Annotated in this window: 55 protein-coding genes and 1 tRNA gene (2 of these 56 only partly in view); 31 read left to right on the forward strand and 25 right to left on the reverse strand. The window is 71.0% G+C overall.

The genetic code is table 11. The annotated features are described in order from the left end of the window. Positions 1 to 65 carry the end of a sensor histidine kinase KdpD gene (locus tag FLW16_RS31235; RefSeq protein WP_221891369.1) on the forward strand. 1051 nt of this gene lie to the left of the window's left edge, so only the last 65 of its 1116 coding nucleotides appear in the window; its start codon lies off the left edge, out of view; it ends in the stop codon at positions 63 to 65. A gap of 22 nt (positions 66 to 87) precedes the next feature. Here FLW16_RS31235 and FLW16_RS31240 read toward each other — a convergent pair whose 3' ends face one another. The 3 genes from FLW16_RS31240 to FLW16_RS31250 all read right to left on the reverse strand — a co-directional run bounded on the left by FLW16_RS31240 (position 88) and on the right by FLW16_RS31250 (position 2784). Then, positions 88 to 1635: a multicopper oxidase family protein gene (locus FLW16_RS31240; protein WP_142563718.1), complete on the reverse strand. Its 1548-nt coding sequence runs from the start codon at positions 1633 to 1635 to the stop codon at positions 88 to 90. 11 nt (positions 1636 to 1646) lie between these two features. Further along, complete coding sequence (locus FLW16_RS31245; protein WP_142563719.1) at positions 1647 to 2117, reverse strand: hypothetical protein; 471 nt, start codon at positions 2115 to 2117, stop codon at positions 1647 to 1649. Positions 2118 to 2346: 229 nt separating this feature from the next. Continuing rightward, a complete protein-coding gene (locus tag FLW16_RS31250) occupies positions 2347 to 2784 on the reverse strand; it encodes a hypothetical protein (protein WP_260615755.1) in 438 nt (145 codons plus the stop codon). 224 nt (positions 2785 to 3008) lie between these two features. Here FLW16_RS31250 and FLW16_RS31255 point away from each other — a divergent pair, with 224 nt between their 5' ends. The 7 genes from FLW16_RS31255 to serS all read left to right on the forward strand — a co-directional run bounded on the left by FLW16_RS31255 (position 3009) and on the right by serS (position 11743). Then, positions 3009 to 3359 (forward strand): STAS domain-containing protein, encoded by a 351-nt coding sequence (locus tag FLW16_RS31255; protein ID WP_030511009.1) that lies wholly within the window; start codon positions 3009 to 3011, stop codon positions 3357 to 3359. A gap of 13 nt (positions 3360 to 3372) precedes the next feature. After that, complete coding sequence (locus tag FLW16_RS31260; protein ID WP_185949673.1) at positions 3373 to 4110, forward strand: glycosyltransferase; 738 nt, start codon at positions 3373 to 3375, stop codon at positions 4108 to 4110. An 83-nt stretch (positions 4111 to 4193) separates the two neighbouring features. Then, the gene (gene mptB, locus FLW16_RS31265) at positions 4194 to 5654 is read left to right on the forward strand and encodes a polyprenol phosphomannose-dependent alpha 1,6 mannosyltransferase MptB (protein WP_260615757.1); all 1461 of its coding nucleotides are present in this window, start codon (positions 4194 to 4196) and stop codon (positions 5652 to 5654) included. 2079 nt (positions 5655 to 7733) lie between these two features. After that, entirely contained in the window at positions 7734 to 8987 is a 1254-nt protein-coding gene (locus tag FLW16_RS31270) for a glycosyltransferase 87 family protein (RefSeq protein WP_142563721.1), read from the forward strand. Between the two features lie 22 nt (positions 8988 to 9009). Further along, complete coding sequence (locus FLW16_RS31275) at positions 9010 to 9429, forward strand: DUF4446 family protein (protein WP_142563722.1); 420 nt, start codon at positions 9010 to 9012, stop codon at positions 9427 to 9429. Between the two features lie 89 nt (positions 9430 to 9518). After that, positions 9519 to 10439, forward strand: coding sequence for a prephenate dehydratase (gene pheA / locus FLW16_RS31280; protein WP_142563723.1), 921 nt, complete (start codon positions 9519 to 9521; stop codon positions 10437 to 10439). A 38-nt stretch (positions 10440 to 10477) separates the two neighbouring features. Then, positions 10478 to 11743 carry a serine--tRNA ligase gene (gene serS / locus FLW16_RS31285; protein WP_142563724.1) on the forward strand — a complete coding sequence of 422 codons (1266 nt, stop codon included), beginning with the start codon at positions 10478 to 10480 and terminating at the stop codon, positions 11741 to 11743. A gap of 350 nt (positions 11744 to 12093) precedes the next feature. On the opposite strand, the gene FLW16_RS31290 is transcribed toward serS, so the two are convergent. After that, positions 12094 to 12297 (reverse strand): cold-shock protein, encoded by a 204-nt coding sequence (locus tag FLW16_RS31290; protein WP_041952879.1) that lies wholly within the window; start codon positions 12295 to 12297, stop codon positions 12094 to 12096. Between the two features lie 240 nt (positions 12298 to 12537). On the opposite strand from FLW16_RS31290, the gene FLW16_RS31295 reads away from it, so the two are divergent. Beyond that, on the forward strand, positions 12538 to 13335 hold the full coding sequence (locus FLW16_RS31295; RefSeq protein ID WP_142563725.1) for an HAD family hydrolase: 798 nt from the start codon (positions 12538 to 12540) through the stop codon (positions 13333 to 13335). 42 nt (positions 13336 to 13377) lie between these two features. Here the strand turns inward: FLW16_RS31295 and FLW16_RS31300 are convergent, their stop codons facing one another. Further along, positions 13378 to 13905 (reverse strand): bacterial proteasome activator family protein, encoded by a 528-nt coding sequence (locus FLW16_RS31300; protein ID WP_142563726.1) that lies wholly within the window; start codon positions 13903 to 13905, stop codon positions 13378 to 13380. A gap of 58 nt (positions 13906 to 13963) precedes the next feature. Next, complete coding sequence (locus FLW16_RS31305) at positions 13964 to 14926, reverse strand: NAD(P)H-quinone oxidoreductase (RefSeq protein WP_142563727.1); 963 nt, start codon at positions 14924 to 14926, stop codon at positions 13964 to 13966. A gap of 186 nt (positions 14927 to 15112) precedes the next feature. Here FLW16_RS31305 and FLW16_RS44670 point away from each other — a divergent pair, with 186 nt between their 5' ends. The 3 genes from FLW16_RS44670 to FLW16_RS31325 all read left to right on the forward strand — a co-directional run bounded on the left by FLW16_RS44670 (position 15113) and on the right by FLW16_RS31325 (position 19484). After that, complete coding sequence (locus tag FLW16_RS44670; protein WP_221891370.1) at positions 15113 to 17452, forward strand: AAA family ATPase; 2340 nt, start codon at positions 15113 to 15115, stop codon at positions 17450 to 17452. Between the two features lie 87 nt (positions 17453 to 17539). Beyond that, positions 17540 to 17628 (forward strand) — tRNA-Ser (locus FLW16_RS31315). Between the two features lie 629 nt (positions 17629 to 18257). Then, complete coding sequence (locus FLW16_RS31325) at positions 18258 to 19484, forward strand: PQQ-binding-like beta-propeller repeat protein (protein ID WP_185949674.1); 1227 nt, start codon at positions 18258 to 18260, stop codon at positions 19482 to 19484. Between the two features lie 392 nt (positions 19485 to 19876). Here FLW16_RS31325 and FLW16_RS31330 read toward each other — a convergent pair whose 3' ends face one another. Both FLW16_RS31330 and FLW16_RS45520 read right to left on the reverse strand, forming a co-directional pair. Next, entirely contained in the window at positions 19877 to 20578 is a 702-nt protein-coding gene (locus tag FLW16_RS31330) for a hypothetical protein (RefSeq protein WP_185949675.1), read from the reverse strand. Between the two features lie 308 nt (positions 20579 to 20886). Next, positions 20887 to 21012: a hypothetical protein gene (locus FLW16_RS45520; RefSeq protein ID WP_260615763.1), complete on the reverse strand. Its 126-nt coding sequence runs from the start codon at positions 21010 to 21012 to the stop codon at positions 20887 to 20889. A gap of 320 nt (positions 21013 to 21332) precedes the next feature. Between FLW16_RS45520 and FLW16_RS31335 the strand changes: the two genes are divergently transcribed. Further along, on the forward strand, positions 21333 to 22790 hold the full coding sequence (locus FLW16_RS31335) for an MDR family MFS transporter (RefSeq protein WP_260615765.1): 1458 nt from the start codon (positions 21333 to 21335) through the stop codon (positions 22788 to 22790). Between the two features lie 594 nt (positions 22791 to 23384). Here the strand turns inward: FLW16_RS31335 and FLW16_RS31340 are convergent. Together FLW16_RS31340 and FLW16_RS31345 are read right to left on the reverse strand one after the other, a co-directional pair. Next, positions 23385 to 24554 carry an endo-1,4-beta-xylanase gene (locus FLW16_RS31340; RefSeq protein WP_142563731.1) on the reverse strand — a complete coding sequence of 390 codons (1170 nt, stop codon included), beginning with the start codon at positions 24552 to 24554 and terminating at the stop codon, positions 23385 to 23387. A gap of 52 nt (positions 24555 to 24606) precedes the next feature. Beyond that, entirely contained in the window at positions 24607 to 24915 is a 309-nt protein-coding gene (locus FLW16_RS31345) for a hypothetical protein (protein ID WP_185949676.1), read from the reverse strand. A gap of 491 nt (positions 24916 to 25406) precedes the next feature. Here FLW16_RS31345 and FLW16_RS31350 point away from each other — a divergent pair, with 491 nt between their 5' ends. After that, positions 25407 to 26030: an alpha/beta hydrolase gene (locus FLW16_RS31350; RefSeq protein ID WP_142563732.1), complete on the forward strand. Its 624-nt coding sequence runs from the start codon at positions 25407 to 25409 to the stop codon at positions 26028 to 26030. 14 nt (positions 26031 to 26044) lie between these two features. Then, on the forward strand, positions 26045 to 26779 hold the full coding sequence (locus FLW16_RS31355; RefSeq protein ID WP_142563733.1) for an alanyl-tRNA editing protein: 735 nt from the start codon (positions 26045 to 26047) through the stop codon (positions 26777 to 26779). 24 nt (positions 26780 to 26803) lie between these two features. On the opposite strand, the gene FLW16_RS31360 is transcribed toward FLW16_RS31355, so the two are convergent. After that, positions 26804 to 27418, reverse strand: coding sequence for a GNAT family N-acetyltransferase (locus tag FLW16_RS31360; RefSeq protein ID WP_142563734.1), 615 nt, complete (start codon positions 27416 to 27418; stop codon positions 26804 to 26806). After that, on the reverse strand, positions 27415 to 27960 hold the full coding sequence (locus tag FLW16_RS31365; protein ID WP_142563735.1) for a DinB family protein: 546 nt from the start codon (positions 27958 to 27960) through the stop codon (positions 27415 to 27417). The genes FLW16_RS31360 and FLW16_RS31365 overlap by 4 nt, the downstream gene beginning before the upstream one ends. Before the next feature lie 59 nt (positions 27961 to 28019). Here FLW16_RS31365 and FLW16_RS31370 point away from each other — a divergent pair, with 59 nt between their 5' ends. Continuing rightward, positions 28020 to 28973, forward strand: a complete 954-nt coding sequence (locus FLW16_RS31370) for a YafY family protein (protein ID WP_142563736.1) — start codon at positions 28020 to 28022, stop codon at positions 28971 to 28973. Positions 28974 to 29099: 126 nt separating this feature from the next. Here FLW16_RS31370 and FLW16_RS31375 read toward each other — a convergent pair whose 3' ends face one another. Then, positions 29100 to 29696 (reverse strand): hypothetical protein, encoded by a 597-nt coding sequence (locus FLW16_RS31375; RefSeq protein WP_142563737.1) that lies wholly within the window; start codon positions 29694 to 29696, stop codon positions 29100 to 29102. Between the two features lie 188 nt (positions 29697 to 29884). Next, entirely contained in the window at positions 29885 to 30703 is an 819-nt protein-coding gene (locus FLW16_RS31380; RefSeq protein WP_142563738.1) for an oxidoreductase, read from the reverse strand. Positions 30704 to 30941: 238 nt separating this feature from the next. Between FLW16_RS31380 and FLW16_RS31385 the strand changes: the two genes are divergently transcribed. Further along, positions 30942 to 31652 carry a helix-turn-helix domain-containing protein gene (locus FLW16_RS31385; protein ID WP_142563739.1) on the forward strand — a complete coding sequence of 237 codons (711 nt, stop codon included), beginning with the start codon at positions 30942 to 30944 and terminating at the stop codon, positions 31650 to 31652. Between the two features lie 33 nt (positions 31653 to 31685). On the opposite strand, the gene FLW16_RS31390 is transcribed toward FLW16_RS31385, so the two are convergent. Beyond that, complete coding sequence (locus FLW16_RS31390) at positions 31686 to 32531, reverse strand: PIG-L family deacetylase (RefSeq protein WP_260615767.1); 846 nt, start codon at positions 32529 to 32531, stop codon at positions 31686 to 31688. Between the two features lie 80 nt (positions 32532 to 32611). Here FLW16_RS31390 and FLW16_RS31395 point away from each other — a divergent pair, with 80 nt between their 5' ends. Then, on the forward strand, positions 32612 to 33088 hold the full coding sequence (locus FLW16_RS31395; protein WP_221891371.1) for a hypothetical protein: 477 nt from the start codon (positions 32612 to 32614) through the stop codon (positions 33086 to 33088). On the opposite strand, the gene FLW16_RS31400 is transcribed toward FLW16_RS31395, so the two are convergent. After that, on the reverse strand, positions 33085 to 34284 hold the full coding sequence (locus FLW16_RS31400; protein ID WP_221891372.1) for a sugar MFS transporter: 1200 nt from the start codon (positions 34282 to 34284) through the stop codon (positions 33085 to 33087). The genes FLW16_RS31395 and FLW16_RS31400 overlap by 4 nt on opposite strands. Before the next feature lie 148 nt (positions 34285 to 34432). Here FLW16_RS31400 and FLW16_RS31405 point away from each other — a divergent pair, with 148 nt between their 5' ends. Next, positions 34433 to 35113: an alpha/beta fold hydrolase gene (locus tag FLW16_RS31405; protein WP_221891373.1), complete on the forward strand. Its 681-nt coding sequence runs from the start codon at positions 34433 to 34435 to the stop codon at positions 35111 to 35113. Here FLW16_RS31405 and FLW16_RS31410 read toward each other — a convergent pair. Continuing rightward, complete coding sequence (locus tag FLW16_RS31410; RefSeq protein WP_142563740.1) at positions 35110 to 36060, reverse strand: sigma-70 family RNA polymerase sigma factor; 951 nt, start codon at positions 36058 to 36060, stop codon at positions 35110 to 35112. The two genes, FLW16_RS31405 and FLW16_RS31410, sit on opposite strands and share 4 nt — an antisense overlap. 120 nt (positions 36061 to 36180) lie before the next feature. Here FLW16_RS31410 and FLW16_RS31415 point away from each other — a divergent pair, with 120 nt between their 5' ends. Further along, positions 36181 to 37599: an MFS transporter gene (locus tag FLW16_RS31415; protein WP_185949677.1), complete on the forward strand. Its 1419-nt coding sequence runs from the start codon at positions 36181 to 36183 to the stop codon at positions 37597 to 37599. A 54-nt stretch (positions 37600 to 37653) separates the two neighbouring features. Here FLW16_RS31415 and FLW16_RS45525 read toward each other — a convergent pair whose 3' ends face one another. Beyond that, a complete protein-coding gene (locus FLW16_RS45525; RefSeq protein ID WP_260615768.1) occupies positions 37654 to 37782 on the reverse strand; it encodes a hypothetical protein in 129 nt (42 codons plus the stop codon). A 43-nt stretch (positions 37783 to 37825) separates the two neighbouring features. Between FLW16_RS45525 and FLW16_RS31420 the strand changes: the two genes are divergently transcribed. From FLW16_RS31420 to FLW16_RS31430, 3 genes are all read left to right on the forward strand, one after another. Then, positions 37826 to 38251 carry a nuclear transport factor 2 family protein gene (locus FLW16_RS31420; protein WP_142563741.1) on the forward strand — a complete coding sequence of 142 codons (426 nt, stop codon included), beginning with the start codon at positions 37826 to 37828 and terminating at the stop codon, positions 38249 to 38251. 72 nt (positions 38252 to 38323) lie between these two features. Continuing rightward, the gene (locus tag FLW16_RS31425) at positions 38324 to 39169 is read left to right on the forward strand and encodes an MBL fold metallo-hydrolase (RefSeq protein WP_142563742.1); all 846 of its coding nucleotides are present in this window, start codon (positions 38324 to 38326) and stop codon (positions 39167 to 39169) included. 70 nt (positions 39170 to 39239) lie between these two features. Continuing rightward, entirely contained in the window at positions 39240 to 40568 is a 1329-nt protein-coding gene (locus tag FLW16_RS31430; RefSeq protein ID WP_260615769.1) for a family 16 glycosylhydrolase, read from the forward strand. A 46-nt stretch (positions 40569 to 40614) separates the two neighbouring features. Here FLW16_RS31430 and FLW16_RS31435 read toward each other — a convergent pair whose 3' ends face one another. From FLW16_RS31435 to FLW16_RS31445, 3 genes are all read right to left on the reverse strand, one after another. Then, positions 40615 to 41724, reverse strand: a complete 1110-nt coding sequence (locus tag FLW16_RS31435) for a calcium:proton antiporter (protein WP_142563743.1) — start codon at positions 41722 to 41724, stop codon at positions 40615 to 40617. 130 nt (positions 41725 to 41854) lie between these two features. Next, complete coding sequence (locus FLW16_RS31440) at positions 41855 to 42736, reverse strand: NUDIX hydrolase (RefSeq protein WP_142563744.1); 882 nt, start codon at positions 42734 to 42736, stop codon at positions 41855 to 41857. A 39-nt stretch (positions 42737 to 42775) separates the two neighbouring features. Beyond that, positions 42776 to 43027 (reverse strand): hypothetical protein, encoded by a 252-nt coding sequence (locus FLW16_RS31445; protein WP_142563745.1) that lies wholly within the window; start codon positions 43025 to 43027, stop codon positions 42776 to 42778. A 617-nt stretch (positions 43028 to 43644) separates the two neighbouring features. Between FLW16_RS31445 and FLW16_RS31450 the strand changes: the two genes are divergently transcribed. After that, positions 43645 to 45249: a cellulose-binding domain-containing protein gene (locus FLW16_RS31450; protein WP_260615770.1), complete on the forward strand. Its 1605-nt coding sequence runs from the start codon at positions 43645 to 43647 to the stop codon at positions 45247 to 45249. A gap of 214 nt (positions 45250 to 45463) precedes the next feature. On the opposite strand, the gene FLW16_RS31455 is transcribed toward FLW16_RS31450, so the two are convergent. Next, positions 45464 to 46309: a M15 family metallopeptidase gene (locus FLW16_RS31455; protein ID WP_260615771.1), complete on the reverse strand. Its 846-nt coding sequence runs from the start codon at positions 46307 to 46309 to the stop codon at positions 45464 to 45466. Between the two features lie 174 nt (positions 46310 to 46483). On the opposite strand from FLW16_RS31455, the gene FLW16_RS31460 reads away from it, so the two are divergent. The 4 genes from FLW16_RS31460 to FLW16_RS31475 all read left to right on the forward strand — a co-directional run bounded on the left by FLW16_RS31460 (position 46484) and on the right by FLW16_RS31475 (position 49773). Next, a complete protein-coding gene (locus FLW16_RS31460; protein WP_142563747.1) occupies positions 46484 to 47317 on the forward strand; it encodes a prolipoprotein diacylglyceryl transferase in 834 nt (277 codons plus the stop codon). Positions 47318 to 47541: 224 nt separating this feature from the next. Then, positions 47542 to 47847, forward strand: a complete 306-nt coding sequence (locus FLW16_RS31465; RefSeq protein WP_221891374.1) for a hypothetical protein — start codon at positions 47542 to 47544, stop codon at positions 47845 to 47847. After that, the gene (locus FLW16_RS31470) at positions 47844 to 49412 is read left to right on the forward strand and encodes a radical SAM protein (RefSeq protein ID WP_142563748.1); all 1569 of its coding nucleotides are present in this window, start codon (positions 47844 to 47846) and stop codon (positions 49410 to 49412) included. Before FLW16_RS31465 ends, FLW16_RS31470 begins: the two co-directional genes overlap by 4 nt. 13 nt (positions 49413 to 49425) lie before the next feature. Beyond that, positions 49426 to 49773 carry a hypothetical protein gene (locus tag FLW16_RS31475; protein ID WP_260615772.1) on the forward strand — a complete coding sequence of 116 codons (348 nt, stop codon included), beginning with the start codon at positions 49426 to 49428 and terminating at the stop codon, positions 49771 to 49773. A 285-nt stretch (positions 49774 to 50058) separates the two neighbouring features. Here FLW16_RS31475 and FLW16_RS31480 read toward each other — a convergent pair whose 3' ends face one another. Continuing rightward, positions 50059 to 50724: a response regulator transcription factor gene (locus FLW16_RS31480; protein ID WP_142563749.1), complete on the reverse strand. Its 666-nt coding sequence runs from the start codon at positions 50722 to 50724 to the stop codon at positions 50059 to 50061. Positions 50725 to 50806: 82 nt separating this feature from the next. Here FLW16_RS31480 and FLW16_RS31485 point away from each other — a divergent pair, with 82 nt between their 5' ends. The 3 genes from FLW16_RS31485 (at position 50807) to FLW16_RS31495 (ending at position 54352) form a co-directional block, all read left to right on the forward strand. Continuing rightward, on the forward strand, positions 50807 to 51685 hold the full coding sequence (locus FLW16_RS31485) for an aldo/keto reductase (RefSeq protein ID WP_142563750.1): 879 nt from the start codon (positions 50807 to 50809) through the stop codon (positions 51683 to 51685). 105 nt (positions 51686 to 51790) lie between these two features. Beyond that, a complete protein-coding gene (locus FLW16_RS31490) occupies positions 51791 to 52759 on the forward strand; it encodes an ankyrin repeat domain-containing protein (RefSeq protein WP_142563751.1) in 969 nt (322 codons plus the stop codon). A gap of 411 nt (positions 52760 to 53170) precedes the next feature. Continuing rightward, complete coding sequence (locus FLW16_RS31495) at positions 53171 to 54352, forward strand: ATP-binding protein (protein ID WP_142563752.1); 1182 nt, start codon at positions 53171 to 53173, stop codon at positions 54350 to 54352. Between the two features lie 105 nt (positions 54353 to 54457). Here FLW16_RS31495 and FLW16_RS31500 read toward each other — a convergent pair whose 3' ends face one another. Together FLW16_RS31500 and FLW16_RS31505 are read right to left on the reverse strand one after the other, a co-directional pair. After that, entirely contained in the window at positions 54458 to 55288 is an 831-nt protein-coding gene (locus tag FLW16_RS31500) for a MauE/DoxX family redox-associated membrane protein (protein WP_142563753.1), read from the reverse strand. Positions 55289 to 55291: 3 nt separating this feature from the next. Next, positions 55292 to 56078: the 3' portion of a hypothetical protein gene (locus FLW16_RS31505; protein ID WP_260615774.1), read on the reverse strand. 227 nt of this gene lie beyond the right edge of the window; 787 of the gene's 1014 nt are visible here — the last part of the coding sequence; the start codon falls outside the window, past its right edge — the gene reads right to left on this strand; its stop codon occupies positions 55292 to 55294.

Here is a 56078-nt window from a genome sequence, read left to right on the forward strand (position 1 = left end):
GCGAGATCGGCGTGGTCAACGAGGGCCCCGGCTGCCTGTTCACGATCACGCTGCCACTGGCCTGACAGCGCGGCGTCAGCCGACCAGTCATTCCGGCTCGTTCCCGGCCGTCCCGCCCACGGTGAAGGGCGTGGTGACTCCCTCGTACATGAGGTGGGCGACGAGACCCTCCGTGGCGTGCGGCAGGTTGTGGCAGTGGTCCATCCAGATGCCCGGGTTGTCGGCGACGAAGGCGATGTCGTACGACTCGCCGGTGCCGACTTCGAGCGAGTCCACCCACCACGGGCCGCCCGTCGCGCGCACGCCGTCGCGGCTCAGCACCACGGCGTGGTGGCCGTGCAGGTGCATCGGGTGCGGCTCGCCGCTGTCGTTGACGATGCGCACCCGCACCACGTCGCCCTCGGCGACGACGAACATCGGCACGTCGGGGAACATGTGACCGTTGATCGTCCACCAGATCCCCGGACGTCCGTCGAGGAAGCCCGGGCGGCGCCCGATCTCGTAGTCGAACCGCCGATCGGGCCGGTCAGGGTCGAACCCGAGCGGCGCCGGCGTGCCGTAGGAGAGCAGGTCCAGCGTCGTCGCGGGCCGCGGGACGGCGGGCACGTCGTACGACCGCGAACCGAGCACGACGCCGGCCGGACCGCCGACGTGCACCCGCACCGGCGAACCGTCCTCCGGCATGGTCACCTCGATCTCGGCGCGGCCTCCCGCCGTGACGGTCACGGCGGTGTCCCGTACGGGAGCGGGCTCGTGCAGGTCGGTGCCGTCGACGGCGGCGAGCCGGAAGGGGGCGCCGCCGACCCATACGGGCGTCTGGCCGTTCTCCGTGTTGATCACCCGTACGCGCACCCGTTCGCCGGGGCGCGCCTCGGCGCGGACGTCTCCCTCCCGTCCGTTGATCGTGCGGGCCCCGTCGTAGAGGTGCAGCAGCGCCACGACGTCGGCCGTGCCCGCGGGCGGTCGCGCCGCCGGGGTCACCACCAGGGCGCCAAGCAGACCGCGGCGCACCTGTTCGTGGGACACCTGGTGGGAGTGGTACCAGAAGGTGCCGGCCTGGCCGGCGACGAACCGGTAGGTGAACGACCGGCCCACGCCGACCGCGTCCTGGGTGACACCGGCGACCCCGTCCGCGGCGTTGGGCACGTCGACGCCGTGCCAGTGCAGCGTGATGCCGTCCGGCACCGACTCGTTGACGAGACGGACCTGCACCAACTGCCCGACGGTCGCGTGGATGACCGGGCCGGGCGAGGTGCCGTTCAGCGTGTACCCGTCCACCTGGCGGCCGGTGGCCAGCCGGAACCGCTGCTTGCGCGCGACCAGGGTGATCGAGACGTCGGCCTCGCGGTCCGGGTCGGCCGTCAGCGACGTCAGGCTGCGCGCCGACGCCATGTGCCCGTTGTGCTCTGTGTGTCCGCCGTGCTCCGAGTGCGTGTGCTCCGAGTGCGCGGAGGTGCCGGCGGCCACGTGTGTCAGGGCGCCGCCGTAGTCCGCGTACCCCATGTCCATGACGGAGTACGCACCGGGCATGAGACTGTCCTGCCACATCCAGGCGAGCGGGCCGAGCAGGGCGATGGTCGCGGCGCCCGCCAGGGCGAGCCGGAGGCGGGCGCCGCGACGGCGAGTCCGGTCCATGCGAGTCGTCGTCAGGCGACGGTCTCGACACGGGCGTGGGGCTGGGCGGTCGCGCTCGCCGCCGCCCGGCGGCCGCGAAGCGCGGCGTGGACGGCCGCGCTGAACAGCAGCAGCGCGTTCAGGCCGTGCAGGGCGCCCAGGGCGGGGATCTGGTGGCCGAGGAGGCCCAGGGAGACCTGGACCGCGACGAGCAGGACCACGAGGGCGGCCCCCTTGACCGCTCCGGGGATCTTCGCGAAGAACGAGGAGACCAGCAGGAGCAGGGCGATCACGGGGATGACCATCATCCCGTTGATGCCGTGGACCACGAAGGCGAAGAACTCGGGGAACTCGATCCCCCCGCTCTCCGCGCTCGCCTTGTCGATCACGCCGCCCTGCTCGACGTACTTGAACAGCCCGGCGTCGCCGAGCACGACCATCATCGCCTGCACGGCGACCTCGGCCGCGACGATCGAGGCCAGGACCTTGTAGACCAGCTTCATGACGCTCTTCCCATCCGGGACCCGGCGAGCCCTTCGATGCCCGGGCTTCGCGGTCCTCTCCTGTGTCGGCCGGCGCCCGTCTCCGCGCGCCGGCCCTTACACAGAGGACGTTAGGAACGCCTCCATGGCGAACACTTAATGACGACTTCGGTGACTCTTGGCGTCGCCGGTCACGGCACGAAAGCGCAGCTCGGCGCCGCGCCGGTCGCCCAGGTCACGGTCGCCGGGGTCACAGGTCGATCTGGTGCTCCAGCTGGCCGCGCCAGGAGGGGACGTCCGGTGCGGCCTCCCGCTGGCGCGGGGTGAACGCCTCCGCGATGGCCCGGAACGTGGGGCACGGCCAGCGCCACATGCAGCTCCGGCAACGCAGGATCGGGTTGGCCGGGTCGCTCGAGATGCCGCCCGCGTCCCTGGGCTGGTGCAGATCGAGCAGCCGGATGCCGAGCTCGGAGAAGCTCAGCAGCTCCTCGCGCGCCTCGGCGAGGAAGTCGAGGTCCTCGGCCGCCAGCCGGGCGCTGACCGGGACGTACCCCTCGCGGTTGACCAGGCCGCGCAGCGGCTCGGCCGCGTCGCGCCATGACGAGGCCTTCTCGGTGCGCACCTGGATGATCTCCAGATGCTCGCGCAGCACGCGCCGGTGTGGGTCCTCGGGTATCTCACTGTTCATCTGCTCTCGGGCCCGCTGTGCTCGGCGCCCGCCCTCCTTTGCGAAGTGACGACCAAGACGCGGAGGTTCCGGGCCCTCCATCCGGCGACGCCGGTGTCGCATAGCGTCAAGCTTCGCGCACTCCGCGTTTACGTGGGGCCGGAATCGGGGACAAAGCGCGGACGACTCTTCGATGAATCCGATGGAGCGTGACCCGGGGCCGGGACGACGCTAGTGTGCGCCTCGTGGAGCTCAAAGTCGCGACGCAATCCCACGCCGGTCAGGCCGTCATGGCCGTCTTCGGCGAAATCGACCTATATACCGCGCCCCGGCTGCAGGCGGAGTTCACCCGTCTGCTGGAGACCGGGCCCGACCGGGTGGTCATCGACATGTCCGGAGTGGAGTTCTGCGACTCCACCGGCATGAACGTGCTGCTGTCGGCGCTCAAGCGGCTGCGCGAGCGGGGCGGCACGCTGGAGGTGGCGGCGCCGAGACCAGCGGTACGCAAGATTCTCCAGGTCACCGGCCTGGACTCGGTGTTCACCGTGCACGACACGGTGCCCGCCGACCTGCTCACGGCCGAGCATCAGGGCTAGGCGCATGGGGGAGATGGCAGTACCCGAGCCGGACACCGCGGTGGTGATCCCGGCGAAGGACGAGGCCGACCGGATCGGCGCCACCGTGACCGCCGCCCTGAAGCTGCCCGGCGTGGATCTCGTGGTCGTGGTCGACGACGGCTCGTCCGACGAGACCGGCCGGGTGGCCAGGGCGGCGGGCGCCCGGGTCGTACGGCACAGCCGCAACCGGGGCAAGGCGGCGGCGATGGAGAGCGGCGCGGAGGCCGTGCGCCTCCTGGACGAGGACCATCCCCGGCACCTGCTGTTCCTCGACGCCGACCTGGGCGAGACGGCGGCGGCGGCCGTCCCGCTGATCGCGCCGGTGCGCGCGGGCGAGGCCGACATGACCATCGCGAAGTTCGCGACCAGGGTGAAGCTCGGCGGGCACGGCATCGTCGTACGGCTGGCCCGCGACGGCATCAAGCGGCTCACCGGCTGGGAGGCCACCCAGCCGCTCAACGGGCAGCGGTGCCTCACCCGGGCGGCGTTCGAGGCGGCCCGGCCGCTCGCCCACGGCTTCGGCGTCGAGACCGGCATGACCGTCGACCTGCTCAGGAAGGGCTTCCGGGTGATCGAGGCCGAGGTCGAGATGTCGCACCGGGCGACCGGCACCGACTGGCGCTCCCAGTTGCACAGGGCCAAGCAGCTCCGCGACGTCGGCCTGGCCCTCGCCGCCCGCGAGCCGGCTGTGGACCAGGCGCGCGCCGCCCTCCGCCCGCCGCGCCGCTGAGCCGCGCTGTCGAGCCGGGCTGTCGAGCCGGGCCACCTGGCGGCTTCGCCCACGTCGGCGGGCCGGTGTGGTGGAATTCTCGGGTGGATTCGAGGGGACGCGCACGGATCGCCGCCCGGCTGGCCCCGGCCGCCGGCGGCCTCTCGATCGTCCTCACGATCACGATCGGCGTCCTCGGGCCGTCCTCGATGGTGCCCTGGCTGCCCGGGCGGTCGTGGCAGCCCCCCTACTCGCTCGATCTCGCACCCGACGGCCATCTCGTCGTCGCGCTGGCCGCCGCGGCGCTCGTCCTCGGCACGGCCGGCCTGGCCGCCGGCCTCGCGTACGCCGACCGGATGCCGCGGGCGCGCACGCTGGTCGTCGCCGGGTGCGCCGCCGCCGCGGTCCTCGCGTTCCTGCCACCCTCCGGGTCGGCCGACCACCTCAACTACGCGGCCTACGGCCGGATGGCGGCCCTCGGCCACGACCCGTACGCGACCGTGCCCGCCGATCTGCCCGCCGATCCGGTCGTCGGCCGGGTGGAGGAGTGGACCAGGACGCCCAGCGTGTACGGCCCGGTCGCGACGGCCGTACAGGCGCTGGCGAGCCACGCCGGGGGCGATTCGGTCCGCCTGACCGTCTTCGTGATGGCCCTGGTCAACGCCGCCGCCTTCGTCGCCACCGGCCTGCTGCTCCACCGCGCCACCGCCGGCGATCCCGTACGGCAGCGCCGCGCGGCCCTGCTGTGGACGGCCAACCCGCTGATCGTCTACGAGCTCGTGGCCGGGATGCACCTCGACACCGTCGCGATCGCGTTCGTCGTGGCCGGGCTGGTCGCCCGCCGGGGCGTGCCGCTCGGTCTGGGCGTCGCGGTCAAGGCCACCGTGGGCGTGGTGGCGCTGGGCACGGCGTGGGAGCTGCGCAGGAGCCCCCGGCGGCTCGCCCTGGTCGCGGGCCTCGCCACGCTGACCGTGCTCGTGGCCTACCTGCTCGCCGGGCCCCACTCGCTCGACCAGCTGCTCAACGCCAGCAAGTCGGTCTCGCTCGCCACGCCGTGGAAGCTCGCCCAAAGGGCGCTGCAGGGGATGTTCGGACCCGGGGCCTACCGGGCGTGGATCCAGGCCGGGTCGCTGCTCCTGCTGGCCGCCCTCGCCGTCCTCCTCCTGCGCGGCCGTCCGGCGGCCGGCCGCGAGGGGCCGGTGGTGGCCCTGGCCGTCGCCGTGGCCTGGCTGTTCGCCACGCCGTACGCGCTGCCCTGGTATGACGGGCTGGGGTTCGCGCTGCTGGCCCTGGTCGCCTGGCCGGGCCTGGAGGCGTTCCTGGTCGCCCGGCTCGCTGTGCTCTCGCTCGCCTACCTGCCCGCGCGTCAGGCGGACCAGCCGGACGACCTGGGGTGGCTCGTCGACGTGGTCAGGGGATGGGCGGCGCCGTCGCTCCTGCTGGCGTTGACGATCGCGCTGCTGTGGTGGGCGGCGCGGTCTGGAGCGCGCGTACGGACGCCGCCAGCGTCAGCGGCACCGCGACCGTCAGGGCCATCGCCGGAATCGCGATCCCCGAGTCGTTGATCAGGAACCCGGTGAACGCCGCGGTCAGCGCGCCGAACAGCCCGGCCCGCAGCTCCGGCGCCCGCTCGTAGGCCAGGCTCAGGGCGGGCGCGCCCCACCGGGACGGCCGGGCCAGCACGAGGAACAGGAACGCCAGCGCGACCACCGACAGCAGCGTCAGCGGGAGATTGCCCAGCGTGTGGAGCATCGCCCCGAGCTTGCGCCCGACGACGGAGCCGCCCTCGCCGCCGATGATCTGCTGGACGAACGCCCCGAGGTGGGTCCGCCGGTCGGCGGGGCGCAGCCAGTCGGCCACCGCGATCAGCATGATGAGCGCGATCCCCGCCACGGCGATCAGCCCGAGCCGCAGGATCGACACCCGCCTGCCCGTGACCATCAGCACGCACACCGCCACGCCGAGGACGAACGACGGCACCCCGCCGAAGTCCGCGCCCCAGGTCGGCCAGCCGTCCCCGGCGATCGCGAGCAGGCCGTACGCCACGCAGACGGCCACGGCGAGCCTCGGCCGGCGGCGCAGCGCGCAGGCGACGGCCGCCAGGAGCAGGATCGTGCCCGTCGAGTAGACGGCGAAGGCCATGTTGCCGAAGCCGTAGAACCTGCCGCCGGTCACGGGCTCGTAGCCGGCCACCGCGTTCACCTGCAGCCGCGAGCCCGTCACCACGTCGGCGAGGAGCGCGAGCGAGCTGATCCCGGCGACCACGGCGGGCGGCCCCAGCACGTGGCGGCGCCACGGCCCGGCGTACGCGAGCCCGGCCACCAGGACGGCGAAACCCAGGATCGTGCCGAGCAGGGCGGGCATCGGGTGCGCGAAGCCCCACCACGGCACGAGCTGCGCCAGGAAGATCGACACCGGGAGCGCGCCGCTGACCGTCGCGACGACCCGCGTGGCCGTCAGCATCCGCCGGTGGCGCCTGATCACGAGCGCGGCCAGGCCGTAGAAGAGCAGTTGCGCGGCGACCAGCGTGATGAAGAACGGCTCCCTGACCTCCCTGAGCACCTGGCTCGCGAGATCGGCGTCGGCCAACTCGGCCACTGAGGGTGCACCGCCGCCCCCGGACCAGGGTCTGCCGACCGCGCCCTCGGGAGTGGGAAGGCCGAGCAGGTGCGTGACCGTCGTCGTGACGTCGGTGATCGTGACCAGCGCCCGCTGCCGGGTCGAGGCGGCGGTCAGCCACCCGTGCCCGTACGGCCCGCCGGCGGCGATCGCGACGTGCAGGTGGGCGATGGAACCCTCACCGCGGCCGGGGGAGTCGGACAGCCCCGCCACGAGCACGGCCGAACCGGCGGGCACCTTGGCGAGCACCTCGGCGACGGTCCGGTCGGCCGCGCTCACGGCCGCCCGCCGCGCCTGCCCGCGCCCGTCATTCACCCAGGCTTGCGTGATCTCCCCCGCCTCGGCGACCACGAGCGCGTACGGCGCGAGGTCGGGCAGCGCGGCGGGTGCCGCGGCGTACGTCGCGACCCTGCCGGACCCGTCGGCGGCGGCCAGGGCGGCCCCCGGTCCGATGGCCGCGATCTTCCCTCCGGCGGCGGTCACGGCGTCGGCGAGGAGCCCGAGCCGGGCCTTGAAGGGACCGGACTGCTGCACGGCGACCAGTTCGGACCAGTTCGGGATCGTCGCCGTGCCGCCGGCGCCGGTGACGGGCTCGGAAAGGGGCCCGCAGCCGGTGCCGGGGGCTCCCGCCCGCTGGCCCGCGGAGACCGTCAGCCAGCCGGCGGCCGGGCAGGTCACCGGCAGCCCCTCGGGAGGGACCGCCCTCGTGGACAGCGACGCGCTGGAGCCGCGGGCGGCCAGCCCCCACAGCGCGGGGGTCCGCCGCGGGTCGAGGTCGTCCCAGCGGAGGCCGGGCACCCCGATCACCACGACGCGGCCCGTCACCGCGGCGGCCTGTGGCGCGGCCGACGCGGGAGCGGCGGGCAGGACGAGGGCCGCCACGACGAGCGTCAGGATCGACGCGAAGATCCCCGCCGCGGCTCGGGCCGCCGGGCCCGGAGCCGGCGCTGATCCAGGTGGCACTGTCCCGCGCTCCCTCATGATCGATAACGGTGCGGACACGGTCCACGGTAGCCTGCCTGGTCATGACGACTGGCCGGATCGCCGGGGCCCGCCGGCCCGCCTGGGCGTGGGCGCTCGCCCTGGTGGCGCTGGCCGCTGCGGCGTCGCCGCTGATCGCCTACTGGCTGACCAACCCCGAGGACCAGCGTCTGGTGGACCTGGACGTCTACCGTACGGGCGGCTGGGCGCTGCTGCGGGGTCTGCCCGTCTACGACGTGATCACGCCGGCTCCCCAGTTGCTGCCGTTCACGTATCCGCCGGTGGCCGCGATGCTGGCGGTGCCGCTCGCCATGATGTCGTGGCCGGTCGCGCAGTGGGTGTGGACGGTCGCCATCGTCGCCGTCCTCGCCGTGACGGTCCGGCACGCCTTCCGGGCCTTCCTGGACGGGGTGCGCGGCGCCCTGGCCGCGCCGCTGCTGTTCGCCGTGCTGTGCGCCGCGTGCACCTATCTCATGCCGATCAGGGACCAGTTCAGGTTCGGCCAGGTGGACCTGTTCCTCCTGGCGTTGTGCCTGCTCGACTGCGTGGCGCGCAGGCCGTGGTGGCCGCGCGGGATGCTGATCGGTCTCGCCACGGCGGTGAAGCTCACCCCCGGCGTGTTCCTCGTCTACCTGGCGATCACCGCCCTGCCCGCCCGGGAGGGGGACGAAAGACAGCGCCGTGCCTTCTTCATGGCGGTGTTCACGGCGGCCCTGCTCACGCTGCTGCCGTTCCTGGTGATCTTCGACGACGCCCGGGACTTCTGGTTCGGGGCGCTGCTCGACTCCGAGCGCCTCGGCGCGAACGCCGCCACCACCAACCAGTCGTTGCGCGGCATGCTGCTCAGGCTCTACCTGCCCGGCTGGCTGACCACGGTGCTCTGGCTCGCCGCCGTCGCCGCGATCGGCTGGTACGGCTTCCGCCGCGCCCGGCGGGCGCACCTGGACGGCGACACGACGACCGCGGTGGCGCTCACCGGGCTGATGGCGGTGCTGCTGTCGCCGGTGGCCTGGATCCACCACATCGCCTGGGTCGTGGTCGTGCTCGCGGCCCTCGCGGGGTCCGGGCGCGACCCGGTCCGGCTGCTGGTCGCGGCCGGCGTGTGGCTCTACTACGTGCTGCCCATCCCGTGGTGGGGAGTGGCCCTCAAGGCGCTGGAGGTCCCCGTGCTCAGCCCGGTCGCGGGCAAGATCGTGCAGAACGCGTTCGGGCTCGGCGCCATCGGTCTCGTCTGGCTCCTCGGTTCCTGGCTGCCCCGGCGGCGGACCGCTGTCGCCGTTCCCGCTGCGGCCACTTGACCAATTCATTACGCTCGGTGCCGTGCTGGTTACCGTTGTGGAGATGGCCGGTGTCCTGGCGGGGGTGACCGGTGTGGCCGTCGGCCTGATCGCGCTGCGCGCCGCCCGCCGTTCCGTGGGGGTGTGCCTGGACGCCCTGGATCGGCGGGCCGCCGTCGAGGGCCCGGGGGACAGCAGGGCGATCCGCGACGTGGCGCTGTATCGGTATGACGCGCTCGACGAGATGACCGGCAGGCTGTCGTTCTCGCTCGCGCTCATCAACGGCTTCGGGGACGGCGTCGTGCTGACGTCGATCAACGGACGCACCGAGACCCGCACGTACGCCCGTGCCGTACGCGGGGGGAAGGGGCTGCAGCCGCTGTCGCCGGAGGAGGAGCACGCCGTGCGGGCCGCCAGGCTCGGCATCGGGCCGGAGGTCGAGCCGCAACGCCTCCCCCGCTGAGCCGGGCCGGCGGTTCACGGGCGAAAACAGGTCAGCGCAGGAGTGTCTTCGCATGCCTGCCACACCTACCTGCGGATACCCTTGGGGACATGTCGAAGCTCGCGTACCTGGGGCCTCAGGGCACCTTCTGTGAGGCGGCCCTGCGACTCCTGGAGCCGGACGCCGAGCGCCTGCCCTGCGCCAACGTCGGAGCCGCGCTCGACGCCGCCCGCGACGGCGAGGCGGACGGCGCGGTGGTCCCGCTGGAGAACTCGGTGGAGGGGGCGATCACGCAGACCCTCGACGAGCTGGCCGGGGGGAGGCCGCTCCACATCACCGGCGAGTGGCTGCTCCCGGTCGAGTTCTCCCTGCTGGTGCGGCCCGGCACCGAGCTGGGCCAGATCAAGCGGGTCATCACCCACCCGGCCGCCCACACCCAGTGCCGCGGGTTCATCGAGCGCGAGACGCCCGGCGCCGTGGTGATCGCCGCGTCGTCGACGGCCGCCGCCGCGCAGGAGGTCGCCTCTCCCGAGTCTCCGTACGACGCGGCGATCAGCCCGGCCATCGCCGGGGAGTACTACGGGCTCGACGCGATCGCCTCGAACATCGGCGACCGCTCCGACACCGTCACCCGGTTCATCAAGGTGAACCGCCCCGGGCGGCTGCCCGAGCCCACCGGCGCCGACCGCACGTCGCTCGTGGCCTTCCTGCGCGACGACCACCCGGGCGCCCTGCTGGAGATGCTGAGCGAGTTCGCGGTGCGCGGGGTCAACCTGACCCGCATCGAGTCGCGTCCCACCGGCGACGGCATCGGCCGCTACTTCTTCCACTTCGATTTCGAGGGGCACATCGCCGACGCCCGGGTCGGGGAGGCCGTCGCCGGGCTCCACCGGCTCTGCGACGACCTGCGTTTCCTCGGCAGCTATCCGCGGGCCGACCGGGTTCCGACGCAGATCAAGGAGGGTACGGCCGACGCGGACTTCGCCGAGGCCGCCGAATGGCTCGGAAAGATCCGCGCCGGTCTCGCTTGACGGGCGGGAGCCGCACCGGCTCCGGTAGCCTTTGAGCCGTGATTGACCTGCGAACCCTTCGTGAGGACCCTGACCGGCTCCGGGCGTCACAGCGCGTCCGCGGCGAGGACGACTCGGTCGTGGAGACCGTGCTGTCGCTCGACGAGCGCCGCCGTGCCGCGCTCAACGCCTTCGAGTCGCTGCGCGCCGAGCAGAAGAGCATCGGCAAGTCGGTGTCCCGCGCGTCCGGAGACGAGCGCCAGGCGCTGCTCGACCGCGCGAAGGAACTGGCCGCGCAGGTGAAGGCGGCCGAGACCGAGGCCGCCGCGCTGGCGAGCGAGCTCGACGAGCTGCTCATGACCGTGCCGAACATCGTCGAGGAGGGTGCGCCTCCCGGCGGCGAGGACGACTACGTGGTGCTGGAGGAGGTCGGCGAGAAGCCGGTCTTCGACTTCGAGCCACGTGACCACGTCGAGCTGGGCGAACTGCTCGGTGCGATCGACATCGAGCGCGGCGCGAAGGTCTCAGGCGCCCGGTTCTTCTTCCTGAGGGGCGTCGGCGCGCGGCTTCAGCTCGGGCTGCTCAACATGGCGATGCAGCAGGCGATCGAGGCGGGCTTCACGCCGATGATCACCCCTGTGCTCGTGAAGCCCGAGTCGATGCAGGGCACCGGATTCCACGTCGCCCACGACAAGGAGATCTACCGCCTGCCCGAGGACGACCTCTACCTGGTCGGCACCAGCGAGGTGCCGCTGGCGGCCTACCACTCCGACGAGATCCTCGACCGGGCGTCGCTGCCGATGCGGTACGCCGGCTGGTCGTCCTGCTTCCGGCGCGAGGCCGGGTCGTACGGCAAGGACACCCGGGGCATCATCCGGGTCCACCAGTTCGACAAGGTCGAGATGTTCTCCTACTGCCGTCCTGAGGACTCCCACGAGGAGCACCTGCGGCTGCTCGCCTGGGAGAAGGAGATGCTCGAGAAGGTGGAGCTGCCGTACCGCATCATCGATACGGCGGCGGGCGACCTCGGCACGTCGGCGGCCCGCAAGTACGACTGCGAGGCGTGGATTCCCTCGCAGGGCCGCTACCGCGAGCTCACCTCGACCTCCAACTGCACCGACTTCCAGGCCCGCCGCCTGAAGGTGCGCTACAAGGACGAGGACGGCAAGCCGCACCACGTGGCGACGCTCAACGGCACGCTCGCGACCACCCGCTGGATCGTGGCGATCCTGGAGAACCACCAGCAGGCCGACGGCTCGGTGGTCGTTCCCAAGGCGCTGCGGCCGTACGTGGGGCTCGACGTCCTGGAGCCGCTGTCCCGGTAGATCCACCGGCCCTGATCGAGGACCTCCGGCGTGGTGCCGCCCACCGCGTCCGGAGGTCTTCGTGTCTCACGGTGACGTTCTGTGGCGGGTTCCGGCCGCAGCGCCGGGTCGGCGCCGAATGCCTCAGATGTCCAACGAAAGCGCAATCTGCACCCTTGACGGCAGGGCCGGTCAGATGTGATGTAAATCTCTCGGTTCGGACGGCCTCCGAGAGCGCAGAAGGCCCGCGCGCGTGAAACTTTCATGCGCGCAGGCCTTCCGTGGGTCCGCCCCAACGCTTACGGCCGGACGCCCCCGGACATGCGAAAGGCGGGGCTCGCCACGGCGAACCCCGCCTTCGTCACGTCAGGTCAGAGACCACGGACGTTCGACGCCTGCGGACCCTTCGGACCGGCGATGACCTCGAACTCGACCCGCTGGCCGTCCTCCAGGTTGCGGTAGCCGCTGCCCGTGATGGCGGAGAAGTGCACGAACACGTCGGGCTCGCCGCCGTCCGGTGCGATGAAGCCGAAGCCCTTCTCAGCGTTGAACCACTTGACGGTTCCCTGAGCCATTACTGCTCTCCCTAAGGAAGTGAATCTTGGGGACCACACCTCGTGGACCCCGGGTGTGTCGCACAGCTCCCCGGGTGGCTCATACAGTCAAACTGGTTTTCGCTACGGGAACAGCTAATACAACGCCTTCACATCTAACACTATGTAGCCCGTTGGTGTTCCATGTCCGGGGGAGATTTCTCGCCCCGGGTGTGGCCGAGGGCATGGCACGGCCCATCTCGGTGCACACTGGAACCTGTCATGACCTGCCCCCGCCTCGTCGCCACGGACCTCGACGGCACCGCTCTGCGCACCGACGGAACAGTCTCTCCACGTACCGCCGCCGCCTTCGCCCGGGTGGAGGAGGCCGGCGGCACCCTCGTCTTCGTGACCGGGCGGCCGCCCCGGTGGATGCACACCGTCGCGGGAGCCGTACGGCACCACGGGCTCGCCATCTGCGCGAACGGCGCGCTCGTCTACGACCTCCACACCGAGGAGATCGTCGAGTCGCACCTGATCGACGCCGAGGTGCTCGAAGAGTGCGTCGCCCGGCTGCGGCGGCATGTGCCCGATCTCACGTTCTCGGTGGAGTACGAGGGGGGCTTCGCGCACGAGTCCGACTACGCGCTGGGGCGCTGGGACGCCCGGGAGCTGGCCTACGGGCGGATGGTGGCCATCGCGGCGCTGACCTCCCGGCCGTGCGCCAAGCTGCTCGCGCAGCATCCCTCGATGGACCCCGACGAGTTGCACCGCGGGGTGCTGGAGATCGTCGGCGACATCGTGACCCCGACCCACTCCAGCGGGCGGGCGCTGATCGAGATGAGCGCCTACGGTGTGACGAAGGCCACGGCGCTGGCGACGCTGGCGGAGGAGCGGGGGATCAAGCCCGCGGAGGTGGTCGCCTTCGGCGACATGCCGAACGACCTGCCGATGCTGACCTGGGCCGGCACGTCGTACGCCGTGGCGAACGCCCATCCCGACGTGCTGGCCGCCGTCGATCACGTGACGGCGGCCAACAACGACGACGGTGTGGCGGTCGTGCTCGAGACCCTGTTCTGAGTCGGCGGGTATCGGGGTTCTACAGGTACAGGTACGGGGGTTCTACAGGTAGGGACCGCCCGCGCGGTGGCCCTGGTCGTCCTGCGCGGCCTGGCCCATGCCGCCGGGGAGTGCGCGGCGCATCTGCTCCAGCTGGGCCCTGGCGGCCATCTGCTGGGCGAACAGCGTGGTCTGGATGCCGTGGAACAGGCCCTCCAGCCAGCCGACGAGCTGGGCGTGCGCGACCCTCAGCTCCGCGTCGCTCGGCGGGGTCTCGCTCTCGTCGCTGAACGGCAGGGACAGCCGTTCCAGCTCCTCCACCAGTTCGGGGGCCAGACCCTCTTCGAGCTCCTTGATGGAGCTCTGGTGGATGTCCTTGAGCCGCTTGCGGCTGGCGTCGTCGAGGGGAGCCGCCCGCACCTCCTCCAACAGCTGGCGGATCATGCTGCCGATCCGCATCACCTTGGCGGGCTGCTCCACCAGATCGGCGACGGACCGCTCCTCGTGCTCGCCCTTACCGTTGCCGCCGGAGACCGAAAGGCCCTGCGGCCCCACGACCACGATCTGCGGCGTGCTCTCGTCTGCGTTCATCGATCGCTTACAACTCCTGATTCGCCGGGGCACACCGTGCTCACCCCATCAACTTAACTCACCTGACCAGCAGGAGCTTTCCGATGTGTTCACCCTCTTCGAGGGTCTGGTGGGCACGGGCGGCCTGGTCGAGGGGGATCCGCTCGTGCACCACGGGCCGTACGGCTCCGGCGGTGACGAGCGGCCACACGTTGTCCACCACGCCCCGGCAGATCACGCCCTTGTCGTCCACCGGGCGGTTGCGCAGCCCGGTGGCGTGGATCGAGGCCCGCTTGGCGAGCAGCGTGCCGAGGTCGAGCTCGCCCTTCGCGCCGCCCTGCATGCCGATGACGACCAGACGGCCGCCGGTGGCGAGGGCGCGCAGGTTCCCGGGCAGGTACTTCGCGCCGATGATGTCGAGGATGACGTCGGCCCGGCCCTCGAACCGTTCGGCGAAGTCCTCCTCGCGGTAGTTCACGCCCTCGTCCGCGCCGAGCTCGCGGCAGCGCGCGAGCTTGTCCGCGGAGCCGGCCGTCACGAGCACGCGCGAGCCGTACGCCTTGGCGAGCTGGATGGCCATCGTGCCGATGCCGCTCGCGCCGCCGTGCACGAGCAGGGTCTCGCCCTTCCGCAGGCGGGCGGTCATGAAGACGTTCGACCACACCGTGCAGGCGACCTCGGGGAGACCGGCGGCCTCGTCCAGCGCGATGCCCTCCGGCGCCGGCATCACCTGCTGCCAGGGGACCGCCACGCGTTCGGCGTATCCGCCGCCGGCCAGCAGGGCGCAGACGCGGTCGCCGGGCGCGAGACGCGGGACGTTCTCGCCGACCTCGACGATCGTCCCGGAGCATTCGAGCCCGGGGATCTCGGAGGCCCCGGGCGGCGGCGGATAGAAGCCGCGGCGCTGGAGCAGGTCCGCCCGGTTGACGGCCGAGGCGGCGACCTCGATGACGACCTCACCTGCGCCGGGACGCGGGTCGGGCACTTCCTGCCAGGCCAAAACCTCAGGTCCGCCGGGTTCGGAAATCACGATCGCACGCATGTGACCTAAAGTAGCGTGGCGGAGAACTCGGCGGTTGCCCGCATTCACCGTATTACGTGGCGCTAATCTGCAATGTGTTTGCTACCCCATTAGCCCAGCCCGAGGGGGTACACGGTGGCGAGACATGATCGTGAGGATCCGCATTCTCTCGAGGACCAGCTGGCATGGCTTGACGCGATCAAGGAAATGCCCGACGAGGTGGAGATAGCGGTCAGCGCGGTCACCTCCGCCACGCTCGCCTCCCCACCGCCGCCGCCCGCCGACCCCGAGCCCGCCTCGCCGTACCCCGCCGACCCCTGGAGCCTCGTCCCGTCCGAGCCCGCGTCCGGCGGCCTGCTCCGCGGCGCGGCCGACAGCGCGACCGGTTCCGCGTACGGCGCCCCGGCGCCGGAGGACGCGCAGACTTCCGAGTCGTCGTCCACCGGTCCCGTCCGCGAGCCCCTCTTCGACGCCGGCTATTCGGAGCGTTTTGGGTATGAAAGCGGCGAAAAGTCCGGATTCGGGTCTGGGTATGGCAGCGACTCCGCCTACGGCGAGACGAACTTCGGCGACACGACGAACTTGAGCGACACGGCGGCCTTCGGCGATACGACGGCCTTCGTGACCAGGCCCGAGTCCTCGCCTTCCGAGAAGCGTGAGGACGCGCCGCCCGCCGAGTCGCCCATCGCGCTCGGCAGGGGTGAGGAGCCCACGACCTCGACCGGGCCGGTGAGCGCCCCGTCGTTCGGCTCGTCTTTCGGTTCCTCTTTCGAGGCGGCGACGGAGTCGTCCTTCGGCCAGGCACCGGACCGGTCTGCGGAGTCGTCCTTCCCGGGGTCTTTCGGCGCCTCTTCCGGCGCGGGACCGGAGTCCTCCGAGGGGGCCTCGGACGCCACGCAGGAGACGCCGGGCGACGACCAGGAGCCCGCGGAGGACGACGGCCGCCCCACCCCGCCGCCTGGCGTCCTGAGCGGTCCCTCGTCCTTCACCACCCCCCTGCTCGGCGGTGGCGCCTTCCCCGGCTCCCCGGCGGACACCGACGCCTACAAGAACATCGGCGCGTTCTCCGGCAGCGAGTCGGCCACGACCTTCGTCTCCCCGGCGTCCGGCGCGTCGTCCTCGGCGAAGGAACCGTTGCGGGGCTGGCTGGAGCCGGCCGTGCCGGTGCCGGCCGCCCAGCAGGAACCCGGTGTCCCCGCCGTCCCCGCCGAGCCGGAGGAGCCGCCCGCGCCACCGGAGATCCCGTCTCCGTTCGCGACCCCACGGGCCGAGGCCGCGCCGGACTTCACCGACGACCGTTTCACCGGCTCCCTGCGGGAGGACCTGGCCGCCGAGGAGCGAAAGCCGTACGAGCCGGGTCCGGTCGCGGCGCCGGCGCCCCCGCCTGCACCCGCACCCGCCCCTCAACCCGCACCCGAGCGCGCCTCTGCGCCGAGCCCCGCACCGGTCGAGGCGCCCGCCGTGGAACGGGACGCGGTGGCGGAGCGGGAGGCATACCAGCCCCCGCGCCGGCCGGCTCCCGTCTCCGCCTTCAGCTCGCCCGCGCGTACGACGGGGAAGTCGGCCGGGTCCAAGCCGACCGCCGACAGCCTCGATCCGGTCACCCTGCTGAGGGGGCGGCGGAACGCTCCCGCGACGGGCTGGCGGCGGCTGGTCTACAAGGCGTCCGCCGGGCTGATCAAGCCGGGCGAGGCCCCGGAGGTGCGGCGGCGCCGCGAACTCGTGCAGCGCGCCCGCACGCCCGTCGCCACCGGTCACCACCGGGTCGCCGTGCTGAGCCTCAAGGGCGGGGTGGGCAAGACCACGACGACCGTCGGCCTCGGCGCCACGCTCGCGCAGGTGCGCGGCGACCGTGTCATCGCGGTCGACGCCAACCCCGATCGTGGAACGCTCTCCGACAAGGTCGAGTTGGAGACCGCGGCCACCGTACGCGACCTGCTGAACGAGCGCGCGCAGATCAAGCGGTACGTGGACATCCGGGCCTTCACCTCGCAGACGACCTCGCGGCTGGAGATCCTGGCGTCGGACCGCGACCCCTCGGTGTCGGAGGCGTTCAGCGCCAAGGACTACCACGCGGTGGCGCAGGTGCTGGAGAACTTCTACTCCATCTGCATCACCGACTGCGGCACCGGCCTCCTGCACTCCGCCATGTCGGGCGTGCTCGGCATGGCCGACCAGATCGTGCTGGTCAGCTCGCCGTCCGTGGACGGCGCCCGGGCGGCCTCGGCCACGCTGGACTGGCTGGAGGCGCACCACTACGGCGACCTCGTCCGGGCCGCGACCGTGGTGCTCTGCAGCGTACGGCCCCGGTCGAAGTCCACCGTGGACCTCGACAAGCTGGAGGCGCACTTCGCCGCCCGCTGCCGCACCGTCGTCCGCGTGCCGTACGACGCCCACCTGGAGGAGGGCGCCGAGATCGACCTGGACCGCCTCCAGCAGGCCACCAGGGACGCCTACCTCCGACTGGCGGCCTCCGTGGGCGACGGCTTCGCCGGGCCACACGCGCTGGCCGAGCCCAGGTTCTCGGAGATCCCGGACCACCTGTAGGCGAGGATGATCTCTTTCGCGGTCGCGGTCACCTACGGGAGAGTGAGAGACTAGGCTGCTGCGTGGCGCTCCAGCATGGGGCGCCGGGGAGAGCTCGCCTAGTGGACGATGGCGGCGGTCTTGAAAACCGCTAGGCCGGGTGACCGGTCTCGTGGGTTCGAATCCCACGCTCTCCGCTCGACCAGCCAAAACGGCGTCTGACCAGCGGTTTCGCTCGGTTCAGACGCCGTCGCTCGTTCCGGCCATGCGCAGCCGTGAGCCACCCTGAGCAGCACATCGACGCCATGCCCGGCACGTTCGGCGACCTCGGGAGCCGCTACCCCAGCGTTAAGCCCCAGCGAGACGGCAGCGTGTCGGAGGTCGTACGGCCGGGCCGCCAAGCGGGGAGGCGACCTGTTCCGGGGTGAGGGCAGGGGTTCGCGCCTTCTGCCACGCCTCGCAGTACGTCCCGATGATCCGGTAGGAATTCCCGGTCAGGGTGAGCACCTCGGCATGGTGCACAAGCCTGTCGTTCGACGCCTGTTCCGTACGTCGAGGGCGGTGTGATCTCCCGTCAACGGCGGGAGTTGCCGGCCAAGGACAACCGACCCGGCGGTGACTGATCAACCCTGGGGGGTCGATTTGCCGGAACCGTAGAGGGGTCAGTACGGCGTCCGTTGACAAACACGACCGTCCCAGTGATCGACAAGCCGTTCTCCAGCGCCCGCCCATAGCGTCATTCGGAGCCTTCGCGCCGGGCGCGACTGCAAAGCCGACTCCAGGCATGCGAGCACCCCCGAGGAGAGATAGCGGTGAAGTCCGGGAGATGAAGAATGTAGGCGGGCGTCAGTGGAGCAGATGGCAGCGGGCGGTCACCGGGCTGGCAATCGGCGTTTTGGTTGTCGTCTCAGGGTTCGTGTGGCGGGCAGTGACGGCGACCGTGACCATAACCCCCTCCTGGACCTATGACATCGGCTACGGGACCTCCGCACCGGCGGTGGCCGACGGTGTGGTGTACGTCCTCGGCGGCGAGCTCGGCGAGGACAGGATGTACGCCCTGGACGCGGCGACCGGCAAGCAACGCTGGACCCGCAAACTTCCCAGAGTTCCTTCAGCAGTCGGCTATTCCGATCCTGTGGTGGCCGAGGGTGTCGTATACACCACCGATGACGGCAGGGTGTACGCCTTGGACGCGGCGACCGGCGAGCAACGCTGGACCTATGACACCCGTAACCGCGCCAGGGTCGACTTCGGCCCGGCGGTAACCGGCAACGCCGTGTACTTCAGCGATGGGACGGGCAGGGTGTACGCCCTGGACGCGGCCACCGGCAAACAACGCTGGACCCACAAAACCGGCCGCGGTGGCTTCAGACCGGTGGTGGCCGGGGATGTCGTGTACGTCGGCGACGAAGTGGGCAGGATGTACGCCCTGGATACGGCGACCGGCGAGCAACGCTGGACCTATGACACCCGTAACCGCGTCAGGGTCGACTTCGGCCCGTCGGTAACCGGCAACGCCGTGTACTTCAGCGATGGGACGGGCAGGGTGTACGCCCTGGACGCTGCGACCGGCAAACAACGCTGGACCCACCAAATCGGCTTCGGCCTCTACGTCCGTCCGGTGGTGGCCGACGGTGTCGTGTACGTCGGCAGTGCCAGGGTGTACGCCCTGGATGCGGCGACCGGCGAGCAACGCTGGATCTCCGAAACCAGCGGCCCCTACGTCAGTGTGACGCTGGCCGGCGGTGTCGTGTACGTCCGCAATATCGAGGGCGATATGTACGCCCTGGACGCGGCGACCGGCGAGCAACGCTGGACCTACGAGGTTTCCGATGGCGACTACTACCCCGATGATTCGGTGGTGGCCGACGGTGTGGTGTATCTCGACGATGACGGCGAGAACATCGTGCACGCCCTGGACGCGGCGACCGGCGAGCAACGCTGGACCTATGAAACCGGAAGCGAGATCTACAGGCCGGTGGTAGCCGACGGTGTCGTGTATATCTCCACCAGCAGCGACAAGGTACATGCCTTGAGAGCGGCGACGGGATAAGGCCGACCAGCCGTTTCTGCCCGCCAACCGGCGACATCTGCGACAGCGCCGCCGCACGATCTACAACCCCTCAAACAGCCGGCACACGCCCGCCGTTAGGCCCGGAGCACGGTCTCCACCCCCGGGCAGTTAGAAGTCAGCCAGATCGAAGAGCGGTGGAGCATGAGCCCGCCGCCGAGATATCGGCAGTTCCTCCTGTTCTCCAATGGTTGGGGCGTCGATGAGTACTCCCTCACCGGGAGCGGTGTGCCGTACATCGGCAACCAGCCAAAACGGCGTCTGATCAGCGGGGTCGCTCGGTTCAGACCCCGTTGATCGTTCACCCGTGCGCAGCCGTACGCCACCGTGGGTCACCGGCGGTCGCTGTCGGCTTCCTCGCCGTCTCGCCGGTCTCAAGCGCTTGAGCGGGCGAGTGGATCAGAGGCCAGGCGGCGGAGGGCCATGGCCGTTTGGATTGCCTGGCCGGCGAAGGGCTCAGGTCGTCTGCCGGACTCGATTGCTTCAGCGACGGCGAGAAGATCACCGGCGGGCATCAGCGGGGTGTGTACATCGCGAAGGTACAGCCGCCCGCTAGCAGAGGCAGATTCCACTATCTGCAAGTAGGGGATGCGTCGTCCGCTTGTGGCATCCAGACGCACGTACGCCGTGGACAGGCCGAAGCGCTTGGACTTCAGGGCCCCTTGGATGACGAGCACCGTGCCGAAGAGGTCGGCGCGAAAGCGCAATACCCGCACGCTCAGGTAGGTCATCGCGAACACGGGAACGAGGCCGATCGCCGCGACTCCTGCGAACAGGACCAGCGCGGACGAAGCCTCGCAGCCCAGATAGTTCCTTATTTCCTCCTGCCGGCGTGGCGGAGCATCCGGAATGTACTCGCAGAGGACCGGCCCATGTAAGGCTTCCTGAAATGTCGACGACTGCACGAGCGTGAGCGCGGATATGGCCAGGTAGAGAAGGATGAGAAGAGTGGTCGCCGGGATAGCGGTCTTGGCCAGGACGGACGGGCCTACGTGGAGCCGCAGAGAGGAAGTGGCCACCCGATCAAGGCTATAGATCTGGTGCTCTTGTGCCCAGACCTGGCTGGGCGACAGCAATGCAGGGCGCACCTTGGACGAGAAGCATTGTGCGGGGATGGGCGGAGCTTGAACTTCATCGCGTCGCAAAATGTGCTCTTGGTCGAGGCTGACAGCACGAGGATCAGAACTATGAAGGCGATCCCCAGGAGCTGACGTAGCGTCTGGGAATCGCCTTCCAGGGGACTATCAACCAAGCGCGTGGTCGATTCTCTCGTCGGAAATGTCTACGTCGCTGCCAAAGCAGTTGGCGTACACCTTGAGCTGCAATCCCGACTCCGCCCGCTCGGCCACGTCGGGTGCCGTCACTCCGGCATCGAGCCGGAGGCTCACCGTGGGTGGCCCAGGTCGTACGGGGGAGCCGCCAGCGGGGGAACGACCTCCTCGGGACGTTCGGAAGAGGCGCCGGTCATCGTGGGGCCGAACTCGCCGATGCGCTCGCGGAGAATGGTCACCAGCTCGGGTGGATCGGGAGGTTGTCCTCATCTCGCGACGCCGCGCCAGCGGATTCGCCCCCGTTGGCGCGTGCGGACCAGGCATGGATGCCCGGGAGGTGAGAGGTCCGGTGCCCCGTGGACGTGGCCGGGGATCGTCGTCCGATGCCGGTGAAAATCGGGTGACCGTTCCGCGTCGCTTGCCGGAAATCCGGTCTGGGCGATGAGTTTTGTCGGTGGTGGCTGTCAGGCTTGCCATGAACCACGAATTCTTGTGGGAACCGGGTTGGGACGCCAGCCAGGACCACGTCCGTTACCCGACAACCCCTGATCGAGGTGCCGTGTCCATCGCACAGCTTGATTCGCCCGCCGAACCCGCGACCGCCGTCTCAAAGCGCACCCCGCCCGTGATCCGGCTGCTGGTGCTCGCCACGTTCGTGGTCATCCTCAACGAGACGATCATGATCAACGCGATCCCGCGGCTGATGGGCGCTCTGCACATCACCGAGCAGACCGCGCAGTGGCTCTCGACCGCCTTCATGCTGACCATGGCCGCCGTCATCCCGACCACCGGATGGTTCCTGCAGAGGGTGTCCACCCGTCGCGCGTACGCCACGGCGATGGGTTTGTTCCTGTTCGGTACGGCGCTGGCCGCCGTCGCGCCGTCGTTCGAGGTGCTGCTGGGCGCCCGCATCATCCAGGCGTCCGGGACGGCCGTGATGATGCCGCTGCTGATGACCACGTTGATGCAGGTGGTGCCGGAGTCGGAACGGGGCCGCGTGATGGGCAACGTCAGCCTGGCCATCTCGGTCGCGCCCGCGATGGGGCCGACGGTCTCGGGTCTGATCCTTCAGTTCGGGTCCTGGCGGCTGCTGTTCGCCGTGGTGCTCCCCATCGCGGCGTTGATCACATGGCGCGGCCTGAAGCAGCTCGAGAACGTCGGAGAGACCGAGGTCAGCGCCATCGACTGGCTGAGCGTGGTGACGGCCGCCGCCGGCTTCGGCGGCCTGGTCTACGGGCTCAGCCGGTTCGAGGGCGGTGACGTCCGCGTTGCCGCCGCGATCGTGGCAGTGGGCCTGGCCGCCATCGTCGTCTTCGTCTTCCGCCAGCTGTCGTTGCAGAAGCGTGGCGTGCCGCTGATGGACCTGCGGACCCTGCGCCACCGCACCTACACGGTCACGCTCATCCTGATGTCGGTCGCCTTCATGGCGATGCTCGGCTCGATGATCCTGCTGCCGCTGTACCTGCAGAACATCCGCGAGCTCAGCCCTCTGGAGACCGGACTCCTCGTGATGCCGGGCGGTCTCGCGATGGGGTTGCTCGGTCCGGCAGTCGGCCGCCTGTTCGACCGGTTCGGCGGCCGGGTTCTGGTCATTCCCGGCGCGATCGGAATCGCGCTCGCGCTCGCCGGCCTCACCCAGGTCACCATGACCATGCCGTACTGGCAGCTCCTGGGTCTGCACGCGCTGTTGATGGTGAGTCTGGCCGCGACCTTCACCCCGGTGTTCACCCTCGGGCTCGGAGCGGTTCCCCCGCAGCTCTACTCCCACGGCAGCTCGATCCTGAGCACTCTGCAGCAGGTCGCCGCGGCCTTCGGCACCGCGCTCGTGATCACCGTGATGAGCGCGCGAGCCGAAACCCTGAAATCCGCGGGAGTCGCAGAGGTGCTCGCCAACCTCGACGGCATGCGGCTGGCCTTCATCATCGGCGCGGTGCTGTCATTGGCGGTGGTCGTCACGGCCGTGTTGCTCCCGGCCCGAGCCGCCAGCGCCGGCGAGACCGAGAAATTCGGCCACTGAAACCGGCGTGACGCCGGTGGAGTGGAACGCCTGGCGTTGACGTCGAGCGGGACGTCCACGCCATGCGTTGCCCGTTCGGTCGCATCGAGGGCTCGGCATTGCCCCAGAGGTTCTGGGTGCGATGCCGAGCCCTCGATCGTTATGAGCTTCCCCCGTTGCTCGTCCACCCTTCAGCGTCGACTCGGACAGTCCCCCGCCGCCACCCGGACCGCGGCCCGCGCACGCCGCCGTTCCGGTCAGCGCGCCAGTGAGATCGCCTGCGGGGCGCCCGTAACGATCCCGCACGCGGCCCGGGCGAAACGGCTGACACTGCGTGCAGTTGGCGGAGTAGTTCTCTTCTCTCCGCAGGGCGCCGCCTTCGTTAACTCGGAACAACCGCGTGAAACGGATTCCGAAAAAGGAGTGCGCGGTGATTGAGGCAGAAGTGCGCCGGCTCGCTGAGCACCCTGACCGGCCAGCTGTACGAGGCCGCCTCGCTCCGCGCTTCCGGCCGCTGACGCGGAAGACCCGTCCGTTCCGCGGGCGGGTCTGGTCATCCCGAGTGCGGCGAACGGGGCCGCCTCGTGGAGTGCGGCCCCGTGCCTGTCGGTACGGTCAGTCGCGACCCGCGCCCGGGCCGGACCGGTGCGGCGCCCCCGCGGCGAGTGCCAGGTCCTGCTGGAGCACGTAGTACTGCGACTTGGGCTGCAGGTTCCCGTCGTACAGCAGGGCGGCGCCCTCCTGCGGGTCGTCGAACCAGCCGGGGATCCAGGAGTACGTGTCGGCGAATCCCCACGGGGTGAACGAGATGCACTCGCGGACCGCCAGGCAGGCCTGCAGGGCGCGGGACCAGTAGCTCTCCTGGGCGTACCCGGCCAGCGGGTTGGTCGGGGTGTTCTCGTTCGGCGGGGCCTGCGTGAACGTGCGGACGTCCACCTCGGTCTCGGCCACCTTCAGGCCGAGATCCGCGAAGCGCTGCAGGTTGTTCTGCAGGTCCGGGAAGCCGTACTGGGTGTCCAGGTGGCCCTGGAAGCCGACGCCGTCGATGGGCACGCGCTGCGCCTTCAGGGACCGGACGAGGTCGTACACGGCGTTGCTCTTCGCCCCGGTGAACTCGAGGTTGTAGTCGTTGTAGAACAGCAGGGCCTTGGGGTCGGCCTCGTGCGCCCAGCGGAAGGCGTCGGCGATGTAGCCGAGCCCGCCCCACGCCTTGTACCAGATGGTCTGGCGGGGCTGCCCGTCGTCGTCGAACGCCTCGTTGACCACGTCCCACTGCCAGATGTCGCCCTTGAAGTGCTTCACCTGATCCTGGACGTGCTTCTTGAGCAGGGCCTTCAGCTCGTTGTTCGGCAGGGTGGTGGTGGAGCCGTCGGAGGAGAGCCAGGTGGGCAGCTGGCTGTGCCACACCAGTGTGTGACCGCGGACCAGCTGCTTGTTCTTCTTCGCGAAGGCGACCAGCCGGTCGGCGGCAGCCCAGTCGTACGTGCCGCGGGTGGGCTCCACCAGTTGCCACTTCATCACGTTCTCCGGAGTGACCGTGGAGAACTGCTCGGCCGTGATCCGGGTGTAGTCGGCGTTGCTGCCGAGTTCGTCCGTGTTCACGGCGGTGCCGATACGCAGACCGACCCGGTCGCCGAGGGCGCGCAGCGAGTCCGCCGGGTACTTGACGGCCTGGGACTGTGCGGGGGCGGCGCCGGGTTCGGCCGAGGCCGAGCCGGCGAGAGCCGCCCCGCCCAGCAGGACCGCGGCGCTCACGAGGCCGATGGACAGTGCGGGACGAAGCAAGGGAACTCCTCGGGGTGGGGGGAAACGGGGGGTGATGGGTGGTGCGATCAGGTCAGCCCCGGCGGGCGGGCAGCGACAGGTGCCACCTGTCCGATCGGAGCGCGGGGACGACGGTGTGGACGGCGTCGACGGCCTGGCTCCGGTCTCCGCCGCCGTCGTGCATCAGGACCACCGCGCCCGGCGTGATCCCTTCTCGCGGGCGGCGGATCAGCTCGGTGGTGCCCGGCGGCTTCCAGTCGCCGATGGCCAGGCGCCGGCCCAGCGCCTGCGTGCCGAGATCGGCCGCGGCGCCCAGCCCGCCGCTGCGGGTCGGGTCGGCGACCGTGGGGGTCGGGTCCTCCGCCAGGGCCGGGCGCGCCATGCCTCGCAGCAGACCTATCGCGGCCAGTGGAACTGCGAGAAGACGTGGCCCGCGTGGGCGCCGGCTTCGGTTGACCACGATGACTCCATCTTCAGACGACGGCGACGTCCGAAAGTTTCTGTGACATTACGAAAGTAATGCAGACCATAGGAACGCGCTTGTGGTACGTCAAGGGGTCGAAACCGCTCGTAAGTTCACGGGCGGTGTGGCGTCGGTGGCGCGGGACGCGAGAGCCGGCTTCCCTGCTGCCCTATATCTACGGGCAGCTCTTCCGAAACTTTTCGGCGATCGGAGGGAGGCGGCCACGGGATGTGGCCTGCCGGCGGGATCGGCGCGTCGTCGCGCCGGCCGGGGGGCCGGTCTCGCGGGTCCGAAGCCCGCGCTCTCCGCCCGGCCGGCGAAAACGGCGCCCGACCTGGGGCTTCAGCCCGGTCGGACGCCGGCGTCGAGGAGCGGGCCAGAGGCGCGCACGCGCCCTGCACGGGAAGGACGTGCGGGCACTGTGGGCCGGCCTGATCGCCCGCGCCGACCGGGGCGAGCTGCCGTTCCCCGGGGACCCGTCGGTCTCCCTGAACCGGACCTCCCTGCTGTCCCTGGTCTTCGGCGGCTTCTACGGGCCTGCCTGGTCGCAGCTCGCGGATGTGCTCGTCGCGCTGGACACCGGTGTCCAGCCCCCCGCGTCGCCGCCGGTCGAGCCACGCCGGCAGGACGATGAGGTGGTCGAGAATCCGGCGCAGGTGTTCTGCGAGGACTACTCCCTGCCGGTGCGCGACTTCCGTGAGTACGCCGCCCACCTGAACCGGGCGGCGAGGATCGCGCCGGACATGCGGATCAGCCCGCTGGCGATCGCGATGGTCGCCTCCTGCCTCGGTCAGCCCACGCCGATTCCCGACCCGCAGCATCAGCTTCGGGTCGCCCAGAACGCGCAGGTGTTGCTGGGCAACACGGTCCACGATCCGGCCACCCCCTACGTCTGGGCGGCGAGCACCGCCGGGCAGATCGGCCGCGCGGGTGTGTTGCTCACCTACGAGGGCTGGGGGCACCTGACCGATGACCCACCCGGGCGCGGACCGTACGGCCCGCGCCCGGGACGGGCCCCGGCCCGCCCGCCGTGACTAGACTCGGTGAGGTGACGTTCGATCTTCATGGGCGGACGAGGCGGCTGGAGCTGACCGACCAGGGTCTGCGGTCCTTCGAGGCCGTCGTGCTGGAGGCCACGCCGGACGGGATCGTCCTGGACCGATCGGCCTTCTACCCGGGCGGCGGAGGCCAGCCGCCGGACCACGGCGTGCTGCTGTGGCAGGGCGTCGAGACCCGCATCGAGGGCGTGCGCAAGGGAGACGACCTCTATCTCGTCCCGGTGGCGGACGACCCGATCCCGCCCGCCGGCACGGTCGTGCGGGCGGCGGTCGCCGACGAGCGCCGTTCCGCGCTCATGCGCACCCACTCGGGCCTGCACGTGCTGTGCGGCGTCGTGTTCCGCGACTACGGCGCCCTGGTCACCGGCGGGAACATGGAGCCGATGACCGCGCGGATGGACTTCAACCTCCCCGAGGTGCCGCCGGGCTTCAAGGAGGCGGTCGAGGACGCGTGCAACGCCGAGATCGCCGCAGACCGCCGGATCGACGTACGGGTGCTGCCCCGCGCGGAGGCCTTCGCGATCCCCGACATCATCCGCACCGCGACGAACCTCGTGCCTGAGGAGATCCCCGAGGTGCGGATCGTCGACATCGTGGGCCTGGACACCCAGGCCGACGGGGGCACGCACGTCGCCTCGACCAGGCAGATCGGCAGGATCAAGGTCGCCAAGATCGAGAGCAAGGGCCGCGGCTTCCGCCGCCTCCGCATCGCGATCTCCGACTGACCGCGCCGAACCCCGGCGGGACGATCAGAAGTCGATCCGCACGACGGCTCGCCTGAGGGTCGGCCTGCTCACCTCGGTGAACCCCGCGTCGAGGAAGACGTCGCGGCTGCCGACGTGGAGCTCGCCCCAGGTGATCTCGACGCCCGGCCGGGTGATCACCGGGTACGCCTCCAGGGCCCGGGCTCCCCGCCTGCGGGCGAAGTCGATCGTGGCGCGTGCGAGCGCGTACGTCACGCCACGCCGGCGGAAGCCCTTGCGGGTGACGAAGCAGGTCACGGCCCAGACGCTGTCGTCGGTCTCGTCCTCCTGCCGCCCCCTCCAGGGGACGCGGGTGCGGGCCAGCTGGGGGTAGGCCGTGCGGGGCTCGACCGCGCACCACCCGACCGGCTCGCCGTCCAGGTAGGCCACCAGACCACTGGTCGAGCGGGCTCCGGGGGTTTCGCAGCCGGTCTGCTCGCGCAGGCGCGCGGCACGCTCGGCGTCGGAGACCGAGCCCCACTGGTACGTGAAGATCTTGTAGCGCTGGCAATGGCAGTCGGTCGCGCCGAAGATCGCCTGTAGGTCGTCCCACGACGCCCGGTCGGCGGGGACGATGACGAGCCGATCGGCGGGAATCGGCTCGATGATGTCCTGCCTCATCCCGCCGGCTGGTCCTCTCCGACCAGGCCGTCGACGGACTCGCGGATGAGGTCGGCGTGCCCGGCGTGGCGGGCGTACTCCTCGATCATGTCGATCAGCAGGCGACGGAGGCTGGGCGACTCGCCGCGGGAGCCGGTGTACGCCGCGAGCCGTCCGAGGCCGCCCTCGGCCAGCGCCTGCCGTACGTTGGCCCGGGAGCGGGCCACCGCGTCCTGCCACAACGTCGTCAACTGCTCGGGAGTGTCGTCGGCGGCCGTACGCCACTCCCAGTCGGGGTCGGCGTCGAAGTCCACCGTGTCCCACGGCGGCGCCGGCGGTCGCCCGAACAGCTTCTGGGAGAACATGTCGTCCTCCACCAGGGCCAGGTGCTTGAGCAGCCCTCCCAGGGTCATGGACGACGCGGCGGTGGTCGCCCGCAGGCCGGCCGCGTCGAGCCCGCCGCACTTCCACGCGAAAATCCGGCGCTGACGGTCCAGCGAGCCCAGCAAGGTGTCGATCTCGTCGCCCGCGACCGGCGGCTCATAAAGGACGTTTTCGGTCATGGCGGACAGGCTACGGTGCATTCCGGACGATCCACTTCCGGAATATGACGGGTTGCCGAATGACGCACGACGAGAGCCCGACCGCGCGGGCGCTCCTTCTCCTCGAACTGATCCAGAGCAGCCCCGGCATCACTGCGGAACGGCTGGCCGGCCGGCTCGGCGTCTCCGAGCGGGCCGCCCGGCGTTACGTCGGCATCCTGCGTGAGGCCGGCATCCCGGTCGACTCCGAACGCGGTCCCTACGGGGGTTACCGCATCGGCCGGGGACTCCGGCTGCCTCCCCTGATGTTCACGCAGGCTGAGGCGCTCGGGCTGGTGATGGCCGTGCTGGACGGCCACCACGACTCGGCGGACCCGGCCGATCCCGTGGGCGGCGCGCTCGGCAAGATCCTGCGGGTGCTTCCCGAGGCGGTCGCCGGGCCGGCCGCGGCGGTGCGGAGCCTGAGCACGAGACACCCCGAGCCCGGGGCCAGGACTCCCCGCCCCGAGACCACCGCCGTCCTCGTCCAGGCCTGCGCCGGGCACCGCCGGCTGCGGCTCGGATATCGCATCCGCCCCGGAGACGAGCGGGTCATGGAGGTCGACCCGTGGGCCGTCGTCGTACGCCGAGGCCGGTGGTATCTCCTGTGCTGGTCGCACACGAGGGACGCCCGCCGGGTGCTGCGGGTGGACAAGGTGGCGGGCGTCGAGGTGCTCGACGTGCCGGCCGTCCCTCCGGCCGATCTCGATCCGGCGGAGATGCTGGAGGACCATCTGTCGGCAGGGTGGCGGCACGAGGTGGAGGTCGTCGTCGACGCGCCCGCCGAGGCCGTGGCCGAGTGGATCCCGCGCAGCCTCGGCCGCCGTGAGCCGATCGACGCGACCACCACGCGCCTGGTGGGCAGCACGGACGAGCCGGACTGGTACGTCCGGCAGCTCACGGCGATCCGGGCGCCCTTCCGCATCGTCGGGTCACGCGAACTGCGGGAGGCCGCCGAAGCCCTCGGACGGCGCCTCCTCCAGGCCGGATCCTGAAGCGCCGGATCCTGAAGCGCCGGATCCTGAAGCGCCGGGTCCTGGTTCCCGGATCAGGCGCGGAGCCGGGTGAGACCGCAAGGTCTCCGCAGGGGACTGAGGTGCCACACCACCGCTGACTCAGCTTCAGGCGGAGCAGGTGGCCCAGAGTTCGGCCCAGTTCTCGGCCATGAAGTCGTCGTTCTGATACCAGACCGAGTGCGAGTGCTCCTCGGGGTAGACCGCGGTGACGCTGACTTTGGCGGGGTGCCGCTCGTCGGCATCGGTGAGGCGCGGGTGGGTGGGCGGGCAGGCCACCGTGAGCAGAGCGTCGCCGCCCGGGGGCATCTTCGTGCTCTGCATGAACTCGAAGCCGGTCATGGGCTCGTGCCGCACATTCGAGCAGACCACTTCGATCTTCACGGAGACGCGCAACCCGTGCGGGTCCGACGTCGACTGCGAGTTGCTGAACGACACCTTCACCTGACGTCCGTTCACGGTGATGCCCTTGTAGTCCAGCAAAGGCCCGTCGTACGTGTCCTGGATGATGGACGAGGTCCGGGTCGTCACCGGGTACGGCTTCGTCGACGGGCAGTTCACCGAGACGTAGGCCGAGATGCCCGGCCCGACGGAGGTCGAGTTCGTCATGACCACCGTCTCCTCGGCGAACGCCGGGGCGAGGGGAATTGTGAGCGCGGCGGCGGCCATCGCCGCGATCGCGCCCGTTCGCGTGAGCTTGCGCATGTATGCCTCTCCTTGTTCGTCAGGCTTGTCCTTGCGCCGACGACGCTAGAGAGACGGTCTTGCCGCGATCTTGCGCATGTCGTGTGGAGCGCTTGACGGGCGCTTGCGGCGGATGTTTCAGGTCGCCATGACGATGGTGGGCAGGAGACTGTCCCGCCGGGCAGCGATGGACCGCGAAGGGGGCACGGCTATCGGATGGAGCCGGTGACGAGCTTGTCGAACTCGCGGTCCGGCAGCGTCCTGTTGAGTTCGAGCAGCTTGTCGGCCATCCAGCCGACGACGTAGCGGGTCTCGGGCTTATCGGCTTCGACGGCCTCGCGGATGGCCGCGGCCACGACGCCGGGATCGGAGGCCTGGCTGTCCACGCCGAGTTGGGTCTCGCTCCGCCTGGCCATGGCCTCGGCCATCGCCCCATAGGCGGTCGCACCGGAGATCTCCCGCAGGTCCTGCGCGGTGTGATCCTCGAACCCGGTCTTGATGATCCCGGGCTGAATGACGACGACCTCGATGCCGAACGGCTCGACCTCCATGCGCAACGAGTCGGAGTACGCCTCCAGGGCGTGTTTCGTGGCGTAGTACCAGGAGCCCAGCGGCAACGCGATCTCGCCGCCGATCGACGACACGTTGACGATCGTGCCGGACTTCCGCTCGCGCATGTGCGGCAGGACGAGCTGGATCAGCCTGGCCGGTGCGAAGAGGTTCACCTCGAACTGGTCGCGCGCCAGCTCCAGGGGGACGTCTTCGGCCGCGCCGTGCACCACGGTGCCGGCGTTGTTGACCAGAACGTCGATCCGGCCCTGCTCCTCGACGACGGTGCGGACGACCCGCTCCAGATCAGCGGGGTCGCGGGCGTCCATCGGGTGCACGTGCCCGCCGGCGTCGCGGATGACGTCCATGTTCCGCACCCGCCTGGCCGCGCCGTACACGATGTGGCCCGCGCGCAGGAGTTCCAGCGCGGTGGCCTTGCCGATGCCGGACGAGGCCCCGGTGACGAGTACGACCTTCATGATCAAACCTCCGATGGGGACTCCGTGGGCCGGCACGCCGGCACAGGCGTCACGCCGTTCACGGCTGGGGAGAGCCTACGAAGGCGTTTCGTCCCACGGCAACGAACTCCTCGTATAAGCCCAGTTCGACGGCGTTCGGTTGGTGCAAAGAGCTGTCGCAGAACGCACCGTGTGCTCCGTCGTGTTGCATCCGGCCAGCGCCGATTGGGACGATCCGACGAAGGACGAGGAGGACCGGATGCCCGCACGGAGCCGCCTGAGCTTCGACGACCGCCGCCGCATCGCCGAAGGGCTGAGGGACGGGCTGACCTACGCGGAGATCGCCCGGCGGCTGGGGCGGCCCAGGTCCACCGTCAGCCGCGAGATCTCCCGCAACGGCGGCCCGCACGGCTATCGGGCCCACCACGCCCAGCAGGCGACGAACTGGCGCGCCCGTCGTCGCCGGCAGGTCCCGCCGCCCGAACTCCCGGACACGTACGGCGACCGGGACGCCCGCACGGTCCAGGAGTTCACCGAGGACTTCACCGAGATGATGATCCGGACAGGCATGTCGCCGCTGACGGCCAGGGTGTTCGCCGCGCTGTTCGTCAGCGACGGCGCCAGCCTGACCGCCGCGGAACTGGTCCAACGCCTCCACGTGAGCCCGGCGTCGATCTCCAAGGCCATCCGCTGGCTTGAGCAGCGCGGCCTGGTCGGCCGTGAACGCGAGGTCCGGCGCGAGCGTTACGCCGTCGCCGTCGACGTGTGGTATCGCACCTGGTCGGAGAGTGCCAGGTCGATGACACTGTGGGCGGACACCACACGGCGTGGGGCGGACGTCTTCGGCACCGGCACGCCGGTGGGCCGGCGGCTGCACACGACCAGCCGGTTCTTCGAGCTCCTCAGCCGTGACATGGCGCAGGCCGCCGAGCACTGGCGGCAGACCCTCTCCCTCCAGCGCCTTTCCTAGAGACCGATCGGAGCCGGCTGAGCGGGCGCGAACTCAGCGGAGGCCGGCGAACAGGTCGTCTTCCTTGTCCGGGGCGGTCACCCGGGACGTCGTCCGGATGAAGTACTCGCGCGAGAAGGCCTGGTGCTGGGCCTCCGGCGGCATCCTCAGGAAGGGGATGTTCTCGCCCTGGCTCGCGTGGGCCGCCAGCGCCTTCAGCTTGTTCTCCACGTACGGCGAGACGTCCACGACGCTGGTGATGAGCTCGTCGGGCGTGCCGAAGTCATCGGGGAGCTCGAAGTCGTCCGGCGCCATGCCGTTCGCCCGCATGAACTCGAACATCTGCCGGATGCCCTCGCGCGGCACGGCGGTGTAGTAGAACTTGTCCGGGATGCCGGTCTTCTCGGCCGCCGCGACCGCGATGCGGTGGGCCTGGATGTGGTCGGGGTGCCCGTAGTTGCCGTTCTCGTCGTACGTGACGATCACCTGAGGGCGGTAGCGCTCCATCAGCGCGGCGAGCCTGGCGGCGGCCGTCTCGACCGCGACGTTCGCGAACGCGTCGGGGTGGCCGTTGCCGTCCCAGCCGTCCATGCCGGAGTCGCGGTAGCCCAGCAGCTCCAGGTGATCGATGCCGAGGTGGGCGACCGACTCGCGCAACTCGGCCAGCCGCCGCTCGGCGACCGCGGCGTCGTCGTGGCCGGGCTCGCCCGGCTTCACCCCGCCCGGGCCGTCGCCCTGCTCGCCGTTGGTGCACGTCACCAGGACCGTACGGATCCCTTCGGCGGTGTACTTGGCAAGGATCCCGCCGGTGCCGATCACCTCGTCGTCGGGGTGCGCGTGCACGGCCATCAGGGTGAGCTCTCGGTCCATTCCGTCCCCCGGAGTGTCGTTTACCGTCACCTGGACGACCCTATATCGCCCGTTGATCGTCGCGCGGGCGCGCGTCGTTTGAGGCGGCCCGGCCCGGTTAAGCGATCGCTATGGGGATTTATCGCGACATGGCGGCGGGAGCGGTCGCGGGAGCGGCCGGGACGACCGTGCTCAACACGATCACCTATCTGGACATGGCGGTGCGCGGCCGACCGGCGAGCTCGCTGCCGGAGCAGGCCGCCGGCGCGGTCAGCGAGCGGCTCCACGTCGGCCTCGGCGAGGAGGAGGACGCCCGCAGCAACCGGGAGCAGGGGCTCGGGCCGATGCTCGGCATCCTGACTGGCGTCGGTGTGGGCCTGGCCTACGGCCTGTTCCGCCACGCCGTACGGCGGAGGGTCAGCCTCCCGGCCGCGGCGACCGGGGTGGGCGTGGCCGCGGCGGTCGCGGGCAGCGCGCCGATGACCGCGCTCGGGCTGACCGACCCGCGTGAGTGGGGCGTGAGCGGCTGGATGGCCGACCTGGTCCCCCACCTCGGGTACGGCCTCGCCACGGTCGCCGCGTTCGAACTGACCAGGAATCACCGTTAAGAGGCGGTGCGGGGGGCCGGGTTCATGCGGCCCACCACCAGCCACCAGAAGAGCACCTGCAGCAGGGCGAGCGCCACGGCGAAGGGCGGCAGCGTCCAGACCCCGACGCCCTGCGCGATCGCCCCGGCCAGCCACGGGAACACCGCCCCGCCGACCACCGACACCCCGTTCAGCAGCCCGATCGCCGTGGGCACCAGCCGGGTCACGGTGAGCCGCGGCGCGACGGCCATCGTCGTGGGGAAGATCGGCCCGAGCCAGAAGCCGAGCAGCACGAAGCTCACGCTGGCCACCACGCCGCCCGGCGCGATCCACGCCAGAACCGAGCTGACGGTGATGCCGGCCAGGCAGACGAACGTCATCCCGGTCGCTGTCATGCCGAGCCTGGTGGCCGCCGGGCTGATCAGGAAGCGCCCGAGGGCGAGCCCGAGCCAGTAGCCGGAGACGGTGTATCCGGCCAGCAGGCTCCCCTGCCCGTGCTCGTCCACCAGGAAGGTGAACCCCCAGTTGCCCACGCTGATCTCCAGGCCGACGTACACGGCCAGGAACACCGCGCCAAGCAGGACGGCGGGCTGCCGCGACGCGGTGGCCAGCAGGCCCGGACGCTCCGCCTGCTCCTCGGCCGACGCGGGCGGCGGGGCCTCGCGGGCGGGCAGGGTCAGATGGAAGCCGACCAGCAGCGGCAGGCACACCAGGGCCAGGACCAGCCACACGGCCGTCCACGGCAGAAAGGTCAGGATCCAGGTGGCCAGCAGCGGCCCGAGCAGCGCGCCGACGCCGAAGAACGCGTGCAGGCGGTTGAGCAGCGTCGTCGCCCCGGGCAGGTCGGTGAGGTAGGCGTTCAGCACCGATTCGAGGATCCCGGTGCCATACCCGGCCAGGATCTGGACCGCCACGAAGGCCAGGAACGGCGGGCGTATGGACGAGTAGAGGCCGGCCAGCACGAACGTGCCGCCGCCGAGGATGAGCGAGGCCCGGATCCCGAAGCGGTGGATCAGCAGGCCGGCGGTCGATCCGGCCAGCATGAATCCGGCGGAGAAGGTGAAGAACTGCGTGCCGACCGTGGCCTTGTCGAGGCCGTAGTCGTCGATCTGCGCCGGCAGCAGCACCCCGCCCACGCCGGCGCTCAGACCGACGAGGATGAAGGTGACGTAGGAGAGGACGACCGGCGCCCACAGTCCACGCCGCAGTGCGGACACCTGACCTCCCGCGGTACGAGCAGCCTTCGGCCACCCGGCATGCGGGATCGGCCGTATCCGTGATCAACGGTGATCCCGTTTTCCGGCGTCATGGTACTTGGTGTGCCTGTTGCTCCCATAGGGGGTTATCGGGGGTTATTGTCGGCATGTGACGGATCATGGGGTGGTGCAGGCCAACGGCGTCGGGATCGCGTACCGGACGTACGGCCCGGACGACGCCTCGCCGCTGATCCTGCTGCACGGCCTGGGCGAGGGCATGGCCGGCTGGGACGGCGTGGCCGGGGCGCTGGCCGCCGACCGGCACGCGTACGCCCTGGACCTGCGTGGCCACGGTGCCAGCGACTGGCCGGGGGACTACGGCCTGGAACTCATGCGCGACGACGTCCTCGCCTTCCTCGACGCGCTGTCGCTCGACCCGGTGGACGTGATCGGGCACTCGATGGGCGGCGTCGTGGCCTACCTGCTCGCCGCCGAGCGGCCGGGCCGGGTGCGGACGCTGGTCCTTGAGGACGTGCCGCTCCCGGTGCCGCGCGACCCGCCCCCGCTCGTACGGCCGGAGGGACCGCTGTCGTTCGACTGGGCCATGGTGGAGGCGGTCAGGCCGGAGATCGACCACCCCGACCCGGCCTGGCTCGGGCGGCTGGGCCGGATCACCGCCCGCACGCTCGTGATCGGCGGCGGGCCGGACAGCCACATCCCCCAGGACCGGGTCGCCGAGATGGCCCGGCGCATCCCCGGCGCCGCGCACGTCACGATCCCGGCCGGGCACCTGGTGCACGAGAACGCCCCCGACGCCTTCGTCCGCGAGGTCGCGGCCTTCCTCGCCTAGAGCGTGGGCGGCAGCGAGAAGACGGCGAACAGGGCGGGGTCGCCGAACACGACGTTCCGCGCGATGCCGTCCTCGGCGATCGTGAGCACCTGGAGCGAGTGCGCCCGGAAGACGCCGTCGCCGCCGTCCAGGTAGGCCGCGAGCGCCGGCTGCCCGTTGGCGCGCGTGGGGACCATCCGCCAGGGGCCCCGGGTGGCGCAGACCCAGCGGATGAAGCGGCCGAACGCCTCCCGCCCGGAGAACCACGACAGGTACGGCGGCATCTCCAGGACGGCGTCCTCACGCAGCAGCCGCTCCAGGGCCTCGACGTCGGCCTTCTCGAACGCCGCGACATACCGGTCGAGCAGGTCGCGGCAGGCCGGGTCGTCCGGCTCGGTCAGGTCGTCCTCGGCCGGAGTCACCCGGGCGAGCTGGGCGCGGGCGCGCTGCAGGGCGCTGTTGACCGCGGCGACCGAGGTCTCCAGCAGATCGGCGACCTCGCTCGCCCGCCAGGCCAGCACCTCGCGCAGGATGAGCACCGCCCGCTGCCGCGGCGGCAGATGCTGAAGGGCCGCCACGAACGCCAGCCTGATCCCGCCCCGCGACGCGACGATCGCGGCGGGGTCCACCAGCACGTCGGGGACGGGCTCCAGCCAGGTCACCTCCGGCAGCCGCCGTTGCGGTCCCGCGTCCGGGTCGTCGCTCGGCCCGGTGAGACCGGAGGGCAGGGCCCTGCGCCCGCGCTGTTCGAGTGCCGTGAGGCAGGCGTTCGTCGCGATGCGGTAGAGCCAGGTGCGTGGGGAGGCCCGCCGCTCGTCGTAGCCGCCGGACGCCCGCCACGCCCGCAGCATGACCTCCTGCAGCAGGTCCTCCGCGTCGTGCACCGAGCCGAGCATCCGGTAGCAGTGCGTCATCAGCTCACGCCGGTAGGGCCCGGTGATCCGCTCGAACTCCTCGTCACTCCACATGCGCTCTCCCGCGTCGCGTCGCCGTCACCCGTATCTACCGCCGCGCTCGGCGGAACTCATCGATGAGTTCTCCGCCCGGCGCCGGTACGTACCGGCGAACCCTCTGCGGAAGGACAAAGAGTGACAATCAGCCATACCGTCCGCTCCGCCCCGGCCCGTGCCGGGCGGCCCTGGCCCATGCTGGCGGTGCTGCTCGCCGGCCAGTTCATGGGGCTGCTGGACCTCTACATCGTCAACGTGGCGATCCCCAGGATCGGCGCCGACCTGGGGGCGTCCGGGGCCGCCCTGCAACTGGTCGTCGGCGGCTACATCATCGCGTACGCGACCCTGCTGATCACCGGCGCCCGGCTCGGCGAGCTGTACGGCAGACGCCGCATGTACATGATCGGGGTCACCGGCTTCACCGCCGGATCACTGCTGTGCGGGCTCGCGCCGGACGCCGGGACGCTGATCGCCTTCAGGTTCGTCCAGGGGGCCGCGGCGGCCGTCATGGTCCCGCAGATCATGAGCGTGATCCAGACCCGGTTCACCGGCAGAGCCAGGGCCACCGCCCTGAGTGCGTACACCGCGGTGCTCTCCGCCGGTTCTGTCGTCGGGCTGGCGCTGGGCGGGGTGCTGGTCGGCGCCGACGTGGCCGGCACCGGCTGGCGGCCGGTGTTCCTCGTGAACGTCCCCGTGGGCGTCCTGCTGACGCTCGCGGTGCCCCGGCTGGTGCCGCCGGACGCACCGTCGGGTCGGCCGCGCGGCTCGCGCCGGCTCGACCTGCGGGGCCTCGCGCTCGCGCTGCCCGCCACGCTGCTGGTCGTGCTCCCGCTCGTGCTGGGCAGGGAGGCCGGCTGGCCCATGTGGACGTACGCCTCGATCGCCGCGGGGGCTGGGCTCGCCGTCGTGTTCGTCGTGACGCAGCGCCGTACGGCGGCCCGGGGCGGCGACCCGCTCCTGAACCTGGACGTGCTGCGCGCGACCGGCATGCCCTCGGGCCTGACGACGCTGATGGCGCTGATGGTCGCCTACGGCGGGTTCCTGTTCACCTTCGCCGTGCACCTGCAGGGCGTCCTCGGGGAGAGCCCGCTGCGTGCCGGGCTCACGTTCCTGCCCATGGCGGCGGCGTTCGGGCTGGGCAGCTTCTACTGGCGCAGGCTGCCGGGCCGGATCCACCACCTGCTGCCACCGGCCGGGCTGGCGCTCAGCGTCCTCGGCACGGCGGGCCTGGCCGCCTCGGCGACCGGTGGCCCGGTGATGTGGGCCGCGCTGGTGGTGTACGGCGCGGGGCTGGGCGTCTCGACCAGCCTGCTCACCCACGCCCTGGTCCACGTGCCGCCCGCCCGCGCCGCCGACGCGAGCGGCCTGCTCACGACGACCATGCAGTTCGGCCAGCTCAGCGGTGTGGCGGTGTTCGGCGCGGTGTTCCTCGCCCTGGCCGACCCGCCGCGGCCGGAGGCCATGGGCGCGACCGCCTGGTGGCTGGCGCTGGCCGCGGCGGCCGGCGCGGCGAGCGCGGTCGCCCTGGCCCGCGCCGCACGCCCCCGGCCCGCGTGACCTCTCGATGCTGCACGCCGAGCGGACCCCGGGCTCACCGGGGTCCCAGGTGCCTCACTCCTCCGGGATCGCCGCGAGGTTGAGCACCTCATCAAAGGTGTCGTCCACGACTCCAGGGACGCCGCAGGTGCTTCGCACGTTGCATCCGGCGGTGTTGCGCCTCCTGCGGACGGCCTTTGCCATGGCGGCGTTACCGTGGGGGTACGCCCTTGGGGAGTGATCCGCCATGCCTGACGGCCGACAGCTCGCGGACCGCGTGCTGGACGCGGTGAACGCTCATGACCCGGACCGGCTGTCGACGTGCTACGACCGGTACGCCGTCCTGGCCACTCCGTTGGGTGTGTACGAGGGGCGCGAGCAGATCGTCCGATACTGGGAGAGCATGTTCAAGGGCTTCGCCGACCTGACCATGACGGTCTGGAACAGGCTGGAGTGCGCCGACCCCGGCTTCAGCGAGTGGACGATGACGGGCACGCACACCGGGTCCTTCACGCTGCCGGACGGCGATCTCGCGGGCGCGAGCGGCCGGCGGATCACCGTACGCGGCTGCGGGGCGTGTCACGCGAGGAACGGCCTCGTGGTCGCCCACCGGGACTATTTCGACCTGCTGGAGCTGTATTCCCAGCTCGGCTTCTCCCTCGTCCCTGGCTAGCTAACCGCCCCCCGCTTTCGGGTGATTTGTGGTGGTTTACGTAGCCTGAAAGCCTGGGAGAGGGGAGGCGTCATGCCCGATCCAGCGGACGCGACCGTGTTCTTCGTGGGAAACGCCACCATGATCATCCGTTCTCACGGGTTCACTGTGCTGACGGATCCGAACTTCCTGCACCAGGGGCAGCGAGCCCATCTCGGCTGGGGGGTGAGCACTCGCCGCCGCACCGAGCCGGCGATGGAGATCGGGCAGCTTCCGCCACTGGACCTCGTCGTGCTGTCGCACATGCACGGCGACCACTGGGACAGGATCGCCAGGAACGGTCTCGACAAGGATCTGCCGATCGTCACCACCCGGCACGCGGCGGCCCGGCTGCGCCGTCAGGGATTCGACCACGCCGTCGGCCTGGAATCCTGGGAGTACCACCACGAGCGCCACGGAGACGGCACGCTGACGGTGACCGCCACACCCGCCCGGCACGCGCCGGGGCCGGCGAACGCGCTGATGCCGCCGGTGATGGGGAGCGTGCTCGACTTCGCCCACGCCGGCGAGGTGGACCTGCGCCTGCACATCAGCGGCGACACGATCATGGACGAGTGCCTGTCGGAGATCCCGCGCCGCTTCCCCGACATCGACGTCGGCATCGTGCACCTCGGCGGCACGCGGATCCTCGGCGTCACGGTGACCATGGACGGCGCCCAGGGGGTGGAGTGGCTCAGGCTGATACAGCCGGAGTCGGCCCTGCCCGTCCACTACGACGACTACGAGGCGTTCGCCTCCCCGCTCAAGGACTTCCAGCAGCACGTCCGGCGCTCGGGGCTGTCGCACCTGGTCCACTACCTCATGCGCGGCGAGACCTACCGCCTGCCCGTACGGCAGGCCGGCGTACGCCCGCACCGTCCGGTCATCGGGCCCGGCTGACAGGTTCGAGTCAGGGCCTATTGACAGCCCGCGCGGTGAGGGTGTTGCATCTTAATTCAAGCTCTAAAGCTTGACCGAAGCGCTGGACACGCCGGCGCGCGCCCCCGCAGTACGGCGACGGCGCGGGCCGGAGATCCTGCTGGCATCCCCCCACCAACCGGAGATCTCCATGCGCAAACCCCGGCTCCTCATCATGGCCGCGGCCATGGTCGTCACCCTCGGCGGCAGCCTGCTCGCCGGCACGGGCGCCGACCGGGCCGAGGCCGCCATCGGCCCCGTCACCTGGTCGGACGAGTTCAACGCCGCGGCGGGAACGCCCGTCGACGGCTCCAAGTGGAAGTTCGACGTCGGCGGCGGCGGCTGGGGCAACAACGAGCTGGAGTACTACACCAACTCGACCCGCAACGTGTACCACGACGGACAGGGACACCTCGCGATCACCGCCCGCAAGGAGAACCCGTCCAACTACCAGTGCCACTACGGCACCTGCCAGTACACCTCCGGCCGCATCCTGACCGCCGACAAGTTCAGCCAGGCGTACGGCCGCTTCGAGGCGAGCATCAAGATTCCGAAGGGCCAGGGCATCTGGCCGGCGTTCTGGATGCTCGGCGGCGGCAACTGGCCGAACACCGGCGAGATCGACATCATGGAGAACGTCGGCAATACGCCCAACACCGTCTACGGCACCGTGCACGGCCCCGGCTACTCCGGCGGCAGCGGCGTCGGCGGCAACCGGACGATCGGCGCGCCGCTCGGCGACGCCTTCCACACCTACCGCGTCGACTGGTCGCCCAACCTCATCGTCTGGTACCTGGACGGCTCGGAGTACTTCCGCGTCACGCCGGCCGACATCCGCGGCAACCAGTGGGTCTTCGACCACCCGTTCTTCCTGATCCTGAACGTGGCGGTCGGCGGCTACTGGCCGGGCAACCCCGACGCCACCACGTCGTTCCCGCAGACGATGCTGATCGACTGGGTCCGCGTCTCCGCCTGGACCAGCGACGGGGGAGGCGGGACCGGCAGCGCGCTGAAGTCCAACCTGAACGGCCGCTGCATCGACATCCCGAGCGCGAACCCCGTCGACGGCGCCCGGCTGCAGATGTACGACTGCAACGGCACCGCCGCACAGCAGTGGACGATCAACGGGGACGGCACGGTGCGCGCGATGGGCAAGTGCATGGACGCGGCGGCCGCCGGCACCGCCAACGGCACACCGATCCAGCTCTACACGTGCAACGGCACGGGTGCCCAGCGCTTCACGCTCACCCCGGCCGGCGACCTCGTCAACACCGCCGCCAATCGATGTGTGGACATCGTGGACGTGAACCCCGCCAACGGCGCACGCCTCCAACTGTGGGACTGCACCGGCGGAGCCAACCAGAAGTGGACCCGCGGCTGACCGCGTGACCGGCGTGGGAGGCTTCCGGCCTCTCACGCCGGTCGGGTCAGGGGCTCACCGCCAGGAGCAGGAAGGCGGCGAACAGCGTGAGATGGACGCCCGCCTGCAGGAGGGTGGCCCGTCCGGGCACCACGGTCAGCGTCGCCACGACGACCGTCAGGACGAGCAGCACGATGTGCGTCGGGCCGAGCCCGAGCAGCAGCGGCCCCTTCAGCCACAGCGACGCCCCGGCGATCGTCGGAATGGTGAGCCCGATGCTGGCCATGGCCGAGCCGAAGGCGAGGTTCAGGCTGACCTGCACCCGGGCCCGCCGGGCCGCGCGTACGGCGGCGAGGGTCTCCGGCAGCAGCACCAGCAGCGCGATCACGACGCCCACCGCGGACTGCGGGAGGCTCGCCGCGCGCACGGCCGTCTCGATGGCGGGAGACTCGATCTTCGCCAGGCCGACCACCGCGATCAGTGCGCCCAGCAGCAGCGCCAGGCTGGCCGCGGCGGCGCGCGTGGTCGGCGGGTCGGCGTGCTCGGCGGCGTCCGCGCCCTGACCGGCGGGCTCCACCGGCAGGAAGTAGTCGCGGTGCCGCAACGTCTGGGTGAGCACGAACAGGCCGTACAACGCGATCGAGGCGAGCGCGGCGAACGCGAGCTGGGCCGGGGCGAAGGCGGGCCCCGGCCTGCTCGTGGTGAACGTCGGCAGGACGAGACTCAGCGTCGACAGCGTGGCGACGGTGGCCAGCGCGCCTCCCGTCCCCTCCGCGTTGAACACCGCCACCCGCCGCCGTAGCGCCGCGACCAGCAGCGACAGGCCGACGATCCCGTTGCACGTGATCATCACGGCGGCGAACACCGTGTCGCGGGCGAGCGACGACGCGGCCGGCCCTCCGGACGCGGTGAGGCTGATGATCAGCGCCACCTCGATCACCGTGACCGCCACGGCGAGCACGAGCGACCCGAACGGTTCACCCACGCGATGGGCGATGACCTCGGCGTGGTGCACGGCCGCGAGCACGGAGGCCGCGAGGAAGATCGCCGCGATCACCACGACGACGGGAGGAATGGTCCGCCCCCACGCCAGCGCGAGCACGACCACGGCGAGGATCGGAACGGGCACGGTCCAGGTGGTGGCCAGTCGGCGGAAGAACAGGATCACATGCTTCATCCTGCCCAAATAGGACGAAAGGTATAAAAGTTAAGGATGGCTGCTTGAGTAGCCACGTGTGGGTCAGAGCCGCTGGAGCGGCCCGCGCCGGTCAGAGCTGCTTGAACAAGCGCGGGTCAGAGCGGCTTGATCAAGCGTGAAGCTGCTTGAGCAGCCAGCGAGGACCGGTGACCAGGGCGCCGAGGGCCGTCACCCGCTCGCGCAGCCCTCGGTCGGCGGTGACGACGAGGGTGGTCTCCCAGGGCCGCACGCCGCGCACCGCCTCGACGATCGCGTCGTCTCCGCTGCCTCTGGCCACCACGACCGTCAGGTCCCCGGTCACCGGCCCGGGGTCGGCGGCGCCGGCCGCCGCACCTTCGAGGACCGCGACCATGCGCGGGAACCATCGGGTCAGGGCGGGCACCCCTTCCGGCATCTCGCCGAGGCCCTGCCCGCGGAGCGGGATCAGCTCGTTGAGCAGGCGGTTCGCGGCGCCCGCGCGGTCCTTCCACCAGCCGTGCTCGGCCCGTGCGCCGATGATGTTGGCCACGTCGAGGACGACGACCACGGGGCTCAGCGCGGGCCGGATCCTCGGCCACGAGTCGGCGAAGCCGGGATGCAGCTCCTTCGACACCACCTCGTCGGCCGCCACCCAGCGCATGTCCGCGCTCTCGCCGTTGGCGGGCGCGGCGTCGAGCAGCCCTTCGGCCTCCGCGATCACCGTCTGGAACGACCAGCCGCCGTGGTCGTCGACGTAGAGCCCGCGCACCCGGACGAGATCGGCGTCCAGCGTCGCCTCCTCCCGGGCCTCGCGCAGCGCGCCGGTGATGGCGTCCTCGTGGCTGTCGCGCGCGCCGCCCGGCAGCCCCCAGGTCCCGCCGTGGTGGCTCCACCAGGCGCGCTTCTGCATCAGCACGTACGGCATGCCGTCGAGCGTGTGGTGCACGGTGAGCAGGCCGGCGGCCCCGTGCAGTCCCCAGTGCTGGTGCCCCAGCGCGCACAGGGCCCAGCCGTCGCCGTCCTTCGCCGTCATGCATCCATCTTGCCGCAGCCTGCCGAATCGCTCTAAGGGTCACCAGTGTTCGAGGGGGACCTCCACCCCGGCGACCAGGTCGAAGAGGGTTGTTCCATCCTCGATGCGGACGACCTGGATCTGTGTCGCGAAGCGTACGTCCCGAAGGCGCGTGGCGGCTTCGTGGGCGGTCTGCGGAAAGTGGTAGCGATCGGCCGCGCCGCCGTCCGGGATGGGCCGGGTCGAGCGGACCTCGAACCGATCCGGCGGCCATACGGGGGGAAGGGGAGCGGAGTGCTGCCAACCGGACATGTCTCTCCCGTCCTGCCGTCTCCACAGCAGTTGACCTGTGAGGCCTGAGTGATCGCCAGTGCGTGACGGGGTCGTAGGCCGATCGTTATTAACCGGTAAGCGATCCTTTCCGACCCGGAGTCCCGAGCCCGTTAGCGTTTGAGCCCTCACTCGTGATTCCCCTTTGTCCGGAGAATCAGGAGATGTCATATCTGGAGAGACGCCCGCTTCCTGCGGCCGGAGGAGCGGGCGTTGTCCTCCCTTCTCTCTCCGCCTGCTCGCGTCGTCGCCGGTGCGGCGGGTGGTTGTCGCCCGATCGCCGTCTCCCACGGCTCGGCTTCTCTCCCCTGCCGGTACATCGGTACCGGCAGGGGATCGCCGCCCTGTTTTCCGCGTTCTCGCCTGAACGTTTCACTCGATCCCGGAGTCCCGTCCGCCGTCTGTGCGGTCCCTGCGCATGTGGGAGCGGTCGTCTGCGGGGAGCCGCCGCGGCGCGTCGTTGACCGGCGATCGATGGGCTCGTAGCTTGATGCGCGATGTTCCTGTAGATGAACGTAGTTCAGGTGCATGAAAACCCTTGTGGGGCCAGGAGTCGTTCCTCGGTCAGGGGCCCTGCACGACCTGCAAGGAGCTCGGGCGTGAAAAGCACAACCACAACGGGTGCCGGGGTGATCAGCGCCCTCGCCGCAGTCGCCGCCCTGGCCGGCGTGGCCACCGCAGGAACGGCGCAGGCCGCGACCGGGTGCGCGGTCACCTACACGACCAGCGACTGGCCGGGTGGGTTCACCGCCGCCATCACGATCCAGAACCTGGGTAGCGCGATCAACGGCTGGACCCTGGGGTTCACCTTCCCCAACAGCGGTCAGAAGGTGGACACCGGGTGGTCGGCCACCTTCAGCCAGAGCGGGCAGAACGTCACGGCCGCGAACGTGGACTACAACGCCGCCATCGCGACCGGCGCCTCGGTGTCCATCGGCTTCAACGGCAGCTGGTCGGGGTCCAACCCCAAACCGGCCTCGTTCACCCTGAACGGCGTCACCTGCACCGGCTCCACCACCACCTCATCACCCACACCATCGCCCACCCCGCCAAGCTCGCCCACACCCTCGCCCACCCCGACGCGCTCGCCGTCGCCTTCACCCACGACGACACCGTCGAGTGGTGCGTTGTACGTGTCGCCGAACGGCAGAGACGGCGCGGCGGGGACGCAGTCGGACCCGACGACCCTCACTTCGGCGATCACCCGCGTCGCACCCGGCGGGACGATCTACCTGCGTGGCGGGCGGTACGACTTCGCGCAGACGGTCACCATCGCGCCGGGCAACAACGGCACCTCAAGCGCCCGCAAGACCCTGTCCGCCTACCCCGGTGAGACTCCGGTGCTGAACTTCTCGGCCCAGAGCGAGTCCTCGTCGAACCGCGGGCTCACCGTGAACGGCTCGTACTGGCATGTGTACGGCATCGTCGTCGAGCGGGCCGGCGACAACGGAATCTACGTCGGCGGCAGCAACAACATCATCGAACGCACGGTAACCCGGTTCAACCGCGACACCGGGCTGCAGCTCGGGCGGATCGCCTCCGACACCCCCCGCGACCAGTGGCCGTCCAACAACCTCATCCTCAGCGCGGAGTCGCACGACAACGCCGACTCCGACGGGGAGGACGCCGACGGCTTCGCCGCCAAGCTCACCACCGGCACAGGCAACGTCTTCCGCTACGACGTGTCCCACAACAACATCGACGACGGCTGGGACCTCTACACCAAGACGGACACGGGAGCCATCGGGCCGGTCACCATCGAGGACTCCCTGTCCTACAACAACGGCACCCTCACCGACGGCAGCCAGGCCGGCGCCGGCGACCGCAACGGCTACAAGCTGGGCGGCGACAGCATTCCCGTCAACCACGTCGTCCGGCGCAACATCGCCTACCGCAACGGCCACCACGGGTTCACGTACAACAGCAACCCCGGCACGATGTCGATATCGGACAACGTCGGCATCGACAACGCCGAGCGCAACTTCTCCTTCGACGCCGGCACCTCGGTGTTCCGCAACAACACCTCCTGCCGGAGCGGCAGCGGGAGCAACGACAAGATCGTCGGCAACGCGGACAGCTCCAACCAGTTCTGGTCGGGCTCCAACGGGTCCCGGTGCTCCTCCTACACCGGAGCCCTGGGCTGGTCCTACGCCTCGGACGGCCGCCTCGTCGTGACCTTCGGCGGCAAGCCGGTCACGCCGTAACCGGTCGTCTCGCCACCCGGCATGCGCTCCCCGGCGGACCGGCCTCTCCCCGGGTCACCGCCGGGGCGACCCGCCCACCGTGCCGTACGCGGTGGGCGGGGGCCTGCCGGGCGATGGGCCGGCCGTCAACTAGACCGGGCGCAGGTGGATGCGAACCTCCACAGCCTCCCCACGGGCGCCTCACAGACAGCCGGCCAGACGATCGGCCCCGGTCTCAGCGGCCGTTGACGGAGAAGTGCTGGTAGTCCTTGGCGCCGGACCACGAGCCGCCCCAGCCCCAGCCGATCTGCCCGAAGGCCCGGACCACGCGGTCTCCGCTGTTGATCACGCCGGGCTTCTTGAGCGGCCGGTCCACGAACGCGTCCGCGTTGCGGTGCGCGTTGGAGCCGTCCGCGTAGACGTACGGGTTCTCCCGCGGGTTGAGGTCCACCGCCAGGCCGTACGCGTGGTTGGACCAGCTGCCGGAGCCGGTGGCGTTGCGGCAGTTGAAGGCCGAGGTGTTGTCGGCGTCGATGGAGTCGTAGTCGCTGCCCTTGTAGACGTCGACGGGCTCCATCCGGCGGATGGGGTAGCGCATCTCGTAGAGCTTCCCGAAGACGGAGGCCACGTCCTCGGCCACCTTCTTGTTGACCACGAGTGTGCCGGTGTGCGCCTGGTCGTCGAAGCCCCAGTAGGTCATGGTGATCTTACGCAGCCCGCTCAGCGGAACCGGGCAGCCCGGACGCCAGGAGTGCCGGACGTCGTCACGGGACACCTTCTCGATCTTCGCGGAGAAGGGGGGCGGCCCGCTCGGGCTCGGCGTGGGCCCGTCCCCAGGCGCGGGCGAGACCGGCACGGACGAGGGCGTGACGGACGACGGGGTGGCAGACGCCGACGAGGCAGGCGCGGGTGAGGGGGCGGCAGGCGTGGACGAGCCCGGTGCCGGTGACGCCGGGGCGGGCACGGACACCCGGGTCCTGGCGGTGGCGGACGCGCCGGCGTCGCCGACCCCGGCGCAGCCGGTCATCCCGACGAGCGCCGCCATCACTACCGCTGACCTGCGGTTCCACAAGGAGGTCATAGGCGCAGGTTACCCGCGGCCGAGGCGTGCGCAGGCGGTCGCGCACGCTCCTGTGGACAACGGGACACCTGTGGACGAAGCCCCGGACGGTTGGTCGGAATCGCCGTGGGGAAGGGGCGCAAGCCGTACGAATTGACGATCGGAATCGTCGCGGGCCGCCGCTAGGGTGGCGTCGTGCTTGAGCAACTGCGTTTCGGCGGGGTGACCGTGCCGACCCACGCGTTCTTCGTGGGTCTCGGCGTGCTCCTCGCGAGCGTGGTGTTCGTCCTTGAGGCGCGGCGCCGGGGGGCTCTACGGGAGGAGTCGCTCGTCGCCGTCACCGGCGCGTTGGTCGGCGGGGCGATAGGCATGCGGCTGTCCGGCTGGGCCGAGCATCTCGACCCCGCGCTCAACCCCGGCCTTCTCGAGGCGTGGATGTTCGGCGCCCGCAGCATCCTCGGTGGCCTGACCGGCGCGTACGTCGGGGTGCTGGTGGCGAAACGGCTGATCGGCTACCGGGAGCGGACCGGCGACCTGTTCGCGCCCGCCGTCGCGCTCGGCATGGCCGTCGGCCGCATCGGCTGCTTCCTCACCGAGGCCCCCGGCCGTCCCACGAGCCTTCCCTGGGGCGTCCACGCGCCCGCCACCGTTCCGGAATGCCCCGGCTGCGTGTCCGGGCAGGCCATGCACCCGTCGTACCTGTACGAGACCGTCTTCCAGCTCGCCGCCTTCGGCGCGCTGTTGTGGGCGCGGAGCCGGGTCGACAGACCGGGCGAGCTGTTCACCCTGTATCTGGGCGCGTACGCCGCCTTCCGGTTCCTCGTCGAGTTCACCAGGGCGAACGAGACGGTCTGGCTCGACCTGACCCGCCCGCAGTGGTTCCTCGTCCCGGGGCTCACGCTCCTCGCCGTCCGCCTCGGGCTCGGATATCGCAAGGGGTTCTACGACCGGCTGCTCCCCCGGCGGGGTGAGCGGCGACCGCTGTTACCGGCCGCCCGGCTGTCGCCCGCGGGCGAGGAGGAGAGATGAGCACACCCCCCGAGCCGCCCGAGCGGCCGCAGGACCCACAGCCGGGTGAGCCTCCCCGGCAACCGCCCGTGCCACCGCCTCCCGGCGCGCCACACGGTCAAGCAGGCCCGCCGCCGCCCGAAGGCCCGGGAGGCCCGCCGTATGGGCCCGGTCCCGGCGGGCCGTACGGACCGGGTGGGCCGCCGCGCGCGTGGCCGCCGCCCCCGGCCCCGAACACGACCGGCGTGGTCATCGCGATGACGATCGCGGGGATCGTGGGCTACGTGATCGTCAACTTCGTGCTCTTCCTCGCGACCCTCGCGGCGGCGGACGGATTCGCGAGCGATCACAAGAACGTCGCGCTCATCGGCGGATCCGTGATCCTGGCTCTGATCGCGTTCGGCGGCGGAACGCTGCTGCTCCTCCTCCGCAAGCCCTGGTCGCGGGGGCTCGGGCTGGGTCTGATGATCGGCTGGGCGCTCCTGACGATCTTCACCGCCGGCTTCTGCACCGGCGTCAACCCCTCGCTTTACTCGGACGGCCTCCTGTGACCACCGGAATGCCCCTGCGGGGAGATCGCATCCTCCGCTACGTCAACGCGTTCTGCCCCCGCTGTCACGACGAGCGGCCCGACCGCCCGCTGGCGGAGGTGCCGCGCCTGTCCGGCTGGCTCGCGGCCCGCGAGGGCCGGGTCTACCTGGAGCGCGGCTGCCGCACCCACGGCATGGTCAGGACCCTCTACGACGAGGACCCGGAGATCCTCGCCTACCTGGAGGAGTGGACCGCCCCCACCAAGGCGCACCTGCCCGACGTCGCGGGGAATTTCGATCCGGTCCCGGAGGCGTACCTGCGGGGGCTGCCGGAGATGCAGACCCAGCACACGTGCATCCTCCTTGAGGACGTGGCGGAGGCGTGCAACCTGCGCTGCCCGACCTGCTTCACCGAATCCTCGCCCGACCTGCGGGGGATCGTGCCGGTCCGGGAGGTGCTCGCCAACGTGGACCAGCGCCTGGCCCGTGAGAACGGCCGTCTCGACGTGCTCATGCTCAGCGGCGGCGAGCCGACCCTCCACCCCGATCTGCCCGAGTTGCTCGCCGAACTGACGGTCAGGCCCGTCACCCGCATCCTGATCAACACGAACGGCCTCCTGGTGGCCAGGGACGACGCCCTGCTCGACCTGCTCACCGAGCACCGCGAGCGCGTCGAGGTCTACCTGCAGTACGACGGCCTGTCGGCCGAGGCGTCCCGGCACCACCGGGGCGGCGACCTGCGGCGGCTCAAGGCGGAGGCGCTGCGGCGGCTGTCGGAGCGGGAGATCTTCACGACGCTGGTCATGACGGCAGCCCTCGGAGTGAACGACGGCGAGATCGGCGACGTGGTGCGCCTGGCCCTCGACACGCCGTACGTCGGCGGGGTCTCGATCCAGCCGCAGTTCGGCTCGGGGCGGTCCGGTGCGATCGACCCGATGGACCGGCTCACCCACACCGGGGTGCTCAAGCGCCTCGGCCCCCAGACGGACGGCCTGGTCACCTGGCGCGACCTGACCGCCCTGCCGTGCTCGCATCCGCACTGCTGCTCGGTCGGCTACATGATCAAGGACGACGCCGACCAGTGGCGCTCGCTGGCCGCGTTGATCGGGCACGACCGCCTCAAGGCGAACCTCGGGCTCGTCTCCAACCGCATCGCCGACTCCGAGATCCCCCGCCAGCTCCGCATGGCCGTGCAGGAGTCGCTGCTCGGCCTGCTGTCGGAGCAGTCGTCGCTGTCGCACCCCGAGATCGGCAAGGTCTGGCGCGACATCTGCGAGAACTGCGACCTCGGGCTGACGACCCTGCTGACGCTCGCGTCCTCGGCCCTGCCCGGGCGCAAGCGGCGGCTGCGCCGGCTGCTTGGCGAACGGGTCGTACGCATCACGATCAAGCCCTTCATGGACATGTCCACCATGCTGGAGGAGCGCCTGGTGCAGTGCTGCGTCCACGTCGGCACCCGCTCAGACCAGGACCAGTGCGCGCCGTTCTGCGCCGTGCAGGCATGGCCCGCGCTCGCGCGTCAGCGCCTGTCCGCCGTCGCCGCGGCCGATACCGGTCTACGGCTCCCGCTGCTGGAGATCACGTGAAAGTGATGCGGCGGTGACCGCCGCAGAGGGGCCGGCACCCGGCGACCGGCCGACCGGCGTCGCGTACGAGCAGGCGCGCGCCGCCGAGTCGGCCCAGGCGCCCGGCGGCGGGCAGGCCAAGCCGTACGATCCGCTGAAGCTGTGCGTCTACGCGACGGTGGCGCTGCTCGCCTGGCTGTTCGGGGCGTGGGCCGTGCTCGGGTTCGCGGCCCTCGGGTTCGCCGGATACTGGCGGGCCCGCCGCGCCGGGCTGGCCAGGAGCAAGTGCTATCTCAGGGACACCCGGCTCGTCCTCGCCTACCTGGGACTGATCACCCTGGTCGCCGCGGCGGCCCTCGTGCTCCCGCACACGCTGCGTTAGGCGTTCCGGCGGCTGGTAGCACCAGGATGTGGTGCAGGAGCCTCATCAGGGGTCGGGAGCAACCCCGCATCGAATGTGGCCGAACTCCTCCGCCGGATAGCGCGCCTGTTTGCTAGCGCGGCAAGCCGGCTATCGCTCATCAGGGCGACCGTGGTGGACACCTTCGCATAGGCGGCGACACGTACCAGGCGCCGCTGCTCCGGATAAGCCATCCGTGCCCCTCTCCACCTCGGACCCCTGGCACTGATCGTCGCACTGTCGGCGCGCCGAGGATCGGGGGCGCGGCTATCCCGTGAGCCCGAGTTCGCCCGCGCGCAGCCCGGCCTGGAAGCGTGAGCCGGCCTCCAGCGCGTCCATGAGCTCCGCGACACGCCTGCGGTAGGTGCGCAACGACAGGCCGAGATGTCGCGCCGCGGTCTCGTCGGTGTAGCCCGCGCCGAGCGCGCGCAGGACGGCGCGGCTGTCGTCGTCGAGGTTCGGCGCGTCGCCGCGCAGGTAGGCGGTCACCTCGGTGGCGGCGTCCCAGGCGGCCGCGAACAGGGAGTACACGCCGTTCACCAGGGTGGGCGAGGTGGTCACGGTGTACTCGCGCGGGCCGGGCCCGTCGCGTCCCGCGAGGATCATCACGCGCCGGTCGATGACGATCGTCTCGTGCGGCAGCGGTGTGGAGCTGATGCGCACCTCGACGCCGATGGTCACGACCTCGCGCAGGTGCGCCCGTGCGGCCTCGTCGGCGAGGGCGACGGGGGTGAACAGCTTCCTGACGGCCAAGCCGGAGGCGCCGGGGCCGGGCAGCCGCCGGGCCACGGACTGCCGCGCCTCGGGCCGCGACCACGTGTCGAGGTCGCGGGCCGCGCACACGAACTCGTGCCGGGCACCGGTGAACAGATGACCGGCACGGGCCACGAGCTCCGCATCGCCGCGGACCGTGATGACCTTATCGGCTGTCACCCACTCATTATGACCCCGCCGGACGTGGCAGCTTGCTGCCACCGCGTTGGCCGTCGTCCTCGGCTGCACGAGGCTGACGGGTATGACGACGAACACGAACGCCGCGCTCGGCGGCACGTTCCTCCTCGGCGGCGACCTCCCCGTTCACCGGCTGGGCTTCGGGGCCATGCGGCTGCCGACCGGCACCTTCCAGGGCGCCGTCCGCGACCCGGAGACGGGCGTCGCCGTGCTGCGCCGCGCCGTCGAGCTCGGCGTGGACCACATCGACACGGCCTGGTTCTACCGGAGAGGGGGCGTGGCGGCCAACGACCTGATCCGCAGGGCGCTCGCGCCGTACGGGGACGATCTGGTGATCGCGACCAAGGTCGGTCCCCTGCTCGACGGCAACGGCGTGCCGAGCAGCCAGGCCGGCCCGGCCGAGCTGCGCGGGCTGGTGGAGGACAACCTGCGCACCCTCGGCGTGGAGCGGCTCGACCTCGTCTACCTGCGGGTCGGCGGCCTGAACCCCCCGGGCGGCGAATCGCTCTCCGACAGGTTCGCGGTCCTGGCCGAGCTGCGGGAGGAGGGGCTGATCCGGCATCTGGGCGTCAGCAACGTCGACGCCGCCCATCTGGAGGAGGCGCGGGCGATCGCCCCGGTCGCCGCCGTGCAGAACAGCTTCCACGTGCAGGACCGGGGCGATGCCGAGCTCCTGGCCCGGTGTGAGAAGGACGGCATCGCCTTCGCGCCCTTCTTCCCGCTCGGCGGCGGGTTGCGGCCCATCGACCAGACGCGTCTGACGGCGGTGATGCGGCGCCACGGGGCCACCGCCGCGCAGATCGCGCTCGCGTGGCTGCTGGCGACCTCGCCCGCGGTGCTCGCGATCCCCGGTACGGGCTCTCTCGACCACCTGGAGGAGAACATGGGGGCGGGACGGATCCGGCTGACCCCGGAGGACATCGCCGCCCTGGAACAGGACTAGCTTCGATCACCCCCATCTACCTCGTCGCCGGCTCGGCGCGCAGAGCCGGCGAAACTGTCGGTGGGCCACGCCATGATCGGCGTACCTACTCACCGAGGGAGCGTCATGGCTGTCGCCCACGAAGCAGACTGGTCCGGCATCGGCTGGGACTCCTGGAAGAGCCTGAGGCTGATCCGTGCCCGGCTCGACGCGGGCGCCGATCCCAATTCCGGTGAGTTCTTTCACAGGCGGCCCTTGCACGCGGCCGCCGAACTCGGCTCTCCCGACGTGGTGGCGGAGCTGGCCGCCCGCGTCGACGACGTCGACGCCGAGCACGAGGGCCGCACGGCATTGTGGGCGGCCGTCTTCGCCAACCGCCCGGACAACGCCCGGGTGTTGGCGCAGGCCGGTGCCGACCCGTGGCGGCCGATGATGAACGGGTGGTCGCCCGGGCGGCTCAGCCTGGCCACGCCGACCCCCGACCAGTTCGGCGATCCCGCCGGTCGGCCCGCTCTGTCCGATGCCGAGGCCGCCGCCGTGGCCGAAGCCCGGCGGCTGATCGCCGTCCTGGGGGATTTCGACTACGACGGCATGGGGCTGGCATGTGTCGCCGGGATCAGCGCGGCGGAAGCGGTGCGCCGCCTGGAGGCGGTCCCGGCCGACGCCGCCGAGGTCGAAGAGATCGCGGAAGATCCCTGGTCCTTCATGGACGAGAGCCTTGGAGTCGTCGGCGTCACGGACGTGCCCGGCGGCTGCGTCGTCAGCCAGCCGTGGGGATACGGGCCGTCCATGCCCGGCGTCACGAAGCTGCTGTCGGCAGGCACCGTCTGTTACGCAATGTTCGCCAACCCCAAGAGCGGCAACCAGGGGAGCGTCACCCGGGACGGCGAGATCGAGGAGTGGGACACCCACCCCGGCGGCGGCAGTCCCTATCCCGAGCAACCGGCCGAGGAGATCCTCGCCGAGTACCTCTATGACGGCGAGGCCATCGCGTACTGCTGCGCGGGCGCGGGCCTGCGGCTGGACGACGCCAGAGCGATCACCGGGGAGCCCGACATGTGGGTGAGGCTCCCCGAACGCGACTACTGGAGCTGACCGCCCAGGGGGGTGCGCAAGCCGTTGCCGGGCCGGCGACAGCGGGGGTGTGAGAGCCGGTGAACGACGGCGTTTGACGGCGCTTTCGTGGAAAGCTCGCGCAGGTGTTCGATGACGCGCTACAGTCATGGCCATCGGATCGAACACGGGTTCGGTCGAGTCCCGGCAGGTAAGGGGTGTGTGATGGCTGTGCCCACGGTGTCCGCCGCCCCCGTTCCGGCTCTCGCCGTTCCCGTGGCCTTCGATCCGGTCGTGCCCTCCCCGGCTCCGCCCGCTGTCGTCCCGGTCGTCCCGCTTCAGGCTCCGCCCACCGCCGGGCGGTGCGTGCCGCGGCCGCGCCGGGCGACACGCCGTAGCGCTCTCTACGGAAATCTACGACGGCCGCTATATCCCGTCATAAAGTCCGAGAGCGTGGACCCCGTGCGCAATCCCTACGCCCCCGGCGCCGGCCAGCGCCCCCCGGAACTCGCCGGACGCGACCGCGAACTGCAGCAGTTCGAGATCGTGCTGGAGCGGGTGGCCCGGGGCCGCCCGGAGCGGAGCATGGTCCTCACCGGCCTGCGTGGCGTGGGCAAGACCGTCCTGCTCAACACGTTCAAGTCCATGGCCATGCAACGGCTGTGGGGCACCGGCAAGATCGAGGCCAGGCCCGACCAGTCGATCCGCCGCCCGGTGGCCGCCGCGCTGCACATGGCCATCAGGGAGCTCGCCCCCCGGCACCGCGCCCCCGAGCGCATCGAGGAGTTCCTCGGCGTGCTCAAGGCGTTCGCGATGCGCGATCCCGCCGCGGCGAAGGGCACCTCGCACTGGTCGCCCGGCATCGACGTGCCCGCCGCGCGCGGCCGGGCCGACTCCGGCGACCTGGAGATCGACCTGACCGAACTGTTCGTCGACGCCGCGGGCGTGGCGACCGACCTCGGCGTCGGCATCGCGCTGTTCATCGACGAGATGCAGGACGTGCAGGCGCCGGACGTGTCGGCCCTGTGCGCGGCCTGCCACGAGCTGTCGCAGAACGGCGGCCCGCTGATCGTCGTCGGCGCCGGCCTGCCCCACCTGCCGAGCGTGCTGTCGGCGAGCAAGAGCTACTCCGAGCGGCTGTTCCGGTACGCGCGCATCGACCGGCTCGACCGGGACGCCGCCGACCTGGCGCTCATCGCCCCGGCCGCTCGTGAGGACGTCGAGTTCACCCCCGACGCGCTCGACGCGTTGTACGAGGCGGCCGACGGATACCCCTACTTCGTCCAGGCGTACGGCAAGGTCGCCTGGGATCTCGCCCCGCGCAGCCCGATCACGGCCGAGGACATCAAGGTGTCCGCCCCGGAGGCCGAGGAGGAGCTCGCGGTGGGCTTCTTCGGCAGCCGGTATGAGCGGGCCACCCCCGCCGAGCGGGACTACATGCACGCCATGGCCCAGCTCGGCGACGACCCGGTGCCGACCGCCGAGGTGGCCGAGGCGCTGGGCCGCAAGCCGTCGAGCCTGTCCCCGGCCCGCGACAGCCTGATCAAGAAGGGCCTGATCTACAGCGCAGAGCGTGGCGTGATCGGGTTCACCGTTCCGCATTTCGGGAGGTTCCTCCGCGCGCAGCCGCTGTGAGCGGCGCGCCCATCGACCTCTCTACGGCTTTCTAGAGGGGAAGCTAGAGAGCCGTAGAGAGTTGAAGTGAAAGTCCTCGATGCGGGAATCTACGCATGTATAGCGTCAGGCCGATACAGGCGTAGATTCCCGCAGAGAGGCATCGCCGTGATCGTCGGGCGCTGCGACCCGGCCGTCGGCTCCGACCACGACGGCGCGTACGGTGGGACGCCGGTCGCCGAGATGCACGGCGAACACCACCTCCGCGTCGCCCTGCGCGGGGAAGACGAAGAAGCGCCAGCACAGTTCACGCCACATGTCGGACGGCTCGTCCGCCAGCAGTGACCCGGCGTGGGCCCGCCACTCCGCGCTGGCCCGCAGCCGCGACAGTGCCCGCCCGGGCGGCATCGGCCGCTGCTCGCACGGCGCCCGGTGACGCAGGCGGGAGACGACCTCGTCGATCTCGGGTGAGCAGGCGAGCAGCAGGGCGACCCCTCCGCCGATCCAGGGCGCCGTCTGCGCGGTGACATGGGGCAGTCCTGTGACGCTCTCGGCCCCGACGAGGGCCGCCATCGCGGTCAGCGCCGCGGCCCGGCCGATCGACCGCAGCCCGACCGGGGTGTCGCTCACGTCTCCGAAGCAGCCGCACCCCACGTCCGGCCGCCGCCTGCGCAGATCCCACAGGACGTACGTCGCCATGGCGAAGAACGCCCCAGGCAGCCACCGGGCGACGGGGTGATCCACGACCAGCAGACCGGCCGCCAGCGCGAACTCGACCAGGGCGCAGGCGATCATGGCGGGTCTGGCGAAGCGTTCGGGCATGAGCACCGCCGGGCCGAGCCGGGCCAGCGCGCCCGGCGACGCCTCGCGCCCGACCGTGGCCAGCTTGGCGACGCCGCCCAGCGCCAGCGTCACCACGAGGATCGGCAGCGCGGCAGCCGCGATGATCGAAAGCACCGGTCACCCCAATCGGACGCGGGCGTTGAAGCAGCCCTTGGTCAAGTCTCCACCGAGCGCGACGTACGAGCACGCGGCCAGTTCCACGATCCTGCCGCGAGGGGACGTGCCGCATTCCAGGCATCGGTCGCAGAACCGCCCCGCGAGGCATCCGCACGCGACGATCGGCAGCGTGTCCGCCCGGCCGTCGCACACGTTGCGTACGCGCAGCAGCGAGCCCAGAGCGAGGTATGGCAGGCCGGCGCAGGAGACGCCGGCGTCGTCGCAGCCGGTGTCCTCGCGTTCGAGCATGGGATAGGCGACGCCCTCCGTGACGCCCGCGTCCGTGAGACCAGCGAGACGCGCAAGGTCCGTGAGGTCCGTGAGGTCCGCCCACACCGCCGTGCCCGAGATGCCCGCATCGCTTCCTCCGTACGTCACCGTGGGCGGGGGCACGGCCGTGGCCCGGTAGGGCGGCTGCGAGGTGGCGGGAAGATGCGCGAACGACGTGCCCTGGTCGAGCAGCCCGATCGCGTCGAACAGATAGCCCGGCTCCAGCTTGGGATGCCGCACCCGGATCCGCCCGGAGGAGCGGTAGGGCACGACGATGGAGCGTTCCCGGCGATGGGGCCCGCAGTCGAGCTCGACGGTGAGGTCGCGCCGGCCGCTGACCTCCCGGATGACGCCGGTGATCCGGGTGATGTCGGCCCAGATGCGCTCGGCGACCGTGCCGCCGCGCAGCGCCCGGACGACGACCCGGGCTCCGGTCGGCAGATCGGCGGGCGCCACCGTGCCGCCGCGCCACGCGGTC

It is taken from the genome of Microbispora sp. KK1-11, from assembly GCF_006874435.1.
Classification (GTDB): Bacteria; Actinomycetota; Actinomycetes; order Streptosporangiales; family Streptosporangiaceae; genus Microbispora; species Microbispora catharanthi.

What these genes read in the sequence shown, in the direction of transcription:
- FLW16_RS31365 (WP_142563735.1), bottom strand. Translation starts at nt 27,960, where the DNA reads ATGACCGAAAACGTCCTTTATGAGCCGCCGGTCGCGGGCGACGAGATC.
- FLW16_RS31435 (WP_142563743.1), bottom strand. Translation starts at nt 41,724, where the DNA reads ATGAAGCATGTGATCCTGTTCTTCCGCCGACTGGCCACCACCTGGACC.
- FLW16_RS31305 (WP_142563727.1), bottom strand. Translation starts at nt 14,926, where the DNA reads ATGCGTGCGATCGTGATTTCCGAACCCGGCGGACCTGAGGTTTTGGCC.
- FLW16_RS31300 (WP_142563726.1), bottom strand. Translation starts at nt 13,905, where the DNA reads ATGAACGCAGACGAGAGCACGCCGCAGATCGTGGTCGTGGGGCCGCAG.
- FLW16_RS31425 (WP_142563742.1), top strand. Translation starts at nt 38,324, where the DNA reads ATGCCCGATCCAGCGGACGCGACCGTGTTCTTCGTGGGAAACGCCACC.
- FLW16_RS31490 (WP_142563751.1), top strand. Translation starts at nt 51,791, where the DNA reads ATGGCTGTCGCCCACGAAGCAGACTGGTCCGGCATCGGCTGGGACTCC.
- FLW16_RS31370 (WP_142563736.1), top strand. Translation starts at nt 28,020, where the DNA reads ATGACGCACGACGAGAGCCCGACCGCGCGGGCGCTCCTTCTCCTCGAA.
- FLW16_RS31440 (WP_142563744.1), bottom strand. Translation starts at nt 42,736, where the DNA reads ATGACGGCGAAGGACGGCGACGGCTGGGCCCTGTGCGCGCTGGGGCAC.
- FLW16_RS45525 (WP_260615768.1), bottom strand. Translation starts at nt 37,782, where the DNA reads ATGGCAAAGGCCGTCCGCAGGAGGCGCAACACCGCCGGATGCAACGTG.
- FLW16_RS31325 (WP_185949674.1), top strand. Translation starts at nt 18,258, where the DNA reads ATGAAGAATGTAGGCGGGCGTCAGTGGAGCAGATGGCAGCGGGCGGTC.
- FLW16_RS31380 (WP_142563738.1), bottom strand. Translation starts at nt 30,703, where the DNA reads ATGAAGGTCGTACTCGTCACCGGGGCCTCGTCCGGCATCGGCAAGGCC.
- FLW16_RS31455 (WP_260615771.1), bottom strand. Translation starts at nt 46,309, where the DNA reads ATGACCTCCTTGTGGAACCGCAGGTCAGCGGTAGTGATGGCGGCGCTC.
- FLW16_RS31345 (WP_185949676.1), bottom strand. Translation starts at nt 24,915, where the DNA reads ATGGCGCGCCCGGCCCTGGCGGAGGACCCGACCCCCACGGTCGCCGAC.
- FLW16_RS31420 (WP_142563741.1), top strand. Translation starts at nt 37,826, where the DNA reads ATGCCTGACGGCCGACAGCTCGCGGACCGCGTGCTGGACGCGGTGAAC.
- FLW16_RS31240 (WP_142563718.1), bottom strand. Translation starts at nt 1,635, where the DNA reads ATGGACCGGACTCGCCGTCGCGGCGCCCGCCTCCGGCTCGCCCTGGCG.
- FLW16_RS31410 (WP_142563740.1), bottom strand. Translation starts at nt 36,060, where the DNA reads ATGTGGAGTGACGAGGAGTTCGAGCGGATCACCGGGCCCTACCGGCGT.
- FLW16_RS31385 (WP_142563739.1), top strand. Translation starts at nt 30,942, where the DNA reads ATGCCCGCACGGAGCCGCCTGAGCTTCGACGACCGCCGCCGCATCGCC.
- FLW16_RS31270 (WP_142563721.1), top strand. Translation starts at nt 7,734, where the DNA reads ATGACGACTGGCCGGATCGCCGGGGCCCGCCGGCCCGCCTGGGCGTGG.
- FLW16_RS31295 (WP_142563725.1), top strand. Translation starts at nt 12,538, where the DNA reads ATGACCTGCCCCCGCCTCGTCGCCACGGACCTCGACGGCACCGCTCTG.
- FLW16_RS31360 (WP_142563734.1), bottom strand. Translation starts at nt 27,418, where the DNA reads ATGAGGCAGGACATCATCGAGCCGATTCCCGCCGATCGGCTCGTCATC.
- FLW16_RS31375 (WP_142563737.1), bottom strand. Translation starts at nt 29,696, where the DNA reads ATGCGCAAGCTCACGCGAACGGGCGCGATCGCGGCGATGGCCGCCGCC.
- FLW16_RS31250 (WP_260615755.1), bottom strand. Translation starts at nt 2,784, where the DNA reads ATGAACAGTGAGATACCCGAGGACCCACACCGGCGCGTGCTGCGCGAG.
- FLW16_RS31485 (WP_142563750.1), top strand. Translation starts at nt 50,807, where the DNA reads ATGACGACGAACACGAACGCCGCGCTCGGCGGCACGTTCCTCCTCGGC.
- FLW16_RS31245 (WP_142563719.1), bottom strand. Translation starts at nt 2,117, where the DNA reads ATGAAGCTGGTCTACAAGGTCCTGGCCTCGATCGTCGCGGCCGAGGTC.
- pheA (WP_142563723.1), top strand. Translation starts at nt 9,519, where the DNA reads ATGTCGAAGCTCGCGTACCTGGGGCCTCAGGGCACCTTCTGTGAGGCG.
- FLW16_RS31290 (WP_041952879.1), bottom strand. Translation starts at nt 12,297, where the DNA reads ATGGCTCAGGGAACCGTCAAGTGGTTCAACGCTGAGAAGGGCTTCGGC.
- FLW16_RS44670 (WP_221891370.1), top strand. Translation starts at nt 15,113, where the DNA reads ATGCCCGACGAGGTGGAGATAGCGGTCAGCGCGGTCACCTCCGCCACG.
- FLW16_RS31445 (WP_142563745.1), bottom strand. Translation starts at nt 43,027, where the DNA reads ATGTCCGGTTGGCAGCACTCCGCTCCCCTTCCCCCCGTATGGCCGCCG.
- FLW16_RS31260 (WP_185949673.1), top strand. Translation starts at nt 3,373, where the DNA reads ATGGCAGTACCCGAGCCGGACACCGCGGTGGTGATCCCGGCGAAGGAC.
- FLW16_RS31395 (WP_221891371.1), top strand. Translation starts at nt 32,612, where the DNA reads ATGGGGATTTATCGCGACATGGCGGCGGGAGCGGTCGCGGGAGCGGCC.